51 protein-coding genes and 1 pseudogene (2 of these 52 cut by a window edge) are annotated in these 56352 nt (G+C 66.1%); 18 read left to right on the forward strand and 34 right to left on the reverse strand.

Features of this window, described 5'->3' with window-relative positions; all coding sequences use genetic code 11:
* The 7 genes from HDC29_RS01585 to HDC29_RS01615 form a co-directional block, all read right to left on the reverse strand.
* Nucleotides 1–24, reverse strand: the 5' end (the start) of a protein-coding gene (locus tag HDC29_RS01585; protein ID WP_179493720.1) for a TonB-dependent receptor. 2649 nt of this gene lie to the left of the window's left edge; only the first 24 of its 2673 coding nucleotides appear in the window; the start codon lies at nucleotides 22–24; its stop codon lies off the left edge, out of view.
* Between the two features lie 207 nt (nucleotides 25–231).
* Nucleotides 232–2751: a DNA ligase D gene (gene ligD / locus HDC29_RS01590; RefSeq protein ID WP_179493722.1), complete on the reverse strand. Its 2520-nt coding sequence runs from the start codon at nucleotides 2749–2751 to the stop codon at nucleotides 232–234.
* Nucleotides 2738–3235, reverse strand: a complete 498-nt coding sequence (locus HDC29_RS01595) for an MgtC/SapB family protein (protein ID WP_179493724.1) — start codon at nucleotides 3233–3235, stop codon at nucleotides 2738–2740. The genes ligD and HDC29_RS01595 overlap by 14 nt, the downstream gene beginning before the upstream one ends.
* Nucleotides 3235–4110 (reverse strand): Ku protein, encoded by an 876-nt coding sequence (locus tag HDC29_RS01600; RefSeq protein ID WP_179493726.1) that lies wholly within the window; start codon nucleotides 4108–4110, stop codon nucleotides 3235–3237. Before HDC29_RS01600 ends, HDC29_RS01595 begins: the two co-directional genes overlap by 1 nt.
* A gap of 190 nt (nucleotides 4111–4300) precedes the next feature.
* Nucleotides 4301–6469, reverse strand: coding sequence for a TonB-dependent siderophore receptor (locus tag HDC29_RS01605; protein WP_179493728.1), 2169 nt, complete (start codon nucleotides 6467–6469; stop codon nucleotides 4301–4303).
* 40 nt (nucleotides 6470–6509) lie between these two features.
* On the reverse strand, nucleotides 6510–6689 hold the full coding sequence (locus HDC29_RS01610; protein ID WP_179493730.1) for a hypothetical protein: 180 nt from the start codon (nucleotides 6687–6689) through the stop codon (nucleotides 6510–6512).
* Nucleotides 6686–7852 carry a PepSY domain-containing protein gene (locus tag HDC29_RS01615; RefSeq protein ID WP_179493732.1) on the reverse strand — a complete coding sequence of 389 codons (1167 nt, stop codon included), beginning with the start codon at nucleotides 7850–7852 and terminating at the stop codon, nucleotides 6686–6688. Before HDC29_RS01615 ends, HDC29_RS01610 begins: the two co-directional genes overlap by 4 nt.
* 275 nt (nucleotides 7853–8127) lie before the next feature.
* Here HDC29_RS01615 and HDC29_RS01620 point away from each other — a divergent pair, with 275 nt between their 5' ends.
* The 3 genes from HDC29_RS01620 to HDC29_RS01630 all read left to right on the forward strand — a co-directional run bounded on the left by HDC29_RS01620 (nucleotide 8128) and on the right by HDC29_RS01630 (nucleotide 11644).
* Nucleotides 8128–8604 (forward strand): hemerythrin domain-containing protein, encoded by a 477-nt coding sequence (locus tag HDC29_RS01620; protein ID WP_179493734.1) that lies wholly within the window; start codon nucleotides 8128–8130, stop codon nucleotides 8602–8604.
* A 387-nt stretch (nucleotides 8605–8991) separates the two neighbouring features.
* Nucleotides 8992–11280 (forward strand): TonB-dependent receptor, encoded by a 2289-nt coding sequence (locus tag HDC29_RS01625; RefSeq protein ID WP_257017999.1) that lies wholly within the window; start codon nucleotides 8992–8994, stop codon nucleotides 11278–11280.
* Between the two features lie 94 nt (nucleotides 11281–11374).
* The gene (locus tag HDC29_RS01630) at nucleotides 11375–11644 is read left to right on the forward strand and encodes a DUF3297 family protein (protein WP_179493736.1); all 270 of its coding nucleotides are present in this window, start codon (nucleotides 11375–11377) and stop codon (nucleotides 11642–11644) included.
* A gap of 113 nt (nucleotides 11645–11757) precedes the next feature.
* On the opposite strand, the gene HDC29_RS01635 is transcribed toward HDC29_RS01630, so the two are convergent.
* From HDC29_RS01635 to HDC29_RS01650, 4 genes are all read right to left on the reverse strand, one after another.
* Nucleotides 11758–12291, reverse strand: coding sequence for a CHAP domain-containing protein (locus HDC29_RS01635; protein ID WP_257018000.1), 534 nt, complete (start codon nucleotides 12289–12291; stop codon nucleotides 11758–11760).
* Nucleotides 12292–12498: 207 nt separating this feature from the next.
* Complete coding sequence (locus HDC29_RS01640) at nucleotides 12499–14853, reverse strand: EAL domain-containing protein (RefSeq protein WP_179493740.1); 2355 nt, start codon at nucleotides 14851–14853, stop codon at nucleotides 12499–12501.
* A 127-nt stretch (nucleotides 14854–14980) separates the two neighbouring features.
* The gene (locus HDC29_RS01645; protein ID WP_179493742.1) at nucleotides 14981–15466 is read right to left on the reverse strand and encodes a hypothetical protein; all 486 of its coding nucleotides are present in this window, start codon (nucleotides 15464–15466) and stop codon (nucleotides 14981–14983) included.
* Nucleotides 15467–15662: 196 nt separating this feature from the next.
* The gene (locus HDC29_RS01650) at nucleotides 15663–17414 is read right to left on the reverse strand and encodes a fatty acyl-AMP ligase (RefSeq protein ID WP_179493744.1); all 1752 of its coding nucleotides are present in this window, start codon (nucleotides 17412–17414) and stop codon (nucleotides 15663–15665) included.
* 180 nt (nucleotides 17415–17594) lie between these two features.
* Between HDC29_RS01650 and HDC29_RS01655 the strand changes: the two genes are divergently transcribed.
* The 4 genes and pseudogenes from HDC29_RS01655 to HDC29_RS19375 form a co-directional block, all read left to right on the forward strand.
* A complete protein-coding gene (locus tag HDC29_RS01655; protein ID WP_179493746.1) occupies nucleotides 17595–18167 on the forward strand; it encodes a regulatory protein RecX in 573 nt (190 codons plus the stop codon).
* A gap of 29 nt (nucleotides 18168–18196) precedes the next feature.
* On the forward strand, nucleotides 18197–18658 hold the full coding sequence (locus HDC29_RS01660) for a DUF192 domain-containing protein (RefSeq protein ID WP_179493748.1): 462 nt from the start codon (nucleotides 18197–18199) through the stop codon (nucleotides 18656–18658).
* Nucleotides 18659–18718: 60 nt separating this feature from the next.
* Nucleotides 18719–19105: an NADH:ubiquinone oxidoreductase subunit NDUFA12 gene (locus tag HDC29_RS01665; RefSeq protein ID WP_179493750.1), complete on the forward strand. Its 387-nt coding sequence runs from the start codon at nucleotides 18719–18721 to the stop codon at nucleotides 19103–19105.
* A gap of 227 nt (nucleotides 19106–19332) precedes the next feature.
* Nucleotides 19333–19503, forward strand: a pseudogene (locus HDC29_RS19375) (DUF2155 domain-containing protein); the annotation flags it as partial.
* A 35-nt stretch (nucleotides 19504–19538) separates the two neighbouring features.
* On the opposite strand, the gene aat reads toward HDC29_RS19375, so the two are convergent.
* On the reverse strand, nucleotides 19539–20318 hold the full coding sequence (gene aat / locus HDC29_RS01675) for a leucyl/phenylalanyl-tRNA--protein transferase (RefSeq protein WP_373562791.1): 780 nt from the start codon (nucleotides 20316–20318) through the stop codon (nucleotides 19539–19541).
* 5 nt (nucleotides 20319–20323) lie between these two features.
* On the reverse strand, nucleotides 20324–21154 hold the full coding sequence (locus HDC29_RS01680; protein ID WP_179493752.1) for a class I SAM-dependent methyltransferase: 831 nt from the start codon (nucleotides 21152–21154) through the stop codon (nucleotides 20324–20326).
* Nucleotides 21155–21206: 52 nt separating this feature from the next.
* Between HDC29_RS01680 and HDC29_RS01685 the strand changes: the two genes are divergently transcribed.
* A complete protein-coding gene (locus HDC29_RS01685) occupies nucleotides 21207–21392 on the forward strand; it encodes a hypothetical protein (RefSeq protein WP_179493754.1) in 186 nt (61 codons plus the stop codon).
* A gap of 117 nt (nucleotides 21393–21509) precedes the next feature.
* Here HDC29_RS01685 and HDC29_RS01690 read toward each other — a convergent pair whose 3' ends face one another.
* The 6 genes from HDC29_RS01690 to HDC29_RS01715 all read right to left on the reverse strand — a co-directional run bounded on the left by HDC29_RS01690 (nucleotide 21510) and on the right by HDC29_RS01715 (nucleotide 28123).
* Nucleotides 21510–23006: a CpaF family protein gene (locus tag HDC29_RS01690; protein WP_179493756.1), complete on the reverse strand. Its 1497-nt coding sequence runs from the start codon at nucleotides 23004–23006 to the stop codon at nucleotides 21510–21512.
* A 191-nt stretch (nucleotides 23007–23197) separates the two neighbouring features.
* On the reverse strand, nucleotides 23198–23455 hold the full coding sequence (locus tag HDC29_RS01695; RefSeq protein WP_179493758.1) for an ATP synthase F1 subunit epsilon: 258 nt from the start codon (nucleotides 23453–23455) through the stop codon (nucleotides 23198–23200).
* Between the two features lie 42 nt (nucleotides 23456–23497).
* Nucleotides 23498–25030, reverse strand: a complete 1533-nt coding sequence (gene atpD, locus HDC29_RS01700; protein WP_218844278.1) for a F0F1 ATP synthase subunit beta — start codon at nucleotides 25028–25030, stop codon at nucleotides 23498–23500.
* Nucleotides 25031–25054: 24 nt separating this feature from the next.
* A complete protein-coding gene (locus HDC29_RS01705; protein ID WP_179493760.1) occupies nucleotides 25055–25930 on the reverse strand; it encodes a F0F1 ATP synthase subunit gamma in 876 nt (291 codons plus the stop codon).
* Nucleotides 25931–26023: 93 nt separating this feature from the next.
* Nucleotides 26024–27553 carry a F0F1 ATP synthase subunit alpha gene (gene atpA, locus HDC29_RS01710; RefSeq protein WP_179493762.1) on the reverse strand — a complete coding sequence of 510 codons (1530 nt, stop codon included), beginning with the start codon at nucleotides 27551–27553 and terminating at the stop codon, nucleotides 26024–26026.
* Nucleotides 27554–27556: 3 nt separating this feature from the next.
* Nucleotides 27557–28123, reverse strand: coding sequence for a F0F1 ATP synthase subunit delta (locus HDC29_RS01715; protein WP_179493764.1), 567 nt, complete (start codon nucleotides 28121–28123; stop codon nucleotides 27557–27559).
* Nucleotides 28124–28324: 201 nt separating this feature from the next.
* Between HDC29_RS01715 and HDC29_RS01720 the strand changes: the two genes are divergently transcribed.
* Nucleotides 28325–29002, forward strand: a complete 678-nt coding sequence (locus HDC29_RS01720; RefSeq protein ID WP_179493766.1) for a dienelactone hydrolase family protein — start codon at nucleotides 28325–28327, stop codon at nucleotides 29000–29002.
* The gene (locus tag HDC29_RS01725) at nucleotides 28999–29529 is read left to right on the forward strand and encodes a shikimate kinase (protein ID WP_179493768.1); all 531 of its coding nucleotides are present in this window, start codon (nucleotides 28999–29001) and stop codon (nucleotides 29527–29529) included. Before HDC29_RS01720 ends, HDC29_RS01725 begins: the two co-directional genes overlap by 4 nt.
* 31 nt (nucleotides 29530–29560) lie before the next feature.
* Here the strand turns inward: HDC29_RS01725 and HDC29_RS01730 are convergent, their stop codons facing one another.
* A complete protein-coding gene (locus HDC29_RS01730; RefSeq protein WP_179493770.1) occupies nucleotides 29561–31099 on the reverse strand; it encodes a S1C family serine protease in 1539 nt (512 codons plus the stop codon).
* A gap of 102 nt (nucleotides 31100–31201) precedes the next feature.
* Between HDC29_RS01730 and HDC29_RS01735 the strand changes: the two genes are divergently transcribed.
* Both HDC29_RS01735 and ada read left to right on the forward strand, forming a co-directional pair.
* Nucleotides 31202–31672 (forward strand): DUF1203 domain-containing protein, encoded by a 471-nt coding sequence (locus tag HDC29_RS01735; protein ID WP_179493773.1) that lies wholly within the window; start codon nucleotides 31202–31204, stop codon nucleotides 31670–31672.
* Complete coding sequence (ada, locus tag HDC29_RS01740; RefSeq protein ID WP_179493775.1) at nucleotides 31669–32703, forward strand: bifunctional DNA-binding transcriptional regulator/O6-methylguanine-DNA methyltransferase Ada; 1035 nt, start codon at nucleotides 31669–31671, stop codon at nucleotides 32701–32703. The genes HDC29_RS01735 and ada overlap by 4 nt, the downstream gene beginning before the upstream one ends.
* Nucleotides 32704–32760: 57 nt before the next feature.
* Here ada and HDC29_RS01745 read toward each other — a convergent pair whose 3' ends face one another.
* Complete coding sequence (locus tag HDC29_RS01745) at nucleotides 32761–34344, reverse strand: hypothetical protein (RefSeq protein WP_179493777.1); 1584 nt, start codon at nucleotides 34342–34344, stop codon at nucleotides 32761–32763.
* A gap of 112 nt (nucleotides 34345–34456) precedes the next feature.
* On the opposite strand from HDC29_RS01745, the gene HDC29_RS01750 reads away from it, so the two are divergent.
* Nucleotides 34457–35215, forward strand: coding sequence for an isocitrate lyase/phosphoenolpyruvate mutase family protein (locus HDC29_RS01750; RefSeq protein WP_179493779.1), 759 nt, complete (start codon nucleotides 34457–34459; stop codon nucleotides 35213–35215).
* A 4-nt stretch (nucleotides 35216–35219) separates the two neighbouring features.
* On the opposite strand, the gene HDC29_RS01755 is transcribed toward HDC29_RS01750, so the two are convergent.
* The 4 genes from HDC29_RS01755 to HDC29_RS01770 form a co-directional block, all read right to left on the reverse strand.
* Complete coding sequence (locus HDC29_RS01755; protein ID WP_179493781.1) at nucleotides 35220–36779, reverse strand: hypothetical protein; 1560 nt, start codon at nucleotides 36777–36779, stop codon at nucleotides 35220–35222.
* A gap of 71 nt (nucleotides 36780–36850) precedes the next feature.
* A complete protein-coding gene (locus HDC29_RS01760; protein WP_179493783.1) occupies nucleotides 36851–39019 on the reverse strand; it encodes a primosomal protein N' in 2169 nt (722 codons plus the stop codon).
* A 208-nt stretch (nucleotides 39020–39227) separates the two neighbouring features.
* Nucleotides 39228–40310 (reverse strand): PepSY-associated TM helix domain-containing protein, encoded by a 1083-nt coding sequence (locus HDC29_RS01765; RefSeq protein ID WP_179497143.1) that lies wholly within the window; start codon nucleotides 40308–40310, stop codon nucleotides 39228–39230.
* A 130-nt stretch (nucleotides 40311–40440) separates the two neighbouring features.
* Nucleotides 40441–42585 (reverse strand): TonB-dependent receptor, encoded by a 2145-nt coding sequence (locus tag HDC29_RS01770; protein ID WP_179493785.1) that lies wholly within the window; start codon nucleotides 42583–42585, stop codon nucleotides 40441–40443.
* 121 nt (nucleotides 42586–42706) lie between these two features.
* On the opposite strand from HDC29_RS01770, the gene HDC29_RS01775 reads away from it, so the two are divergent.
* Nucleotides 42707–45052, forward strand: a complete 2346-nt coding sequence (locus HDC29_RS01775) for a patatin-like protein (RefSeq protein WP_179493787.1) — start codon at nucleotides 42707–42709, stop codon at nucleotides 45050–45052.
* Nucleotides 45049–45414, forward strand: a complete 366-nt coding sequence (locus tag HDC29_RS01780) for a hypothetical protein (protein WP_179493789.1) — start codon at nucleotides 45049–45051, stop codon at nucleotides 45412–45414. The genes HDC29_RS01775 and HDC29_RS01780 overlap by 4 nt, the downstream gene beginning before the upstream one ends.
* 19 nt (nucleotides 45415–45433) lie before the next feature.
* On the opposite strand, the gene dnaJ is transcribed toward HDC29_RS01780, so the two are convergent.
* Entirely contained in the window at nucleotides 45434–46564 is a 1131-nt protein-coding gene (gene dnaJ, locus HDC29_RS01785) for a molecular chaperone DnaJ (protein ID WP_179493791.1), read from the reverse strand.
* Nucleotides 46565–46692: 128 nt separating this feature from the next.
* Nucleotides 46693–48600 (reverse strand): molecular chaperone DnaK, encoded by a 1908-nt coding sequence (gene dnaK, locus HDC29_RS01790; protein ID WP_179493793.1) that lies wholly within the window; start codon nucleotides 48598–48600, stop codon nucleotides 46693–46695.
* 156 nt (nucleotides 48601–48756) lie between these two features.
* Between dnaK and HDC29_RS01795 the strand changes: the two genes are divergently transcribed.
* The 3 genes from HDC29_RS01795 to HDC29_RS01805 all read left to right on the forward strand — a co-directional run bounded on the left by HDC29_RS01795 (nucleotide 48757) and on the right by HDC29_RS01805 (nucleotide 51285).
* On the forward strand, nucleotides 48757–49287 hold the full coding sequence (locus tag HDC29_RS01795; protein WP_179493795.1) for a copper chaperone PCu(A)C: 531 nt from the start codon (nucleotides 48757–48759) through the stop codon (nucleotides 49285–49287).
* A gap of 108 nt (nucleotides 49288–49395) precedes the next feature.
* Nucleotides 49396–49875, forward strand: coding sequence for a vgr related protein (locus HDC29_RS01800; protein ID WP_179493798.1), 480 nt, complete (start codon nucleotides 49396–49398; stop codon nucleotides 49873–49875).
* Nucleotides 49876–49929: 54 nt separating this feature from the next.
* On the forward strand, nucleotides 49930–51285 hold the full coding sequence (locus tag HDC29_RS01805) for a DNA recombination protein RmuC (protein WP_179493800.1): 1356 nt from the start codon (nucleotides 49930–49932) through the stop codon (nucleotides 51283–51285).
* 29 nt (nucleotides 51286–51314) lie between these two features.
* On the opposite strand, the gene HDC29_RS01810 is transcribed toward HDC29_RS01805, so the two are convergent.
* The 7 genes from HDC29_RS01810 to HDC29_RS01840 all read right to left on the reverse strand — a co-directional run.
* The gene (locus tag HDC29_RS01810) at nucleotides 51315–52046 is read right to left on the reverse strand and encodes an META domain-containing protein (RefSeq protein ID WP_257018001.1); all 732 of its coding nucleotides are present in this window, start codon (nucleotides 52044–52046) and stop codon (nucleotides 51315–51317) included.
* Nucleotides 52047–52154: 108 nt separating this feature from the next.
* Nucleotides 52155–52970, reverse strand: a complete 816-nt coding sequence (locus HDC29_RS01815; RefSeq protein WP_179493802.1) for an RNA methyltransferase — start codon at nucleotides 52968–52970, stop codon at nucleotides 52155–52157.
* Nucleotides 52971–52974: 4 nt separating this feature from the next.
* The gene (locus HDC29_RS01820; protein WP_179493804.1) at nucleotides 52975–53253 is read right to left on the reverse strand and encodes an HPr family phosphocarrier protein; all 279 of its coding nucleotides are present in this window, start codon (nucleotides 53251–53253) and stop codon (nucleotides 52975–52977) included.
* Complete coding sequence (locus tag HDC29_RS01825; protein ID WP_179493807.1) at nucleotides 53250–53678, reverse strand: PTS sugar transporter subunit IIA; 429 nt, start codon at nucleotides 53676–53678, stop codon at nucleotides 53250–53252. The genes HDC29_RS01820 and HDC29_RS01825 overlap by 4 nt, the downstream gene beginning before the upstream one ends.
* A gap of 14 nt (nucleotides 53679–53692) precedes the next feature.
* The gene (gene rapZ, locus HDC29_RS01830) at nucleotides 53693–54631 is read right to left on the reverse strand and encodes an RNase adapter RapZ (protein ID WP_179493808.1); all 939 of its coding nucleotides are present in this window, start codon (nucleotides 54629–54631) and stop codon (nucleotides 53693–53695) included.
* Nucleotides 54628–55074: an HPr kinase/phosphorylase gene (locus tag HDC29_RS01835; protein ID WP_179493810.1), complete on the reverse strand. Its 447-nt coding sequence runs from the start codon at nucleotides 55072–55074 to the stop codon at nucleotides 54628–54630. The genes rapZ and HDC29_RS01835 overlap by 4 nt, the downstream gene beginning before the upstream one ends.
* Before the next feature lie 56 nt (nucleotides 55075–55130).
* Nucleotides 55131–56352, reverse strand: the 3' portion of a protein-coding gene (locus HDC29_RS01840; protein WP_257018002.1) for a sensor histidine kinase. The gene runs 386 nt beyond the window's last position; the window shows 1222 of its 1608 coding nt (coding positions 387–1608); the start codon falls outside the window, past its right edge — the gene reads right to left on this strand; its stop codon occupies nucleotides 55131–55133.

Here is a 56352-nt window from a genome sequence, read left to right on the forward strand (position 1 = left end):
AAGCCAATATCTTGCATTGGTCATATCTAAATCCCTCCTTTTGGATGCCAATCGATTATATTTGTTGATTTGCAGGGGAATTTATACAGACCAATTTATCCGTCAACCTCATTTCATCGCGGTTTCGCACCCGTTCACTGGCATGTGAGCGGTAAAATGGTATTTTATTGGTATTATTAGAAATCTAACCAAAACCGGCTGTCCGCCCGCCCGGCTCGCGGGACGAAGGGGTCAGAAATCGGGGAGCGACTGGTGCGCGAAGCCCCAGCCCTTGAGGTCGGCGCCGGCCGCGCGTTCGAGCAGTTCGCTGGCGTCCTTGATCGTCCATTGCCCCGCCGTTCGGGCGTCGGCGAGCGCGTCCCAGCCGATCGGGACCGCGACGGGGGCGTTTTCGCGCGCGCGGACAGAGTAAGGCATCACCGCCGTGCTGCCGCGCTGGTTGCGCAGATAATCGATGAAGATCTTGCCCTTGCGTTTCGCCTTGCTCATCGTCGCGACATAGCGGTCGGGCTCGGCGAGGCTCAGCGCCTCGGCGAAGCGTTTGGAGAAATCCTTGTGCGCGTCCCAGCTGTGTCCCGGAGCGAGCGGGACGACGACATGCACCCCCTTGCCGCCCGAGAGCATCGCGAAGCTGACGAGCCCGATGTCGGCAAGCTGGCGGCGGATATCGAGGGCGGCTTTCTTGACGTCGGCGAAGTCGAGCCCCTCGTCGGGGTCGAGGTCGAAGACCATGCGGTCGGGTTTTTCGAGCGTTTCGACATGGCTGCCCCAGCCGTGGAATTCGATCGTTCCCATCTGGACGCAGGCGAGGATGCCGCCCGAGTCCTCGACATACAGATAATCCTCATGGCCGCCGTCCTTCTCCCTGATCGGGACGTGGTGGACATGGTCGCCGAACGAACCCGAATCATGTTTCTGGAAAAAGCATTTCTTGCCGCGCCCCTGCGGACAACGGACGAGGCTGATCGGGCGCCGCGCCATGTGCGGGAGCATCAGCGGGGCGATGGCCTCATAATAGTCGGCTAGGTCGCCCTTGGTCGCCTTGGCTTCGGGGAAGATGACGCGCTCGCGGCTGCTGATCTTGACGTCGCTGGCCGGTTCGGGGGCGGGTTGCTTGACTTCCGGTGCCACGTCCTTTGCCTCCTTGTCTTGGCGCAGGCCGAGAAAGCTCGCGTGGCGCACCGATCCGCTGGCGGTGAATTCGGCGAAGGCGATTTCGGCGACGAGATCGGGCTTCAGCCAATGGACCTTGCGCGCGGAGGCGGCATCGACGTCGAGCGGTGCCGTCTTGCGTTCGAGCCGCGCGAACCGCTTCGCGAGATCGGCCATCGTGTCGGCGTCGAAGCCGGTGCCGACATTGCCCTTATAGACGAGTTCGCCCTTCTCGCGCTGCGCGAGGAGGAGCGAGGCAAAGGGGCGGCCCTTCGCCGATGACGGGTTCCAGCCGACGAGGATGAATTCCTGCCGCCGGGTGCATTTGACCTTCAGCCAATTCTTCGAGCGGCGACCTGAATAGGAGGCGTCGACGCGTTTCGAGATGATGCCTTCCTGCCCCGCGCCGCACATCGCGGCATAGAGCGTCTCGCCCGCCCCGATGACATGGTCGGCGACCGCGATCGGGGGCGCCGCGTCGCGGAGCAAGGCTTCGAGGCGCTCCTTGCGTTCGAGATTGCCGAGCTTCGCCAGCGATTTTCCGTCCAGTTCGATAAGGTCGAAGGCGAAGAAGTGGAGGTCCGTCGCCTCGTCCTGCGCGCCGTGGCCGCGCTTGAGCACGGCCTGGAGCGAAGAGAAGTCTGGATTGCCGTGCTTGCCATAAGCGACGATCTCGCCGTCGATCAGGCAGGGCGGAAGCGCCAGTGCGGCGACGTGGCGGACGAGCGGGGCGAATTTGTCGGTCCAGTCGAGGCCATTGCGGGTGTAGACGCGCACGTCGCTGCCCGCCGCGGCGATCTGGGCGCGGTAGCCGTCGTACTTGATCTCGTGGAACCAGCCGTTGCCCGACGGGACGGCGTCGACGAGCGTCGCGAGCTGGAGCGGGCGGAATGCGGGTGGCTTGCCCTTCGGCCTTGCTTTCGCAACCTTGCGATTATGTTCGGCGGCATCGGCCATCTTCTTCGAGAAGGCCGCGCCCTTGGCGCCCTTCAGCGATTGTTCGCCGCCCGCGTCGCCCGCGATTTCGGCCATCGTGCGGCCGGTGAGCACGCTCGTCAGCTGCCGCCCGACAAGGTCGTCGGTGCCGCCGGCATAGGCATCGTCGACTTTCCGCAGCAGCCAGTTTTCGCGTTTCTCGCCGGGGCGCGGCTTCATGCGGACGAGCAGCCATTCCCCCTTCATCCGCTCGCCGTCGAGGATGAAGTGGAGATGGCCTTCGTCGATGTCCTTCGCGCTCTTGCCCTCGATCGGCGCCCATGTGCCCTTGTCCCACAGCATCACGCTGCCGCCGCCATATTCGCCCTTGGGGATCACGCCCTCGAAATCGGCATAGCTCATCGGATGGTCTTCGGTGCGCACCGCGAGGCGTTTGTCGGCGGGGTCGGCGCTCGGCCCCTTGGTTACCGCCCAGCTTTTGAGCACGCCGTCCGCTTCGAGCCGGAAGTCGTAATGGAGCCGCGTCGCATCGTGCTTCTGGACGATGAAGCGGTTGCCTCCCTTGTCTTTTTTGGCGCCTTTTTCGACCTTGCCCGCGGGCTCGGGGGTCAGCTTGAAATCGCGCTTGGCGTTATACTGGGCGAGGGGGTCAGTTCGGGCCATCCTGCTTCTCCACGGGCCCGCTCTCGACCTCGGGCAGGCGGCGCTCGACGACGCGGAGCAGGACGAGCAGAACGAGCGCGAGGCCCGCCGCGATGATCACGACGGCGAAATAGCCCGCGCCGCTGGCGATACCGATGGCGGCGGTCAGCCAGATATGCGCCGCGGTGGTGAGGTTGCGCACCTCGCCGCCTTTGACGATGATGAGGCCCGCCGCGATGATGCCGATCGCCGCCGCCATGCCCTCGATGACGCGGAGCGGGTCGATCGACGATTCGGCGCCGCCGAGCTGGTGGAACAGTGCAATCGAAACGACGGTCATCAAGGACGAGCTGAGCGCGACGAGGCCATGCGTGCGCAGCCCCGCGTCATAGCCCTTGAGCTCGCGGTCGAGCCCGAGGAGGAGGCCGACGAGGGTCGCGATACCGAGCCGCAGCAGCACCTCGGTATCGATCGTTTCCCACCAGAGGGCGTCGTTGAGTTCCATCAGGCGCGCTTGCGTTGGGCGGTCTTTTTGGCCGGCGTCTTTTTCGTCGCGCTTGCCTTCGTTCCGGTGGTCGCGGCCTTCTTCTTGCCCTCGACCGATGCTTTCAAGGCCGCCATCAGGTCGATGACGTTCGAGCCGCCGCCGACCGGACCAGGTTCCTCGACATCCTCGAGTACGCGCTTGCCCTTGGTTTTCGCTTTCTTCGCGATCACGCGTTTCAAGGCGTCGACATAATGATTGTGATAGTCGCTCGCGTCGAACGCGCCGCTTTTCTTGTCGATCAGCGTTTCGGCAAGGTCGAGCAGGTCGGCGTCGGGTTTCGAATTGCCCACGTCGCGGAAATAATTCGCCGCCTTGTTCACCTCGTCGGCGTAGCGCAGCACTTCGAGGACGAGGCCCTTGCCGCAGGGGCGCAGGGCCACGAGCTGTTCCTGCCCGCGCAGCGACAATTGGCCGAGCCCGACCTTCTTCGTGCGCTTCAGCGCCTCGCGCAGGACGATATAGGCTTCCTCGGCCAGCTCGTCGGCGGGCACGACATAATAGGGCTTGGTGTAATAGAGGACGTCGATCGCGTCGGTGTCGACGAACTGGACCAGTTCCAATGTGCGCTTGCTTTCGAGCTTGACCGCTTCGATCTCTTCCTCGTCGAGCAGGACATAATTGCCCTTCGACAGCTCGAAGCCCTTGACGATGTCGTCATGGTCGATCGCGCCGATGCCCGGAACGACCTTCTCATATTTGACCGGCTTGCCGCTTGGTTCGTGAATCTGGCGGAAGGTCACGGCGGCGCCCGATTTGGTTGCCGAATAGATTTCGACCGGGATCGACACCAGCGCGAGCCGGATCTGCCCCTTCCAATATGCGCGCGCGGCCATCGGTTTTTCCCTTCGCTGTTCCGACTCCAAATGATCGGGATGGCGAGCGGTTCCGTCCGGTTAGAGCATATGATCCTCCCTGCGGAGCAGCCGTGGGGAGGGGGAGCAGCGACGTCGCGCTATAGCCCCTCTGTCAGCGCTGCGCGCTGCCACCCTCCCCATGGCTGCGCCACGGGGAGGATCGCGAGCATCAGAATTCGATCGAAGCCGATGCCTTGAACGTGCGCGGTCCGCCCTGGAGCAGCCGCGAGCCGAAGGCGCTGAACGCATTATAGGCCGTGGCCCAATAGCGCTTGTCGGCGACATTATCGACATTGAAGCGCAGCGTGAGCGGTGTGTCGCCGACCAGCGCGACATAGCGCGCGCCGAGGTCGAAGCGCGTCCAGCTGTCCAGTTCGAGCGTGTTGGCGGCGTCGACCGCCTGCTTGCCGGTGTAGACGACGCGGCCGACCAGCGTCAGCGCGGGCAGGAAGGGCAGATCCCATTCGAGGTTCGCGTTCGCGAGCACGTCGGGCACGCCGACGGCGTCATTGCCTTCGTTCACGCCGCCTTCGGTGCGGCGCAGCTTGGCGTCGTTGAAGGTCAGGCCCGAAATGATGCGGAGACCATCGACCGGCTCGCCGTCGAGCGTGATCTCGACGCCGCGGTTCCGCTGGGTGCCGTAATTGCCATAGACGAGCGTGAGCGGATCGACGAAGCTGTTGGGCTTGTCGATCTGGAACAGGGCGAGACCGGCGTTGAAGCGGTCGAAGTTCAGCTTGCCGCCGACTTCATATTGCGTCGACTTGACCGGCGGCAGCACCGCGCCGCGATTGACGACGGGGATATCGTTGCCGTTGCCGTCATCGATCGTCAACGGCGCGGTGGAGCCTGCCACCAGACCTTCGATGCGGTTGCCATAGAGCGACAGGCCGGACGCCGGCTTGATGACGAGGCCGAGAACCGGGGTCGCCGCCGATTCCTTGTAGCCGCCGGTGCGCGCGCCGTCGGTATAGGAATAAGAGGTCGTCTTGATCTCCTGCAGGCGCAGGCCGCCGGTGATCAGGATGCGGTCGCCCCACAGCCCGAGCGTGTCCGAGAAAAAGACGCTCGACACGCGGTTGCGGCCGATCGGGAACACATTGTCGAGGTCGCCGCCGACGAAGCCGCCCGGCGCCGGCGCGGGCACGACGATGGGGTCGTAGAGGTTGGCGGGATAGGCGGCCCCGAAGTCATAGGCGTTGCGATTGACCTGCCAGCTCACCGCGGCGCCGGCGTTGATCTCGTGGCTCATGCCGCCGCCTTCCAGCTTGATGCGGATGCCGGCGGTGGCCGATTCATTATTGTCTTCGCGCGGGACGTAGGAGCCGCTGCCCGTCGCGGCGCCGGTGACGGGATCGTTGACGGTTATGCCAGCAGTCGTCTGGTCCTCGCGGCCGTCGCGCGCGCCGACCCTGGCGTAGAGCATGGCCGCTTCGGACACATCATACTCAAGGCTGAAGGTGCCGAAATAATCCTTGGTCAGGATCTGGCTCCACGGCTGCGAATAATTGGTGTCGGCTTCGGGCACGCGCGGGATAACCCCGCCGATGCCGACCTGGCCGCGCCAGTATTTCTGGTTCAGGCGCTGGTAGTTGAGGTTGAGCGCGACTCGCAGCGGGCCATCGTTGTAATCTAGCGTGGCGCCGAGGACGTAACTCGAATGGAACTCGTCATCGATCGCGATGTCGCCGCGGCGGGCCGATCCGTTGATGCGAAGACCCCATTCGTCATTGGCGCCGAAACGGCGTGCCACATCGACCGCGCCCGAGATATGCGAAGCGGAGGTATAGCCCAGCGTCGCGCGGATCATGTCGCGCTCGGCCTTTTTGGGGAGGATGTTGACGCTGCCGCCGATGCCGCTGCCCCCGGGCGCCGCGCCGTTCAGGAAGGCGCTCGCGCCATTGATGACCTGAACCGAGGACACGAGTTCGGGCGCGACAATCTGGCGCGGGGTGATGCCGTAGAGGCCGTCGAAGCCGACGTCGTCCGACGACAGGTCGAAGCCGCGAATGACGAAGACTTCACCGGCGATGCCGAAGCCTAGCGCGGTGCGAACGGTCGGGTCATTTTCCAGCACTTCGCCCAGCGAATCGGGCTGCTGGTTGAGGATCAGCGCCTCGTTATAGCTGCGGATATTGAACGGGACATCCTCGGCCGCCTTGGTGCCGAAGATGCCGACATTGCCGCCCGCGATCACTTCGGTCTGGTTGCCCCGCTGCGCGGTGACGAGGATGTCCTCGCTCGCGGTCGCTTCCTGCGCCATCGCAGGCGTAGCGGCGGCGAGCACGGCGGACGCGGCGGATAGGCCGAGCGCGGTGCGGATGGTCGATCTGGTCATGTTATTCCCCTTTATGCGCGGCCCACCCCGCGCGAAAAAATCAGGTGCGGCGGGCGCGCATCGCCCAGCCGACGGCTAAAACAGGTATGGCGAGCGCGGCCCATGACGCGGCATCGCGCAGGCCGTCGCCGGTCAGCGCGACGACGAGCCCGGCGATGCTGACGAGCGCGAGCAGCAGCGGCACGGCGAAGATCGCGCGGAGGCCGTTCCGCCGCTTCATTCGGCGGGCGCCAGTTCGCCGCCGCTCTCGACCTCGCGCACCAGCGCGTCGGTGCCGCTGCGGCGCTTGCCGAGCCAGAGATAGAGGCCCGAGCCGAGGACGATCATCGTGAAGAGGGTGAGGATCGCCCAAAGCAGCTTGAGCGGCAGCGCGCCATAGTCGCCGAAGTGCAAAGGCTGCGACAGCGCGAGCGCCTTCACATACCAGGGCATCGGGCGCGCGTCGGTGAACTCGCCCGTCTCGGCATCGATCAGCGCCGAGGTCAGCAGCCGCTCGGTGAGCGGGGTGTCGCCCTGGAAGAAGACCGCATAATGATGCTTGCTGCTGAACGCGCCGCCGGGGAAGGCGATGAACTGCGGATTGTTGCCGGGAATTTCGCGGCGCGCCGCCGCCATCGCCTTGTCGATAGAGCCGTAATCCGCGGGCGCCACCGCGCCCTTGCCGGCATAGGCGCGCGTCATCTCGGCGAGCTCGGTCATCTGCCAATATTGGAAGATCGGGGTCGCGAGCGCGTTGATCACCCCCGTCGCGCCGACGACGGTCATCCACGCGAGCGCGACGATGCCGAGCAGGTTGTGATAGTCGAGCCATTTGACGCGGCGGCTGCGCGAGGTGCGCAGCGTGCCGAAGTCGAGCTTTTTCATGAAGGGCGCGTAGAGCACGACGCCCGAGACGATCGCGACCACGAAAAGCAGCCCCATCAGCCCGAGGAAGAGCATGCCGGGCAGGCCGAGGAACATGTCGGTGTGGAGCTGGAGCAGAAAGTGCATCACGCCGCTTTCATCGACGGTCGCGGTCGCCTGTCCGGTCGAGCGGTCGAGGATCTGGATCGTCATATCCTCGGCGGGGGAGTCGGGCTGCGGCGCGGTGGTGACCGTCATCGACGGCTGTTCATTATCGAACGCCATGAAGACGGGCACCTCGCCGGGACGCGCCGCGAGCGCCTTCGCGAGCATCGCGTCGAGCGGTACGAGGCCCGGCGCCTCGCCCGACGATCCGACCCCGGGCATGCCATAGGCCGGCGCTTCCTCGGTCAGCTCGTCGATTTCATGGTGGAAGATCAGCGGCAGGCCGGTGACGCACAGCATCAGCAGGAACGCCGTACAGACGATGCTCGTCCATTTATGGATCAGGAACCATGTGCGGATGGTCGCGCGTTGCATCGGGGAAAGCTGCCGCTATTGCGAGGAATAATCAATAGCGCCCTATGGCGTGCGCGCCGGATTGACAACCCGATTCGGGGGGCGGACCCCATCATTCGGGCCAGCTACTCCATCGGTCGGGCCACGCGGCCGGCTGGGCGACGGTGCGCGCGGCGGAAGTGGTTCGCGCCGCCGCGACCCGAAGCGCCACGATGATGAAATGCCAATTCACTTTCTTTTCACGATGCGCTGGCTATGATGGCGACCGAGGGACCGCTCGCACCGCTGGAGCAACTATGCCCTTGGGCCGCGAGATGCAGCGATTGCGCGCCGAACATGCGGCGCTGGTCACGCTGTCGCGCATCATCCTCGGCATGGCAGACCTGCCCGATCCGCCCGTCGCGGACGATCTGGCCAACGCGCGGACGCAGTTGCGCGAAGCACTGGTCCGGCACCTGAAATGCGAGGACTGGATCCTCTATCCGCGGCTGATGTCCACGGGCGATGCCGAGCTGATGCGGATCACGCGCGAATTCGAAATCGAGATGGGCAGCCTTGCGGCCGATTTCGTCGCCTATGACGAAAAATGGACGCGCGAGCGGGTCGCGGCCGACTGGCCTGGTTTCTGCCGCGAAACGAAGATCGTCTTCGACCTGCTCGCCATGCGCGTCGAGCGCGAGGAGCGCGAGCTGTATCCGCTCGCCGAAACGCTCTACGCATCGGGCGCCGCGATTGCTGCGCCGGTCATGGACGAATCGAGAGTTTCCAGCTGAGCGCGACGCGCCAGTCCTGGTCGAAACCCGGCACCGGCTGTTTCCAAGCATCCGCCACTTCCAGGCCGATCGTCGCGTTTTCGGCGTAGGACAGGCACACGCCGCCGCCCCGGCAGCCGAGCACGAACCCGGTGTGCGCGATCGCGGGGCGTTCGAGCAGCGTGACATCGGCATAATCGACGAAGCCCTAGATTTCGCTCTTCGCCCGCCGGGGCAGCTGGTCACCGCGACGGTTGGTTCCGCCTGCTTTGGCGGGCCCGTTGCCGCCGTTCCTTCTTGATTCGGTCATCGCCGCGTCACGCCTTTGCCCCCACGCCGCAATATCACCCGCCTAACCCCCGCGCGATCCGGTGTCATTTCGGCGCCGGGCAAAGGGGATTTCACCAGATGACCACCATGTTCGGGAACCGCCTGCGGGCCGGGGCCGCCTTGATTGCCGTGCTCGCAGCAACACCGGCCCTCGCGGAAGAAACGGTCGAAGCGGCGGCGGAAAGCGCCGACGTCGCCGAGATCGTCGTGCTCGGGCGCGGTGAAGCGCGCCAGGTGCAGGAACTGGGCGCGGGCGACATCGCGCTCGAGGTCGCGGGGATCAGCCCGCTCAAGGCGATCGACAAGCTGCCGGGGGTCAATTTCACCTCGGCCGACCCGTTCGGCGCCTATGAATGGTCGGCGCGCATCTCGATCCGCGGTTTCAGCCAGAATCAGCTCGGCTTCACGCTCGACGGCATTCCGCTGGGCGACATGAATTACGGCAACCATAACGGCCTGCACATCAGCCGCGCGATCATCAGCGAGAATGTCGGGCGGGTCGAGGTCGCGCAAGGCGCGGGGTCGCTCGGCGCGGCGTCGACGAGCAACCTTGGCGGCACGATCGAATTCTTCTCGCGCGAGCCCGGCGAGGCGTTCGGGGTCGAGGCGTCGGGCACCTATGGCAGCGACGACAACAAGCGGGCCTTTGTCCGGGTCGACAGCGGCGAGCTGTTCGCGGGGGGCACGCGCCTGTCGCTGAGCTATGCGTGGCAGGATGCCGACAAGTGGAAGGGCGACGGCGTTCAGCGCCAGCATCAGGTCAATGCGCGCCTCGTCCAGCCGGTCGGCGACGGCCGCTTCTTTGGCTTCGTCAATTACTCGGACCGCCGCGAGAACGACTATCAGGATATGAGCGCCGACATGATCGGCCGCCTCGGTTACGACTGGGACAATTATGCGAAGGACTGGGATCTCGCCGTCCGGGTCGCGCAAATCTACCAGAACCAGGTCAGCCAGAGCGGCGCTGCGGGCACGCCCTTGCCCTATCCGGATGCCGGTCTCGTCTTTCCCGCGCCGATCGCGACGGTCGACGACGCCTATTATGACGCGGCGGGCTTGCGCAGGGACTGGCTCGCCGGTGCCGGGGTCGAGGCGCCGCTTGGCGAATATTGGACCTTCAAGGCGACCGGCTATTATCACGGCAACGAGGGGCGCGGCCTGTGGTTCACCCCCTATGTGACGACGCCGGGCGGCGCGCCGATCACGATCCGCACCACCGAATATGAGATCGAGCGGTACGGCATCCTCGCCTCCAGCCTGTTCGAGGTCGGCGCCAACAGCTTCGAAATCGGCATGTGGTACGAGGATAACGACTTCAACCAGGCGCGGCGCTTCTATGGTCTTGCCGACACGGCGGGAGCGCCGAGCCGCAGCAGCCTCGATTTCCCGGCCGACCCGATCGCGACGCAGTGGGCGTTCGATTTCAACACCCAGACGCTGCAATATCATGTGCAGGACAGGCTCGACCTTGGCAGCTTCCAGCTCAACGCGGGCTGGAAGGGGCTGCGCGTCACCAATAATGCGACGCCGATCGTCAGTGGCGGGCTCGCGTCGGGGCGCACCGAGGCGAAGGACTGGTTCCTGCCGCAGGCGGGCCTGCTCTATCGCCTGAACGACGATAACGAGCTGTTCGCGAGCTACACCGAGAATATGCGCGCCTTTGAAAGCTCGGCGACGGGCGGTCCCTTTGCGACGACGCAGGCGGGGTTCGACGCGCTCGACCTGAAGCCCGAAACCTCGACGACGTGGGAGCTGGGCTTCCGCACCAAATCGCCCCGCTTCCAGGGCGTGATCGCGGGTTATTATGTCGATTTCAAGGACCGCATCATCGCCTTTGCCAACGGATCGGGCATTCAGGGCAATCCCGCGATCCTGCAGAATGTCGGCGATGTGCGATCGTGGGGGGTCGAGGCGGCGGGCACCTTTCGCGTCACGCCCGAACTCGCGCTCTTTGCGTCCTATGCGTATAATGATTCCGAATATCGCGATGACGTCGTGAACGCGGCCGGCGGCGTCGTTGCGGCGACGGCGGGCAAGACGGTGGTCAATTCGCCCAAACATCTCGCCAAGGGCGAAATCACCTGGGACAATGGCGACTTCTTCGCGCGCGTCGGTGCGAACTATACGTCGAAGCGCTATTATTCCTATGAGAATGACGCCGAGGTCGGCGGGTTCGTGATCGTCGATGCGAGCATCGGTTATCGTTTCACCGACCGCATATCGATCCAGGCGAATGCGACCAATCTGTTCGACAAGGCCTATGTGTCGACGATCGGCACCAACGGCTTTGCGAACAGCGGCGACGCCCAGACCTTGCTCGCGGGGGCGCCGCAGCAGTTCTTCGTGACGGTGAAGGCCGGGTTCTGACCGATGCAGGGCGCGCCGGTGCCGCCTCTCAGTGATTGACGATGATGGCGCGGTCCCGCTAGGGCCGCGCCATCATTTTCTGGGAAACATTCAAATGACCGATACGCCCCCCGACCGCCTGTCGACCAACCCCCGCTCGCCGCATTTCGACATGGAGGTGCTGCAGCGCGGCATCGGCATCCGCTTCAAGGGCGTCGAGCGCACCGACGTCGAGGAATATTCGATCTCCGAAGGCTGGATCCGCGTCGCGGCGGGCAAGTCGAAGGACCGGTTCGGCCAGCCGATGACGATCAAGCTGTCGGGCCCGGTCGAAGCCTGGTTCGAGGACGCGGCCGGCGAAGGCGACGCACCCGCCGCGGACTGAATCGAGCGGGCCCCCTGAAGCACCGCGCCCAAAGGAGAAACCACCCGGAGCGGCGGGCCGCCCCGAGTGGCTTCATCGCTCGCCGAGCCCAGGAAGGTGGGGGGGGGGAGGGCTCAGTTGCCGAGCGAGGCGGCGACGACCTCAAGGCCGTTGCCGGGTTTCCAGTCGTTCTGCACCCAGACGGGCGCCTTGAAGCTCGGCGCCTCTTCGCGGGTGCCGTCGGCGTAGATGAAGCCCTGCACCGGATTGGCGCGCAGGCCGAGATCGCCGATCGGGGCATACCAGACGCGCACCATGCTCCAGTCGCCGGCGTCGCTGACATCGACGACGCGAACGTCACGCTCGATCTGGCCGCGGCGGCCGTTGATCGGCGACCAGTTGGCATGGTCGATCAGGATCTCGCGGTCGCTGACGATCTTCTTGACCACCGCGACATGGCCCATCGGCATGCCGCGCGTGCCGGCGAAGGCCATGACGGCCCCCTTCCGCGGCTCTTCGCCGCGCGCATAGGTGCCGGCGGCCTGCGACCACCAGGTCTTGGCATTGCCGCGGATTTCGACGCCCGATTCGGCGCGGGCGAAGGGGACGCATTGCAGATAATCGCGGGCCGCGGCGGGAATGCTCGCGAACAGTCCGGTGACGGTCATCACGGACGCGATGGCGGCAGCCAGGTAACGACGATGGAGCATGGAATGCGACCCCCCAATGCTTGTCTTCAAGCGTTGCAGGGTCTTTGCCACGCCCTGCGGCGTCCACCACCCGTCTAGCGACGAATCGCGCCACGGATGCGGTGGGCGGGGGAACCTTTTGTTAAGGCGTTCCATTCGTCGCGAAGGGACTTCGCTTGGTCGCCGTCACGCAGCGACGGTCGCCACGTCGCCCGGACGGCGGAACAGGGTCAGCACGTCGGCGGCGGGCATCGGACGTCCGTAATAATAGCCCTGGATATTGCTGCACCCGAAACTGCGCAGCGTTTCGACCTCGAGCTCGGTTTCGGCCCCCTCGGCGGTCGTCGACATGCCGAGGCTGTCGGCGAGCGCGACGACGGCGCGGATGATCGCGATCGATTCGATGCTGCCCTTGGCGGCGCCGACGACGAAGCTGCGGTCGACCTTGATCGTCGAAAATTGCGTCTTGCGCAGATAGCCGAGCGACGAATAGCCGGTGCCGAAATCGTCGAGCGACAGGCGGATGCCGAGCCCGATCAGCTGGTCGAGCAATTGCGCCGCGCCGCCGCCGTCGCGCAGGAAGACGCTTTCGGTGACCTCGATTTCCAGCCGTTGCGGCGGAAGCCCGCTCTGCGCCAGCGCCGAGACGACGACCGAGGCGAAGCTGGGATCGGTGAGCTGGTCGGCGGACACGTTGATCGCGACCTTCAGGTTCGAAGGCCATTTCATCGCCTCGTGACATGCGGTGCGCAAAACCCATTCGCCGATCGGCGAAATCAGGCGCGCATCCTCGGCCAGCGGGATGAAGCGGCCGGGCGAGACGTTGCCGAGCTTCTTGTTGTGCCAGCGGATCAGCGCCTCGAAGCCGTTCAAGGTGCCGTCGGCGGCGGTGACGACGGGCTGGTAATAGAGCTCGAACTCGCCGCGTTCGAGCGCGCCGCGCAATTCCTGCTCCATCACGCGCCGTTCCTCGGCCTGCGCGTGCAACGATGCGACATAGGCGGCGACGACATTGCCGCCCTTGTCCTTCGACTTGTAGAGCGCGAGGTCGGCGTTGCGGGTCAGCGTCTCGACCGTCGCGCCGTCGGTCGGGCCGATCGCGAAGCCGATGCTGGCGCCGACGAACAATTGATGATTGTCGACCACATAGGGGCGGCTGATCGCGGTGATGATCCGCTGCGCCAGCTCTTCGGCGGCGTCGGCCGAGGGGACATTGTGGAGCACGACGGCGAATTCGTCGCCGCCGAGCCGGCCGCAGGTCATCCCGCGTTCCATCAGCCCCTTGAGCCGCGCCGCGACCTGCGCGAGCAATTTGTCGCCGACGGGGTGGCCCAGCGTATCGTTGACCGCCTTGAAGCGGTCGAGGTCGATCATGAGCAGCGCGCAGCGCGATTTCGCCTCGACCGCGTGGGTCAGCGCGCGGGCGAGATCCTCGTTGAGGCTGAGGCGGTTGGGGAGGCCCGTGAGATTGTCGAATCGCGCCATCTTGGCAATCTGTTCGGCGGTCGCGCGCTTTTCGGTGACGTCCGAGCCGACGCCGCGGAAGCCGAGGAACTTGCCCGTTTCGTCGAGGCGCGGCGAAGCGGACAATTCCCACCAGCGCGGCGCGCCGCCGATCGTCACCGGGACGATCAGGTTCGAGAAACTTTCGCGCCGCTTCATCCGCTCGGCCATGTCGTGCAGGCTTTTCGGGAACAGGCCGGTTTCCCATGCATCACCCGAAAGCGCCTGCAGCAGCGGTATGCCCTCGAGCCCCTCGGTGCTGCTGCCGAGCGCATAGGCGAGGCGCGGCGACACATGGACGAGGCGGCGGCTGTTGTCGGTCTGCCACAGCCAGTCGGCAGAAGTTTCCTCGAATTCGCGCAGGAGCAGGCTGACCGTCTCGGTCTTTTCGTGCAGCGTCTCTTCGGCGCGGCGGAAGCGGATATGGCTCTGCGCGAAGCGGATGCAGAAAGCGGAGAGCAGGAAGCCCGCGACGAGCGCGACGGCGGCGAGCTGCGGCGCGCCGGCCCGCGTCAGCGCGGCGGCGGCCGACAGCGAAACAGGGATGATGAACAGCATACAGGCGAGCGGGACGCTGTGCGCGACGATCGACAGGGTGACCATCATCAGCACCGCGATCGTCCACATCGACAGGACATGGTCGAGCGTCGGAGCGAGCCCCTGCAACCAGAAGGGCGCGCCCCAGAGCAGCGCCGAATAGAGCGCGTGGCGATTGCACAGCCGATATTCGGCCATTCCCGACAATTTGGGATCGCCGAGCGGCAGGCGGTTGAACTTTCCAAACGACCAGAGCGCGAAGGCGAGGGCGCAGGCGAGCCATCCGGCCGCGATTGCAAAGGGCGTGCTGTGGACCATGGTGAAGGCGGCGACGAACGCCATGCCGATGCCCATCAACAGGCGCAGCGAACCGCGGCCGCGAAGCGGCGCGAGCTGGAGCTGGCGGAGGTTGCCGATGTCCTGATTTCGCGGGCCCAGCCCCAACAGGGCCCGCACAGGTATCTCTTCGGCAGCAATAGGGTCGGTCAGCAGGCTTTTCACGCCCGCGGTTCTAGCGCGCGGGTATTACCCGAAGGTAACCATCGCGCTGTTCGGGTGCGAATTTCTGTGCCGGCGAGGGACAGCGCAGGCGGCGGCTGCGAGCGTCGGTTTTGGGGTGGAAAGCGGACTAACGCTTTGGCGGCGGCGTGGGCACGTAAATCGGATTTGGATTCTTCCCCCCAACGCACAAATTGAAATCGCCGGCCTCGCGGTCGCGAAATCGGGTCGGCCAGCCGCCCAAGCAATCGGTCGGCGTTGTGTCGATGCCTCGCACAATGGCGATCGACATTGAGCGAATACGCGCCTCTCCGATCAGGCAATTCACTTTCTCAGGTGGGGTTACATCTAGGGCGATGAACGAAGAGGATGCAGCGTCATTGCCGCCAGCGTCCGTCAAAAAGGCTTCTATCTTACAGTCTCGCAGCACCTTAAGGCTTGCGGGGCCCTCCGTTTCAGGCTTGTAATCCGGTCCGAGAATATAATCAAAATCGTCGTCAACGAGACGGAGATATAGCGGCTGCTGATCATCCCGATGCCACAGCGTCGCGGCTCCCCACGCACAAATGCCAAGAGCCGCCCCGGTTAGCACGCCTACCAGAAATTTCCGGTTCATGGGAATCCTTGCCGGTTGTTGCCACCGTCACATTCGTTGAAGATCCAAACGTCCGCAATCGGTCGTTTTCAGACCTTCGTCATCCCGGACTTGATCCGGGATCCACTGCGGCGTTGAAGTCGTGGACCCCGGATCAAGTCCGGGGTGACGGTTCAAAAGAATGTCCACTTCCGGTCGAAACCGGACGCGCCCGGCGTTATGCTGCCATCGCGAAGGGCTGGATTTCCCCGGCGAGATATTGCGCGCGCGCCTTCGAGCGGCTGAGCTTGCCCGAGCTGGTGCGCGGCAGGGTGCGCGGCGGGATCAGTTCGATCAGGCAGTTCATGCCGGTGATCGCGCGGACGCGGTCGCGGATCGTCTCGCGCAGCGCGAGCCGCTCGGCCTCGTCGCTGGTGCGGCACTGGACGAGCACCGCGGGGGTTTCCTCGCCGCCCGGCGTGGTGATCGCGAAGGCCGCGATATCGCCCGACTTGAAGCCCGGCAGCTGCTCGACCGCCCACTCGATATCCTGCGGCCAGTGATTCTTGCCGTTGATGATGATCATGTCCTTGGCGCGGCCGACGATATAGATGTAACCGTCCGACAAATATCCCATATCGCCGGTGTCGAGCCAGCCGTCCTTCATGCAGGCGGCGGTCGATTCGGGGTCGCGATAATAGCCGGTCATCAGCGAGGGGCCGGTGCACCACACCTTGCCGACGGTCTGGTCGGGCAGCGCATTGCCCGCTTCGTCGCGGACCTCGATCACCATGTCGCGCGCGGCGCGGCCGCAGTTGACGATCGCACGGTAGCGCGTCGGACGGCCCGAATCATTCGCGGCGCCCGACAATTCGGTTTCCTCGACCAGTTCGACGACAATGCCTTCGCCCGGCGGCATGATGCTGACCGCGAGCGTCGCTTCGGCGAGGCCATAGCTCGGCAGAAAGGCGCTCGCCTTGAACCCGGCGTCGGCAAAGGCGTCGACGAAGCTCTGCATCACGTCGGGGCGGATCATGTCGGCGCCATTGCCCGCGACGCGCCAGCGCGACAGGTCGAAGCGGTCGGCGACATGCGTCTGGCTCGACACGCGGCGCGCGCAGATGTCGTAGCCGAAGGTTGGCGAGTAGCTGAGCGTCGTGCCGCTGTTGCGGCTGATCAGATCGAGCCAGGCGAGCGGACGGCGGGCGAAATCCTCGGTCTTCAGATAATCGACCGACACCTGGTTGGCGACCGGCGAGAGCAGGCAGCCGACGAGGCCCATGTCGTGATACCAGGGGAGCCACGAAATGCAGCGGTCGCTGTCCTGAAGCTCCATGCCGTGGCTGTGCGCGGCGAGATTGTTGAGCAGCGCGGCGTGGGTCACGGCGACGCCGTGCGGAAAGCGCGTCGAGCCACTGCTGTACTGGAGATAGCAGGTCTCGTCGGTCTTTTGCTCGGGCAGCGCCGCGACGGGGGCGGCGCGCTTTTCGAATTCGCTCCAGTCGACCGGCTGCACATTCTGCTGTTCGGCCGCCTCGGTCGCCATCGCGGCGATTTCGGGCGGGAAAAACAGCAGCTTGGGGTCGCAGCTCGTGAGCTGGACGACGAGCTGGCCGACATAGGAATCGCGCCCGCCGAAGCTGGTCGGCAGCGGCAGCGGCACCGGCCACGCGCCGGCGTAGATGGTTCCGAAGAAGAGCGCGGCGAATTCGGCGCCGGTTTCGGCGATCAGCGCGATGCGGTCGTTCGGCTGCACGCCCGCCGCGATCAGGCGGTAAGCGGTGGCCAGCGCGTCGGCCTTGAGTTCGCTGTACGGATAGGGACGCACCAGCTTTCCGCGCGGATCGTGGAAATTGAGCCCGCGCGAACCGCGCGCGGCATAATCGAGTGCCTCGCCCACGGTCGCGAAGTCGGAAAAGCGGCGCGGCTGCGCGCATTCGGTTGGCGTCGGCACGAGCGTATCGGCCGAGTTCATGTCGGTATCGGTCATAGGAGCTGCGACATCCCGCGATACGGGCCGTGCGGCAACAAGCATGTCATCTTTCTGAGCCATGTTGAGGTGCGCGAACCCTGTGTTGTTTGAACAAATCGCCCATTTCCGGGCTTTATCGCCCGATATGGCGGTGTTGATCGTTCTCAATCGGGCCCGACTGTGGCACAAACATGGCATATGGCCAATCGCCGCGCTCCCCCCGACCGATCGAAAAGGCCTCTCGGCGCGGCGAAGCTCGACGAACTGGCGCTCGCCTATGTTGCGCGATTCGCGACGAGCCGCGCGAAACTGATGCGCTATCTTGCCAGAAAAGTCCGCGAATCCGAATGGATAGACGAAAATGACGTCATGACGGCGTGCGAGGCGATCGCCGACCGGATGGAGCGGCTCCATTATCTCGACGACCGCCAATATGCGGCGATGCGCGCCGGCGCGATGACGCGGCGCGGGCTCGGGGTGCGGCGGGTGAAGGCGCAGCTCTATGCCGACGGCATCGCCGAGCAGGACAGCGGCGAGGCGATCGAGGCGGCGGAGGGGGTCGCCCTCGCGGCCGCCGTCGGTTTCGCGCGGCGGCGGCGGTTCGGGCCGTTCGCGATGCGGACGAGCGACGATCCGAAGCAGCGCGAGCGGCAACTCGCCGCCTTCCTGCGCGCCGGGCACAGCCTGGCGATCGCGCATCGCATCCTTGCCGTCGCGCCGGGGGACGACGCCGCGCTGGCGGCGCTGGACGAGGAAGCGGCGCTCGATTAGGGCGGGGCGGCCCGATAAAGGAACTGCCGATGCGTGCCATATTGACCGCCCTTGCCCTGTCGTTCGCGCTGCCGATGGCGGCGTGCAGTCGCGATGCCAGCGAGGCCGAAAGCGCCGCGACGATCCCCGTGACGATCACGATGGCGGGCAAGGCGCACCGGTTCGATGTCGAAGTCGCGCGCACCGACGAAGAGCAGGATCGCGGCCTGATGTTCCGCACCAGCCTGCCCGAGGGCGGCGGGATGCTGTTCCCCTTCGCAAAACCGCGGATCGGCAGCTTCTGGATGAAGAATACGCTGATCCCGCTCGACATGATCTTCATCCGCGCCGACGGCAGCATCGACCGGATCGCCGAAAATACCATCCCCGAATCGCTCGAACCCGTGGTGAGCGGCGGCGAGGTTGGCGCCGTGCTCGAACTCGCGGGCGGGACCGCGGCCCGGCTCGGCATCGACGAGACGGCGACGGTGACGTGGAAAGACAAGAAATAGCGGCGCGCGGCGCGGTTTGACGCTTGCAGACCGCGCGCGCTTGCCTGTAAACGCCACCCCATGAGCATTTTGGGCAAGATTTTCACCTGGTGGGACGGTGCGACCGTCGGCACGCTGCTGAACAGCTGGAGCACGGGCGAGAAGGTCGGCGAGGACAGCCTCGGCAACCGCTATTTCCGCGCGAAGAAGGGCGGCCGCCGCTGGGTGATCTATAATGGGTCGAACGATGCGAGCCGGGTGCCGCCCGAATGGCACGGCTGGCTGCACGGCACGTTCGACGAGTTGCCGACCGATGTCCTTCCCGCGCCGCGCGCATGGGAAAAGGAAGCGAGCGCGAACCTGACCGGCAGCACGGGCGCCTATCGCCCCGCCGGCGCGCTCGAACGGGGTGGCCGCCGCGCCGCCGCGACGGGCGATTACGAGGCCTGGCGGCCCGGCGCCGAGTGACCCCGCGCCGGGTTTCGACCGCGCTGACCGCGCTGCTGGCCGCGACCGCGCTGACGGCGTGCGACCGGTCCCCGCAGGCGGGTGGCAGCGCGACGGTTCCGACAGTCGCGAAATCCGAACGCGTGCCGCAGGAAGTCGGCGGGATCGAGGGCGCGACGCCGATGGCCGAGCGCGTCGCCGTCGTCGGCTTGCTCAACAAGCGCAACGGCCTGGTCCGCGAGCTCGAGATGAAGCCCGGCGACTCGGCGCGCGTCGGCCGCGCGATCGTGCGGCTGCGCGCGTGCGAGATCACCGCGCCGTGGGAGGATCCGCCCGAAACCGGGGCCTTCGTCCAGCTGACGGTGCAGGACCAGCGCGACGATAAATGGTATCGTGTCTTTTCGGGCTGGATTTTCCGCGAGCGGCCCGACCGCAACGTGATCGAGCATCCGATCTACGACGTCTTCGTCAAAAGCTGCGCGATGACATATCCGGGCGGCGAACCCGTCGCGCGAGAGGCGCCCAAGGCCGGCGCCGCGCCCAAGGCATCGAGCGCGCGCCAGTCGCCCGCGACGAACGGCGGCGAAGGAACGGCGACACCGGCCGCACCCGCTGTGCCGGCCCCGGTCGCGCCGCCCAAGGTCGCCGCGCCGTCGCCCCCCGCCAACACCGAATAAAGCCGCGCGAGATAGTCGGCCTGGCGGATCTCGATCGCGCCGAGGCTGGCGAGGTGCGGCGTGAGGAACTGGCAGTCGAGCAGCTTCCACCCGCCCGCGATGAGCCGCGCGACGAGGTGCGCGAGCGCGACCTTTGACGCGTCGCGCGCCCGGCTGACCATCGATTCGCCGAAAAAGGCGCGGCCGAGCGTGACGCCGTAGAGGCCGCCGGCGAGTTCGCCGTCGAGCCAGCATTCGACGCTGTGCGCATGGCCGAGCTGGAACAACCGGTCGTAGCTCGCGCGGATGACGGGGTTGATCCACGTCGTCGGCCGGTCGTAGGCGGGTGCGGCGCAGAGCGCGACCATGTCGGCAAAGACGGTGTCGGTGGTGACGCGGAAGCGGTCCGACACGATGAGCTTTTTCAGGCTGTGCGACAGGTGGAAGCCACCCAGCGGCAGGATCGCGCGCAGGCGCGGTTCGACCCAATGGACCGACGGGTCGTCCGCCCCGTCGGCCATCGGGAAAATGCCCTGCGCATAGGCGCTGAGCAGCAGCGCCGGATCGATGGATTCGATGGGCTTCAGGACGCCGGCTTCACGAATTTCAGCGTCATGCGGTCCGATTCGCCGATCGCGACATATTTGGCGCGGTCGGTCTCGCCTTCGGTCAGGCTCGGCGGAAGGGTCCAGACGCCCTTGGCATAATCCTTGGTGTCCTTGGGGTTGGCGTTGATCTCGCTCTCCCCCGCCAGCTTGAAGCCCGCGGCCTCGGCAAAGGCGACGATCGAGCTTTTCTTCATATAGCCCGACTTTTCTTCCTTCGCGCTGTCGTCGCTTTCATCGAGGCGGTGCTCGACGACGCCGAGCGTGCCGCCGGGCTTGAGCATCGCGAAAATCTGCTTGAAGGCGTCGGTGGTCTTGTCGGCGCCGCCAAAGCGCCAGTTGTGGACGTTGCGGAAGGTCAGCACGACATCGGCGCTGCCGTCGGGAACCTTCGTCCCCGCGCCCGTGGCCGGGAACTCGGCGAGCTTCAGCGCGCCATAGGTGCCCGCATCGGCCGCCTGTTTTTCCTTGATCCGGTTAAGGCCGCGCTCCCACGGCGCCGCAACATAGAGGGTGCCGCCGCCGGACTTCGCCAGCGGGGCCAGGATTTCGGTGTACCAGCCGCCGCCGGGCCACAGCTCGACCACCGTGTCGCCGGGCTTCACGCCGAAGAAGGCGAGCGTTTCGGCGGGATGACGAAAGGGGTCGCGCGCGGTGTTGGCGGGCGTGCGCGTGGGCGCGGCGACCGCTGCGGCGATCGCTTCACCGGCCTTTGGCGCAGCGTGGCCGGCATGGCCGTCGTGTTGCATCGCCGATGCGGGAACGGCGATTGCGATGGCGGCACTTGCAACTATCAATAGCGGACGCATATGGGGCACCTCTCTCCAGGGAAGGCTCCTGTTTGCGAAGGGTTGAGCGGTAATGCAAGTGTCGATGCTGTCGGTGGCGATCACGGCTGCGGCGCTGTTCGGCGTTGCCGAGATCGCGAACTGGCGCCGCAACAACCGGCGCGACGTCGAACAGGTCGGTTTCATGCCATGGCGCGGGATCGCGCTGGCATCGGCCGCGGTCGCGCTGTTCGCGGCGGCGTTCGCGTTGAAGCCATAGGCGCCGTTCACTCTGCGTCATTGCGAGCGGAGCGAAGCAATCTCCAGCTATGGGTCTCGTGCAAGGCCGATAGCTGGAGATTGCTTCGTCGCTACGCTCCTCGCAATGACGTCGAGTTCAGAGGCACGCCTCGAGATAGGGCTGGTCGAAGCCGTATTGGCGGGCCTTTTCGAGCGTATAGGGGCGCAGGCCCATCGAGCGATATTCGCCGACGATCTTGCCGTCCTTGTCCTCGTCGAGATATTCGAACTTGAACAATTCCTGCGTGACGATGACGTCGCCTTCCATGCCGATCACCTCGGTGACGTTGGTGACGCGGCGCGAGCCGTCGCGCAGGCGCTTGATCTGGACGATCAGGTCGACCGAGTCGGCGATCTGCTTCGAGATCGCTTCCTTCGGGATCTTGATGTCGCCCATCAGCACCATGTTTTCCATACGGCCGAGGCATTCGCGCGGGCTGTTGCTGTGAAGCGTACACATCGAGCCGTCGTGACCCGTGTTCATCGCGGCGAGAAGGTCGAAACATTCGGCGCCGCGAACCTCGCCCATGATGATCCGGTCGGGGCGCATACGCAGCGCGTTCTTGACAAGGTCGCCCATGTGGATTGCGCCATTGCCCTCGAGGTTCGCGGGGCGCGTTTCGAGCGGCAGCCAGTGCGGCTGCTGCAGGCGAAGTTCGGCGGCGTCCTCGATGGTGAGCACGCGTTCGCCGGGGTCGATCATCTTCGACAGCGCGTTGAGCATGGTGGTTTTACCCGAGCCCGTGCCGCCCGAGATGACGATGTTGAAGCGGCTGGCGCCCGCGATCTTGAGCGCGGTGCACATCTTCTGGCTCATCGCGCCCCACTGGCAGAGCATGTCGAGCGTGATCGGCTTGGCCGAGAATTTACGAATCGAGATCGCGGTACCGCGCAAGGACAGCGGCGGGACGATCACGTTGACGCGGCTGCCGTCCTTGAGGCGGGCGTCGGCGAGCGGGGTGGTCTGGTCGACGCGGCGGCCTACGAGGTTGCAGATGCGCTGCGCGATCTGGAACAGATGCTGTTCGTCGCGGAACTGAATCGGCGCGATGACGAGCTGGCCCTTGCGCTCGATATAGGTCTGGTACGGACCGTTGACCATGATGTCGCTGATATCGGGATCGGCGAGAAGCTCCTCGAGCGGGCCAAAGCCGAGCAATTCGTCGACGAGCACCTTTTCGAGCGCGAATTGCTCGCGGCGGTTCAATGTGATGCGCAGTTCCGCAAGCACTTCGAGGATGATCGGACGGAATTCCTCGGTCAGCTCGTCCTTGTTGAGCGTTGCCGCCGCCTCCGGATCGACGCGTTCGAGCAGGCGTGGCAGCACCTGTTCCTTGATCTTGTGGACGCTGGCTTCGAAGCCCTGCGCCTTTTCGGGTTCCATCGCCTCGGCGGTCGAACGCTGGTTCAGCCGCTCCATCGCCTCTTCTTCGGGGGTCAGGTTCGACGGCATCGGCGGCGGGGCTTCGGCAGGCACGGTGTCGATCGCGGGGAATTGCGCGCCGCCGGGCACGCCGGGGCCAGTCTGCATCGGTTTCGCCACGCCAAAGGCGGGGCGGCCAGCTGTTCCGGGGCGGCGTCCGAATGCACTCATCCGTTTTATCCTGCTTTCCAAATCCCTTCGGGTATGGCCCGCAGCCGCGGACGCACCCCCATCGGACACGGTGAATAAATCGGAAACTTTGACATTGTCCTAATGCGGCCGAAGGAGAGATGCGGCGCGCATGAAAAAGCCCGCATCCGATGGGGGATGCGGGCTTTTGATCGCCGTGGACGGGCGAAAAATCAGCCGGCGATATGCTCGGCAAGGACGGTGAGGCCCGCTTCGCTCACCTCGGCAAAGCCGCCCTCGACCTCGATCACTTCGGGCTCGGCGCCGGCGGTGGCATAGATGGTCAGCGGGCCGTTGCGCAGCGTCGCCATGAAGGGCGCATGGCCTTCGAGCACCGAGAAATCGCCCTCGGTCCCCGGCACGGTGACCATATGGACGTCGGCGGTCCGCTCGAGGCGGGCGGGGGTGACGAGTTCGAACTTCAGGGCCATGTCTTCATCCTTAAGCCCCTCCCCTGAGGGGGAGGGGGTTAATTACGCGTCTTCGGCGAGCTTCGCGGCCTTGGCGACCGCTTCGTCGATGCCGCCGACCATGTAGAAGGCCGCTTCGGGCAGGTGGTCATATTCGCCGTCGACGACGGCCTTGAACGACTTCACCGTGTCCTCGATCGCGACGAACTTGCCGGGAATGCCGGTGAAGACTTCGGCGACGTGGAAGGGCTGCGACAGGAAGCGCTGGATCTTGCGCGCGCGGGCGACGACCAGCTTATCTTCTTCCGACAGCTCGTCCATGCCGAGGATCGCGATGATGTCCTGCAGCGACTTGTACTTCTGCAGCGTTTCCTGAACGCGGCGGGCGGTTTCATAATGCTCCTGGCCGACGATCGCGGCGGTCAGCACGCGGCTGGTCGAATCGAGCGGATCGACCGCCGGATAGATGCCGAGTTCCGAAATCGCGCGGTTGAGCGTGGTGGTCGCATCCAAGTGAGCGAACGACGTAGCAGGCGCCGGATCGGTCAAATCGTCCGCGGGAACGTAAATGGCCTGCACCGAGGTGATCGAGCCCTTGTTGGTCGAGGTGATGCGTTCCTGCAGCGCGCCCATGTCGGTCGACAGGGTCGGCTGGTAACCCACGGCCGAAGGAATACGGCCGAGCAGCGCCGACACTTCCGAACCCGCCTGCGTGAAGCGGAAGATGTTGTCGACGAAGAAGAGCACGTCCTGCCCTTCCTGGTCGCGGAAATATTCGGCCATGGTGAGGCCCGAGAGCGCGACGCGAGCGCGGGCGCCCGGCGGCTCGTTCATCTGGCCGAACACCAGCGCCACCTTCGACCCGTCGGGGGTCGGGTTGCCGTCGGCGTCCTTGGCGATAACACCGGCGTCGAGGAATTCGTGATAGAGGTCGTTGCCTTCGCGGGTGCGTTCACCGACGCCCGCGAACACCGACACGCCGCCGTGGCCCTTGGCGATGTTGTTGATCAGCTCCTGAATGAGAACGGTCTTGCCGACGCCCGCGCCGCCGAACAGGCCGATCTTGCCGCCCTTTGCGTAAGGCGCGATCAGGTCGATGACCTTGATGCCGGTGACGAGGATCGCGGCTTCGGTCGACTGGTCGACGAATTCGGGGGCCTTGGCGTGGATCGGCGCGCTCATGCCGGCGTTCACCGGGCCGCGCTCGTCGATCGGGTCGCCGATGACGTTGAGGATGCGGCCGAGCGTCTGCGGGCCGACGGGAACCGAGATCTGCGCGCCGGTGTCGGTGACGGGCTGGCCGCGGGTGAGGCCGTCGGTCGCGTCCATCGCGATCGTGCGGACGGTGTTTTCGCCGAGGTGCTGCGCGACTTCGAGGACGAGGCGGTTGCCATTGTTGTCGGTTTCGAGCGCGTTCAGAATCGCGGGCAGCGGGCCGGTGAACTGGACGTCGACGACGGCGCCGATAACCTGCGCGACGCGGCCGGTCGCGATGCCGGTGGCAGCAGCCTTGGGAGCAGCGGCCTTCTTCGGCGCAGCAGCCTTGGGCGCTGCGGCCTTCTTGGCGGGAGCCTTCTTCTCGGGAGCGGTAGCCATTACTTTCTTCCTTGCTTGGATAGCTTAGAGCGCTTCCGCGCCTGCAATGATTTCGATGAGTTCGGTCGTGATCGCCGCCTGACGCGTGCGGTTGTAAACGATGGTCAGCTTGTTGATCAGGTCGCCCGCGTTGCGCGTCGCATTGTCCATTGCGGTCATCGACGCGCCCTGCTCGGATGCGGCGTTTTCCAGCAGGCCCTTGAAGATCTGGATGGTGATGTTGCGCGGCAAGAGGTCGGCGAGGATCGCCTCCTCGTCGGGTTCATATTCGACCGCGGCGCCGCCGGGTGCCGGAACGTCGACCGGCGCGGGAACGGGGATCAGTTGCTGGCCGGTCGCTTCCTGGAGCAGCGCCGAGCGGAACTTCGAATAGAAGAGGTGCGCGACGTCGAAGGCGCCGGCCTCGTAAAGCTCCATCACCTTCGCCGAGATGTCGCTCGCCTGTTCGAAGCCGATGTCGCGGATGCCGGTCGTTTCATATTGTTCGATGATCTGGCCCGGGAACAGACGCGCGATCACCGGACGGCCCTTGCGGCCGACGAGGTAGAAGAGAACCTTCTTGCCTTGCGATTGCAGTTCGAGCGCCTTGTCGCGCGCGGCCTTGACGATGTTCGAGTTGAACGCGCCGGCGAGGCCGCGATCGCTGTTGAGCACGACGAGCAGGTGCGTGTCGCTCTTGCCCGTGCCCGAAAGCAGCTTCGGCGCCGAATCCGACGCGCCGACCTTCGACGCGAGGCTGGCGACGACGCCTTCGAGCCGCTCCGCGTAAGGACGCGCGGCTTCGGCGGCCGCCTGCGCCTTGCGGAGCTTGGCGGCGGCGACCATCTTCTTGGCCTTGGTGATCTTCTGGGTCGATTTGACCGAGACGATGCGCCCTTTGAGTTCCTTCAGACTGGCCATAAGTCCCGTCTTTACCCTTTGTTCGTCACCCCGGCGAAGGCCGGGGCCTCATCGTCGAGATCCCGGCTTTCGCCGGGACGACGACGTGAATGGTTACGCGAAAATCTTGGCGAAGGCGTCGAGCGCCGCGACCAGACCCTTTTTGGCGTCGTCGCCGAGGTCCTTGGTGTCGCGGATCGTCTTCAGCACATCGGCATGATCGCTGCGCAGATAGGCGAGCATCGCCGCTTCGTAACGCGACACGTCGGTCGTCGCGACATTGTCGAGATAGCCGTTGGTGCCGGCGAAGATCGACGCGGTCTGCTCCTCGAACGGCATCGGCTGGAACTGCGGCTGCTTCAAAAGCTGCGTCAGGCGCGCGCCGCGGTTGAGCAGCTTCTGCGTCGAGGCGTCGAGGTCCGAACCGAACTGCGCGAACGCTTCCATCTCGCGATACTGCGCGAGTTCGAGCTTGATCGAGCCCGACACCTTCTTCATCGCCTTGGTCTGCGCGGCCGAGCCGACGCGGCTCACCGACAGGCCGACGTTGATCGCGGGGCGGATACCGGCGTTGAACAGGTTGGTTTCGAGGAAGATCTGGCCGTCGGTGATCGAAATCACGTTGGTCGGGATATAGGCCGACACGTCGCCCGCCTGCGTTTCGATGATCGGCAGCGCGGTGAGCGAACCCGAACCATTGTCGCTGTTCATCTTCGCGGCGCGCTCGAGCAGGCGGCTGTGCAGATAGAAAACGTCGCCGGGATAGGCTTCGCGGCCCGGCGGGCGGCGCAGCAGCAGCGACATCTGGCGGTAAGCGACGGCCTGCTTCGAAAGGTCGTCATAGACGATCACGGCGTGCATGCCGTTATCGCGGAAGAACTCGCCCATCGTGCAGCCGGTGTAGGGCGCGAGGAACTGCAGCGGAGCGGGCTCCGACGCGGTCGCGGCGACGACGATCGAATATTCCATCGCGCCATTTTCTTCGAGCTGGCGGACGATCTGCGCGACGGTCGAGCGCTTCTGGCCGACCGCGACATAGATGCAATAGAGCTTCTTCGACTCATCGTCGCCGGCGTTGGCCTGCTTCTGGTTGATGAAGGTGTCGATCGCGACGGCGGTCTTGCCGGTCTGGCGGTCGCCGATGATCAGCTCGCGCTGGCCGCGGCCGACGGGGACGAGCGCGTCGAGCGCCTTGAGACCGGTCTGGACGGGTTCGTGAACCGAGGTGCGCGGGATGATGCCCGGCGCCTTGACTTCGACGCGCATGCGCTTGTCGGCCTTGATCGGGCCCTTGCCGTCGATCGGATTGCCGAGGCCATCGACGACGCGGCCGAGCAGGCCCTTGCCGACGGGGACGTCGACGATCGTGCCGGTGCGCTTGACCTGGTCGCCTTCCTTGATCTCGGCGTCGCTGCCGAAGATCACGATACCGACGTTATCGGCTTCGAGGTTGAGCGCCATGCCCTGCACGCCATTGGCGAATTCGACCATTTCACCGGCCTGGACGTTGTCGAGGCCGTGGACGCGGGCGATGCCGTCGCCGACCGAGAGCACCGAGCCGATTTCGCTGACCGTGGCGTCGGTCCCGAAATTGGCGATCTGGTCCTTGATGACCTTGCTGATTTCAGCGGCGCGGATTTCCATTATTCAGCCTTTCATCGCAGTCGCGAAGCTATTGAGACGGGTACGGATGCTGCCGTCGATCAGCTGGCTGCCCAGCTGGACGACGAGGCCGCCGAGGATGGCGGGATCGACGGTCGCCGCGACGGTGACGTCGCGCCCGACACGGGATTTGAGGTTCGCGGCCAGCTCTTTCAGCTGCGCCGCGCTGAGCGGGTGCGCGCTGGTGACCTTGGCGGTCACTTCGCCGCGATGGTCGGCGACGATCGCGTCGAAGGCGTCGATCATCCTGGGCAGGTCGGCGAGACGGCGGTTCTCGGCGAGCACGCCGAGGAACTTGGTGGTGAGCGAATCGAGCTTCATCGCCTTGGCGACCGCGGCGATGGCATTCGCGGCGTCGGCGCGGCCGACGACGGGGCTGGCGATCAGCGCCGACAGGTCGGCCGATTCGGCGATGCCTGCGCGCAGGTCGCCGAGGCTCTTGGCGACCGCGTCGATCGCGTTCGATTCGCGCGCCAGATCGAACAAAGCGACCGCATAGCGGCCCGCGAGGCCCGCCGTGATGTTGCCCTGAATGCCGCCGGAATTCTCCACGCGCGAAAGTCCTTTTCTTCGATCCCGAGGGGGATGGCTGCGCGGATTTGCCCGGCATCCGAAAATGCCCCCCGCTGCAAAGTCGGGGCGCGCGTAGCAACGATTTTGCCGCAATGCAAGGATGTGGGGCGATTGCTTTTGGCCCCTCGCGCGATAGGGACGGCAGAACGAAAATTTGTGGGTGAGGAGGAAGGGCGAGCGATGGGCGACATGATCCGGATGATGATGGACGATGGCGCTGAAATTGCCGTCTATCATGCCGAGGCGGAGGGCGAGCGGCGCGGCGGGCTGGTGCTCATCCAGGAGATTTTCGGCGTCACCGACCATATCCGCGAGCTGGCGGACGAATATGCCGCCGACGGCTATGAGGTGCTGAGCCCCGCGCTCTTCGACCGCGAGCATCCGGGGTTCGAGAGCGACTATTCGGGCCCGCAGTTCGAGCGCGCGGTGCAGCTCGCGCGCGAGCTGCACCCGTTCGAGCAGAGCCTCAAGGATGCGCAGACGTGCATCGACGCGCTCAAAGCGAAGGGCCCCGTCTTCATCACCGGCTATTGCTATGGCGGCTCGGTCGCGTGGCGGATGGCGCAGGTCAGCCCCGATCTTGCCGCGGCGTCGGCCTATTACGGCAGCCTTGTCCCCACCATGTTCGCCGAGCAGGCGCCGCGCTGCGCGACCATCGCGCATTTCGGCCGCTATGACGCGGGCATCCCGATGGCGGGGGTCGAGGCGCTGATCGCGAAGGATCATCCGACCGCGCAGGTCTTCGTCTATGACGCGAACCACGGCTTCAACAGCGACCGGCGCAAGGATTATCACGAACCGTCGAGCGAATTGGCGCGCGAACGCACGCTGATGCTGTTCAGGGCGTGCGGGGGATGAGGCTGGTCTTCATCCACGGTCCCGCAGCATCGGGAAAGCTGACCGTCGCGCGCGAGCTTGCGGCGCGCACCGGCCTGTCGCTGTTCCACAATCATCTTGTCGTCGATGCGCTGCTCGCGGTGTTTCCGTTCGGCAGCCCAGCCTTTGTCGATCTGCGCGAGCGGATATGGCTCGACGTTTTCGCGGCGGCGGCGGCCGAGGACCGCTCGATGATCTTCACCTTCCACCCCGAAGCGAGCGTCGCGCCCGATTTTCCGGGCCGCGTCGCGGCGCTGGTCGAGGCGGCGGGCGGCCATGTCGATTTCGTCGCGCTCAGCTGCCCGCCCGACGTGATCGAGGCTCGGGTCGAGACCGCATCGCGGCAGGCAAGCGGCAAATTGTCGTCGCTGGCGCTTTACCGCGAACTCGATGCGCAGGGTGCCTACGCCTATCCGCCGCTGCCCGAGGCGCGGGTCGCGATCGATACGGGCGAGGTGAGCGCCGCCGACGCAGCGGAGCAAATATGCGCCGCGCTCGACCTGGCATAGCGCGCGGGGACGGGGTCGTTGCGGAAGAGCGTCAGCTTTCCTTCGGCTTCGCCGCCGCTCCCGCCGCCGGCTGGCAGCGATAGACGAGCCGCTCGTTCGGGGTGGCGGGCAGCGCGTTGCGGATCGCGTCCTGTTGCGCGGCGAGCCCCGCGAGTTCGTCGGGGTCGGCTGTGCAGCTCTTGATGGTGACCGTCGCGCGCGTCTCGCGCGCCTTGGCCATCGTCTCGGCATCGAGCAGATAGCGGTCGACGCGATAGTCGCGGCCCGCCGAATCGATCGAGGCGACGGTGACGGTCGCTTCCTCGTTGGGAACGAGGATGCGTTGCCAGCGGTCGTCGGCGCCCCTTGTATATTGGGTGCGCCCGTTGACGCAGCCGCCCTTGCCGATCGTGATCGGCACGTCGGTCGTCGCCGATACGGTGATGCGGCTGCGGTCCGGACGGATCGTGCAGAGCAGGCTGCCCTGGGCCAGCTTGGGCGCCGCGGTTGCGGGCGCCTTCGCCGCGTCCGGGGCGAGTTCGGCATGCGCGTCGGGGCGGGTGGCGAACAACAGCGCCGCGCCGATGATCAGCACCGCGCCGGCGCCGCCCGCGATCTTGGCGTTACGCAGATTCTTCTGGCTGTAGAACATCAGCCCGGCACCCGCGGCGAGCGCGCCGATCACGAACAGCACGCCCGCGAGCGCGATGCGATTCTCGCGCGCGGCGAGCGCCTCCTCCCCGGCGCGCGCCAGCTTGAGCTCGCGGTCGAGTTTTGCGGCGGCATTTCTGGCGGCATTGGCCTCGATCTCGGCGCGCGTTTCGGCGTCGAGCGCGGCGCGGTCGCGGGCGTCGGCCTCGGCCATCGACAGGCAAGGGGTGCCGACGCTCGTATATTGCTGTCCCGCGTCGGCGAGGAAGCGCATCAGCTCACGCCCCGAAATGGCGAAGGCGAAGGGCGAATCGCCGTCGTCGGCGCGCGTGATCGCGGTGTTGATGCCGGCGATGCGCCCGCACTGGTCGACGAGGGGACCGCCCGAATTGCCGCGCGAGATTTTCGCGGTGTGGATCAGCATCGCGACGCCGTCGACCGACTGCAGGTTCGACATATTGCCCTCGCTGCGCGTCGGGGTGCGCGGGGTGATATAGTCGTTGGCGCTGCGCGCGGTCGCGAGGTCGACGTTGCCGGGATAGCCGAGGGCAACGACGTCGGCGCCCGATTCGAGCGGGCCGGTGTAGATGGCGGCGGCGGGCAGCCGCCCTTCGGTGATTTCGACGAGCGCGAGGTCGCGCGCGGTGTCGATCGCGATCAGCTTGCCGGCATAGCTTTTCTGTCCTTCCGACGGGACGACGCCGAGCGCGACATTGCCGGGGTAGCGCGCCGCCGATTCGACGACATGCGCATTGGTGACGATACGCGTCGGCGAGATGGCGATGCCGCTGCCATGCCCGAAGCCGACGACCTCGCCGTCCATCATCGCGACGGTGACGACGCGCACGACGCTGCGCGAGGCGGCGCTGATGTCGTCGGCGGCGTGCGCCGGAAGGGCGAAAGTGACGAGAGCGAGGAGAAGCGCGATGAGACGGGTCATGCGAGGCACACTAGTCGCCCGAACTTTGAACGCAAGCATCGGGACGCGGTGCGAATCGCGCTGTGGCATTCATGCTCCAACAGCCGAGAAAGGATGTTTTCGATGACCTATCTGATCGAGGGGCTCAGCCCCGATCGCTTTGCGCCGCTCTTCGCGCTCGACGACGCGGGCCTCGCCGCGATCAACGCGCGCCGTGTGACCGCGACCGCCGACCGCGGCTTTCCCTGTCGGATCAGCCTCGAGGATGCGAAGGCCGGCGAGGAGCTGATCCTGATCCATCACACCAGCCACGATGTCGCGACTCCCTATCGCAGCGCCTATGCGATTTACGTCCGGCCTGGAGTGACCGCTGCAGCCTACCGCGACGACGTGCCGCCGGTGTTCGAGGGGCGCTCGCTCGCGCTGCGCGCCTTCGACGCCGAGGGCATGCTGCAAACCGCGCGGCTTGCGGGTCCGGGCGAGGTGGATAGCGCGATCCGCGACCTGTTCGCCGACGCGGCCATTGCCTATATCGATGCGCATAATGCCGCGCATGGCTGTTTCGCCGCGCGCATCGAAAGGGATGGAGCATGAGCGCCGACCTGATGACCGACGACGATCGCTGGGCGGCGGTGCTGCGCCGCGACCGCGCGCTCGACGGACGCTTCGTCACCGGTGTGCTCACCACCGGCATCTATTGCCGGCCGAGCTGCGCCGCGCGGCATCCGCTGCGCGAAAATGTGCGTTTCTTCACCGACGGCGCGGCGGCGCGCGAAACCGGGCTGCGCCCGTGCAAGCGTTGCCTGCCCGACGACGTCGCGCGCGACGAGGGCGCGGTGCTCGCGGCGATCGAGGCGATCAAGCAAAGCGAGGAACCGCTCGCGCTCGCCGATCTCGCCGGTCGCACCGGCTATTCGCCGACGCATTTCCAGCGCGTCTTCACGCGTCACACCGGCCTGTCGCCCGCCGCATATGCCCGCGCGCTCCGCGAGGAACGCGCCCGGGCCGCGCTGAGCGAGGCGGGCCGGGTGACCGACGCGATTTACGACGCAGGCTTTTCGGGGCCGTCGCGTTTCTATGACAATATGGAGGGACGCATGGGTATGACGGCTTCGGCCTGGGCAAACGGCGGCAAGGGCGCGACGATCCACTGGGCGGTGGTGCCGACCAGCCTCGGCGACATGCTCGTCGCGGCGACTGGCAAAGGCGTGTGCCGCCTGAGCTTCGCCGAGGGGCGCGAGGCGCTCGAGGAGCGCTTTCCCGCAGCCGACCTGGTCGAGGGCGGCGAAGCGTTCGAAGCGCTGCTGAAGCAGGTCGTCGATGCCGTCGAAGCGCCGGTGAACGGATTCGACCATATCCCGATCGACGTGAAGGGCACCGCCTTTCAGGAAGCCGTGTGGCGCGAGCTGCGCAAGATCCCCGCAGGCGAAACGCGCAGCTATTCGGATATCGCCGCCGCTGTCGGCAAGCCCAATGCGGTGCGCGCGGCGGGGAGCGCCAACGGCGCGAACAATGTCGCGGTGCTGATCCCGTGCCACCGCGTCGTGCGCAGCGACGGGACGCTCGGCGGCTATGCCTATGGCCTGCCGATCAAGGAAGAATTGCTGAAGCGCGAAGGGCGCTGAGCAGCGGTGGCGCCGGACAGCATGAACCGGGCCCGGCGCCTGAATGACAGCGCGATATCAGCTGTCTTCCTTTTCCCGATCGGCGAAAATGGCTGCCATGGTTGTGCGCGCCGCGTCGATCTGGCCGGCGTCGATTTCTTCGACCATCTTGGCGACCTTGTTCGCCTTTTCCTGCTTGTGGCTCGAAAAGGCGAGCGGAGCGAGGACCGAGCGTGCCAGCTTCCCCTTGTTCTCGTCGAGCAGCTGGCGCGCGAGGACCATGCGGTAACCATCGTCGTAGGACGAATAGTCGAACACGCTTTCCAGCGCGATGATCGCGGGTTCGGGGATCGGCTCCTTCGCTTCATAGAAGGACATATAATAGCCGATCGCCGCGCGCGGATCCTTGGGATCGAGCCGGTATGCCTCGGCGAACCAGGTGCGCGCCGTCGCGTAGAGCGCGGGATTCTTTTCCTCATCGGCGCGCGTCATGAACAGGCCGCCCATCAAAACCTGAGCATCTTGCGATTGCGGATCGAGCACGAGCGCCCGTTTCAGCGCCGCCTCTGCCTTCGTGAATTCCTGGGCATCGGTGTATGCCTCGCCCGCGATCAACTGTACGGGCAGGCTGTCCGGATATTTTTTATCCATGCCCTCGACCTCGTTCGCGACGGCGCGCGCCTGGCGCTCGTTGACGCCCCGCTCGCTGCGGATATGTGCCTGGATTACGGCTTCCTCGCCCGGCGTCAGGCGCCGGATATCGACTTTCGGCGCGACATAGTCCGCCGGCTTGACGTTGAGCGTGGGGAACGGACCGCTCTTGTACCGGCGCAGTTCGTTCTGCAACGTGTCGAGGTCGCCGAACACGCGCTGCGCCGCGGTCAGGCTGTCTTCCCCCGCGTTCAGCGCCTTCAGATATTGAGCGAGCTGCCCCTGCCTTGCCTCGTTGAAGTTCAGATAGTGCGCGATCATCCAGCCGAACGAATAGGACTGGTAATATTCCTGCCCGTCGAGCCGCTTGTTGTGATCGAACAACCGGGTCAGCCGGATGCCGGGCAGTTCGAAGAGGTCGTCGCCGCGGTGCTGCGGGACGTCGCCGACGCGGAAGGCGCCATCGTCGAGCAATTCGAGCGTCCCGTAGAGCTCGGCAAAGCCCTCGACATACCAGTGCGGATAAGCGGTGCTGAATTTCTGCAGCATGAAGTGATGGACATATTCGTGGAACAGGACGCCTTCGGCCGTCAGCGCCGTCTTCTGGTTGAGTTCCCGCTGATCGAGATGGCGGCTGAAGCGGTCGCGCTGATTTTCGACCGCCGGAACGAAGGATACGGCGTTGCCGGCGCGCGGAATGTAAAAACCCGCCACGCCGGAACTGCCGGCCAGGCGGCCGATATCGTCGGTGTCGCCGAAACGGTAGACGCGGACCTTGTTCGACTCGCCGATATCGGGCCCCGGGATCGGAAGCCCCTGCATATAGCGCAGGGCATTGTCGAAGCGTTCAAGCCGCGTCGCGAAGCGTTCGGTATCCTCCTTGCTGCTTTCCGAAACGATGATGAAGTGCGCGGTTTCGGCTTCCCACCATTCGGCGTGGGCCACGCTGCCGAAAGCCAGAAGCGCGACAGCGAAACCGCCGCGCAGGGCGGCGTTCAGATATGCGATCACTTTGTTTCCCCCGGTAAAAATTCCGTGCCCATCTATATCAAGCCGAACACAGGCTTCAACCGGGTCGGCCGCGCCGCTCCGATCGAAGCGAAATGTCAAAGGAGAAGACAAGATGACTGACAAGATTGCCCGATTTCGCGCGCTGCACGTTCCCGGCGACCCGCTGATCCTCGTCAACATCTGGGACGCGGGGAGCGCGAAGGCGGTTGCCGGAGCGGGCGCGAAGGCGATCGCGACGGGCAGCTTCGGCGTCGCGGGCGCGCAGGGGCGCGCGGACGGCGAGGATTTCCCGCTCGAGGATGTGTTCGCCAATCTCGAACGCATCCTCGCGGTCACCGAACTGCCGGTGACGATCGACATGGAATCGGGCTATGGCGCCGATCCGGCGACGGTCGGCGTATCGGTCGGCCGCGCGAAGGCCGCGGGTGCGGCGGGGATCAACATGGAGGACCGGCTGCCCGCGGCGAGCGAGCTGCTCGCGATCCCCGAGGCGGTGGCGCGCTATCGCGCCGCCGCGGACACCGGGATTTTCGTCAACGCGCGCTGCGACACCTTCCGCGGGGCCGATGCGGCGAAGGATGGCGACGCGCTGGTCGCCGCGACGCTCGAACGCGCGCGCGCCTATGCCGATGCGGGGGCGGGGTCGCTGTTCGTGCCCTTCCTGCTCGACCCGGCGTGTATCGGCGCGATCTGCGACGCGTCGCCGCTGCCGGTGAATATCCTGCGCGGCAAGGGCGGGCCGACGCACAAGGAACTCGCCGCGCTCGGCGTCGCGCGGATCAGCCATGGGCATCAGCCCTGGGCGGCCGCGATGGCGTGGCTGGCGGGGCAGGCGAGCGATGTCATGGGCGGCGCCGAACCCGATTATTGAGGGATCAGTCTGTCCCGCCGCTATCGGCAGCGGCCTTCGTGTCGCCGCCGGTAGCGCCAGCGCGGCGTTCGCGTATGGCCTCCAGCCGTTCGAGCATGGCTTCGCCCCGCCCATTGTCGTGCGGATCGAAGGCGACGGTCTTCGCCAGCCGCACGGCGGGATCAAACTCGCCCTGATTGGCGAGCGCGAAGGCATAGGCGACCCGCATCTCGATATTCTCGGGCGTCAGGACAAAGGCGCGTTCGAGCGCCTTGATCGCCATTTCGCTCGGCCGCTTCCCTTCGGCCAGAAAGCTGTCGAAATAGGCATAGAGCGGCACCGCATCGTTGGGATCGGTGCGGTTGGCGAGCTGGATCGGCTTGCGAGCCTCGCGCCACGCGGCAGGGTCATCCTCGCCCTTTTCGCGCAATTGATCGAGGAGCAGCCGGCCGAGCAGGACATTGGCGCGAACATGGTCCGGCTTCGCCGCCAGCACCTTGTCGAGTGCGGAGCGCATCGCGGCGAGGTCGCGGACATCGCGGTCCATATCCCATTCGGCCGCCGCCAGTTCGAACTGCGCATCGGCGTTGGCGGGCTCGGCGGCGGCGAGTGCGCGCAGCGCGTCGCGCGCCTTGGTGAAGCGCGCCGCGTCGCCGCGTGCATTCAGTCGCTCCAGCCGCGCCATGATCACCGCATCCTCGTCGGACGGCACCGGCGCGATGCGGATGTTTGCTGACACCGGGACCGGCGCGCGGGTCGTCCGATAGCTCAGCTTGCCCTGAATATAGCGGTTGAGATCCTTGTCGAGCAGGGCCAGGTCGCCAAAGGCGTCGGATGCCGCCTGGCGGGCGTCGGTGCCGGCGTTGATGGCATTGGTGTACCGATTGACCTGATCGCCGCGCGTCGGGCTGTGCATCAGCATATGGGTCAAAATCCACGCGCGGCCGTAATAGACGTCGGTCTGCCCGCTGTTTCGCATTGCGCGGGGTTGTTCGAACAGGAGTTTTTCGGCCGGGATTTTCGGCATCTGCAACAGGCCATAAGCGCGGCGATAGACGGGTCGGCCGATCATCGCGTGGCCCTTCTTGTCGAAATCGACCGTCGAATAATATTCGGCGAACCCCTCGATCAGCCAGGCGGGGAAGGCGGCGCGCAAGTGGCGCTTCATGAAATGGTGGCTGTATTCGTGGAACAGCACCTGCTGGGCGGCCGACGTGTCGGCGACGCCGCCGCTGCCGCTATTCTGGCGAAAGGACAGCGCAAAGCTGCCGTCGCGGTCCTGGCGATAAAAGCCCGCGACCGGGGCGCTGCGCGATCCGGTCGCCAGTTCGGCGACATCGTTCGCCGCGGGGACGAGGTAGATGGGAAGCTTGCTTTCCTCGCCCGGCGTTTTGACGTTGAAGAGCAGGCGGAGCGTGGTGTCGAACCGCTGCAAATTTTCCGCGAAGTCGCGCAGCGATTTTTCGTTGCTCTCGCTATAGATGATGAAACTGTCGGTGTCGGCGCGAAGCCATTTCGCCTCGGCCGGCCCGGCAATTGCGACCATCGCGATCCCGGCCAGCAGGCCCAAGCCGATTTTCTTCATTCTGCGCCCCCGCATTCTAACCCCGCAGGGATGCTGCCAGCGCGCGCCGTTACAGTAAAGCCCTGTTACGCTTACACAAAGCTATAGGGGTCGATGTCGATCGCGAGCCGCGCCTTCGTGGACCATTCGACGCTGTTCACCCACGCGCGGATCGTCCCCTGCAGGTCGAAGCTGCGCGGGGCGTGGAGCAGGAGGCGGAAGCGGTGGCGGCCGCGCAGCATCGCGAGCGGGGCCGGCGCGGGGCCATAGACCGCGAGGCCGTCGGCGACGGGCGCCTTTTGCCCCAGCCGCTGCGCCTGCCCGCGCGCGACTTCGATATCCTCGGACGAAATGACGAGCGCGGCGAAGCGGCCATAGGGCGGCGCGCCGGCGAATTTGCGCGCCGCGGCTTCGGCCGAATAAAAACCGTCGCGGTCGTTGGCGACGAGCGCCGCCATGACGGGGGCGTCGGGCACGCGCGTCTGGATCAGCACCTCGCCGGGCTTGACCCCGCGCCCGGCGCGCCCCGCGACCTGCGCGATCTGCTGGAAGGTGCGCTCGGAAGCGCGGAGGTCGCCGCCGTCGAGCCCGAGGTCGGCATCGACGACGCCGACGAGGGTGAGATTCGGGAAATGATAGCCCTTGGTGACGAGCTGGGTGCCGATGATGATGTCGACCAGCCCGCCCTCGACATTGTCGACGAACTCGGCCGCCTTCGCGGGCGACCACAAGGTGTCGGACGTGACGATGGCCGTCCTTGCTTCGGGAAAACGTAGGGCCACCTCGTCGGCGACGCGCTCGACCCCGGGGCCGCAGGCGACGAGGCTGTCCTCATCCTCGCATTCGGGGCAGAGGCGCGGCGGCGGCATGACATGGCCGCAATGGTGGCAGGCGAGGCGGTGGACGAGGCGGTGCTCGACCATCCACGCGGTGCAGTTCGGGCACTGGATGCGGTGGCCGCAGGTGCGGCAGAGCGTCAGCGGCGCGAAGCCGCGGCGGTTGAGGAAGAGGAGACTCTGCTCGCCCTTTTGCAATCGGTCGGCGAGCGCGTCGACGAGCGGCGGGGCGAGCCAGCGGCCGCGGTCGGGCGGGTCCTGCCGCATGTCGATCGCCGCAAGATCGGGCAGGGTCGCGCCGCCGAAGCGCGCGGGAAGGACGATATGACGATAGCGGCCCGCCTCGACCATCGCGAGGCTTTCGAGCGCGGGGGTGGCGCTGGCGAGGACGACGGGAAGGCCCTCGAAATGCCCGCGCATCACCGCGACGTCGCGCGCGTGATAATGGACGCCATCCTCCTGCTTGAAGCTGGTCTCATGCGCCTCGTCGACGACGATGACGCCGAGATTGCCATAGGGCAGGAACAGCGCCGAACGCGCGCCGACGACGATCTTTGCCTCGCCGCTCGCGATTGCATGCCAGGCACGGCGGCGCTCGGTCGAACGGAGGCCGGAGTGCCACGCCACCGGCTCGCAGCCGAAGCGCGCGGCGAAGCGTGTGAGCATCGGTTCGGTCAGCGCGATTTCGGGGAGCAGCACCAGCGCCTGCTTGCCCGCATCGATCGCGGCGGCGATCGCCTCCATATAGACTTCGGTCTTGCCCGATCCGGTCACGCCGTCGAGAAGCAGCGTGTCGAACTTCGCTGCGGCGACCGCTTCGCGAAGCTGCGCGGCGGCGGCGGTCTGCTCGTCGGACAGGTCGGGCGGGGCGAAGGCCGGGTCGGGTTCGGGATAGGGCTGGTCGGCCGAGACGGTCACGGCTTCGAGCGCGCCGGTGTTCGCGAGTCCCCGGATTACGGCGTCGCTGACTTCGGCAATCGCGGCGAGTTCGCGCACGATCCCTTGCCGCGCGCCGATCTTTTCGAGCGCGACGGTGCGCTGCGGCGTCATCCGCGTGGGAAGTTCGCCGGTGGCGCGATATTCGACGACCGGGCGCCGCGCGTCGGCAAAGGCGACCCCGGGCAGCACCATGCGCAGCACCGACCCCGGGGGGCTGAGATAATAGTCGCTCGTCCATTCGACGAGGCGGCGGAGCGGCGCGGCGATCGGCGGCACGGGCACGACTTCGTAGAGGTTGCGCAGCCGGTTGTCGCCGACGGGTTCGGGCGCGCCGAAGCTTTCATCCTCCCACACTACCCCGCCCATCCGTCGCGGCCCCAAGGGCGCGATGACGACGCTGCCGAGCGGCGCCTCGTGCTCGCGCGGGACACGATAGTCGAGCGGGCCGAGGGCGGCGGTGAGGAGAAGGACGCGGGCGCGGGTCATGGATGAGGGAGGATATAGGGCGGCGGGTAAAATAGGAAAGCGCCGAGGTCGGCGGCTGGCGACCATTGGGTGCCGATAGAGATGTGTGCCCCGGCGAAAGGCGAGGTCCAGAAAGTCCACGCTTTACCTGGCGTATTTCCGCACCGGGCCCCGGCTTTCGCCGGGGTGCAGGACCGGCCGATAACCAGCCCAGAGCCGACTCTGGAGCCTAGGCCGAAGCCAGCGCCGCCTTAACCGGACGCCGCGCCGCCTTCGGCCGCCTGAACCAGAAGGTCCACACCGCAAGGCTGCCAAGCAGCGTCAGTGAGAGTCCCGAAACCGTCAGCACGCTGCGCCACGCCCAGCCGCCGACCTTCGACGCGTGGATCGGGAAAGCCATGTTGAACGCTTGCGCTCCGGGGGCGAGCGTCAGCGCGTCGCGCGTGGCCAGCACTTCACCCGTTGCGGCATCGAACGCCAGCGTGGTGCGCCCGTTGGGCAGCCATTCGGCGGGCTGCTTCATCCGCAGGCTGATCGGGTCGCCGGGTTTGCGCGGCAGGCTCAGGATGCGGAATTCGGCGTCGGGAAAGCGGCGGCGCGCTTCGGTCAGCATCGCGGTATAGTCGGGCTTTTCGGCGAGCGGGCCGCCCTTGTATTTCGGCGGATCGAGCGCCTTCGCGGTCTCGGCGACCGGGCCGAAGGGCGCGACGACCGCTAAGGCGAAGGGGCGGAAGATCATCATCGTGCCGGTGACGATCGAGATCAGCAGCAACGGCGCGACGACGATGCCGAGGTCGCGGTGGTGCATGACGATCGCGGGGCGGCTCATCCGCTTGGGCCAGAGGCGGAGCTGGAAGGTCTTGCGCGTCCGCCACCAGAGAATGGCGCCGCTGACGACGAAAAAAAGCCCGCTGAGCCCCGCAATTCCGATTGCCCATTCGCCGCTGTCACCAGCGAAGAGATGGTGGTGGAAGTCGAAGATCCAGAGTTCGGGCCGCTCCCACTGGCTCGCCCATCGCGTGACGATCTCGCCCGACTGGCTGGCATAGGCGCCGGCGCCTTCAGCGAAGCGCAGCTGATGCAGCCCGAAGCGTTCGTCGGCATAGATGATGCCTTGCGCGCCCGGCGTGGCCATCAGCCGCTCGGTGGTCGCGGCGACCGTGGCGAGGTCGCCGCGCAGCGGATCGCTGGTTCCCGGCACGCCGATCCATAGATGCTCGTAAAGCAGGATCGTGCCCGACAGGCCGAGTAGCGCGAGCACGAGGCCGATCAGGCCCCCCGTCCAGCGGTGCAGCGTGTCGAGCAGCTTGATCATGGGATCGCCGTTTCAGAACCGTCGTCATTGCGAGCGGAGCGAAGCAATCCAGGGCGGTTTTGCGCCGCTCTGGATTGCCACGGGCCTTTGGCCCTCGCAATGACGGGTTCGGACGGCAAGGCCATAGTCAGAAACGGTAGTCCCACCCCAGCGTGAAGCTGCGCCCGCGGCCCGCGAAGTTGAAGAAATTGTCGGTCGGGCGCTGGGTGTCGCTCGCGTAGCTGATATATTGTTTGTCGAACAGGTTCGACACCGCGAGGCTGACCCCGCCGAGGCCGGTCTGGTAGCGGACGATCGCGTCGGTCAGATTATAGCCCTCGAAATCGTTGCGCGCGTCGCGGTTCGGGCCGCGGAAGGTTCGCGCCAGATAGAATTGCGTCTGCACCCGCGCCGAGAAAGGACCGTTGGCATAGGCCGCGGCAAGGTTCAGCCGGTCGGGCGAGATATTCGCGCCGTCGAAGTCGGTTTCGACCACGCCGTCCTCGTCCTCGTCGAACTGGCCGATGATATGCGCATAGCCCGCCGACAGCGTCAGTCCGTCGACCGGCATCCTGACCGCAAGGTTGATTTCGAGCCCCTCGATCTCGACGCGCTGGCGCAGCACCTCGAAAATGCCGTCGGGCCGCGCGATGAGCAGCTGGCCCTTCTTGCTCGACGACCAGAAATAGGTCGCGCTGGCATCGAGCGGGCCGCGCTTCACCTCGACCCCCAGTTCGCGGTTGTTCGAGACGATCGGCGAGATGTCGAGGAAATTGTCGATGTCGGTTCCCGCCGTGCGCACCGCGCGCGTGATGCGGCCGACGTCGGGGACGGTATAACCCTCGGCATAGCTCGCATAGGCGCGGATGCCGGGGATCGGCTCGACGATGACGCCGCCGTTGAGCAACACATCGTCGAAGGTCGGGCTGCCGCCCGACACAAAGGTGCTGCCCGACGAGGCGAGCGTCGTATAATCGTCGATCGTGATCTTTACATTTTCATAGCGCACGCCGCCCGCGAGCCGGACGAGACCGCCCGCCAGCTCGAGGTTCGCCTGGCCGAAGGGCGCGAGGCTGCGAAAATCGGTCGGCGGCACCCAGACGCGGTCGGTGGCGATCAGCCGCTGCTCGGTCGAATCCCACAGCGCGTCGAAACCCGCGATCAGCGTCAGCGCCTCCAGCCCCGGCACCGCGCGTTCGTAGCTGAGCTTGCCGCCATATTTGCGGCTGCGGTTCTGCGACTGGTCGAACAGCGTGCCGACGGGTGCGATCGATGCGTCCTGAAAGGTCGCGATCGGGTTGGGTTCGCCGCCGAAGGTGTCGCGGCTGCGGTTCCAGAAGATCTGGCTGATGAAATTGCCGCCGCCGAGGTCGGTGTCGGTCAGCGATAGCGCGAGACTTTCGGTGCGTCCCGTCGCGGGGACGCCCGGCGGGGTGCCGGGCTCGGCGCTCGTCGGCAGGCCGCCGAGCTTGTCGCCCGCGACCGCGGCATAATCGCCGTCGCCTTCGAGCTCGAAGCGGCTGGCGATCAGGTCGAGCCGCATCGTGTCGGTGACGGCGTAACCGAAGCGGCCGAACAGCGAGAGCGTCTCCGAATCCTGCGTTTCGCCCTGCGTCAGATTGATCCCGACGCGCCGGCCCTCGCCGTCGAAAAAGACGCCGCGGCGTTCCCATGCCGCGCCGACCGACGCGTCGAAGCGCCCCGCCTTATACTGGACGAGGCCCGCGACCTTGCCGCCCATGCCTTCGTCGGAAAGATCATTGTCGGCGGTCGCCTGCAGCAGCGCGCGGCCCGACACGCCCTCTTCGGTGGGCGCGCCGACGGTCACCTGGTTGACGATGCCGCCGGTGCCGCCGATCCCTTGCAAGGCGTTCGACCCGAAGATCAGCTCGACACGATCGACGAAAAAACCGTCGATCGTGAAGCCGTCGCGGCTGCCGTCGCGCAGCGGGGTCGATTGCGGGATGCCGTTGATCGCATAGAGCGGCGAGCGCCCGCGCAGCGTCTCGCCCGCGCCCGAGAGTTTCTGCCGCGTCGGCGAAAAGCTGGGCGAGAGCGTCGCGACCGCATCGGTGACCGATCCCGAAATCGCGATCTGCTGGTCGAGCGCATCCTTGTCGATAATATCGATCGTCAGCGGCAGCGCATTCGGCGGCAATATGGTGCGCGCGGCGGTGACGATGATCGTCTCACCGCCTCCGGTCCCGTCGGCGGCGGGCGCACCGTCCTGCGCAAGGGCGGGGGTGGACAGCGCGGTGCAGGCGAGCGCGGCGACGGTCATTTTGCGGTTCATTCGGGACTCCTGTTTCGGAGCGCGCGCTAGTGCGACACATTCTCAAAAGCAAGAAGAAAGACCGCTGCTATCGAACATGGGAGAGGGGACAGGCTCGCCAAAGCGCGCTATCATCTTCGCGATGCGGGAAAAGGAACTACGCTTCGCCCTGATTTGCTACGGCGGCATCAGCCTTGCCGTCTATATGCACGGCATCACCAAGGAGATCTGGCGGCTCGCCGCCGCATCGCGCGCCTTTCACGACCGCGAGGCGATTGCGGGGTCGGGCGGCGTCTATCGCGACCTGCTCGCCGCGATCGCCGACCGGGCCAATATCAAGCTGCGCGTCCTTCCCGACATTGTCGCGGGGGCGAGCGCGGGCGGGATCAACGGCATCTTTCTGGCGCGCGGGCTGGTGACGGGCAAATCGCTCGATCCGCTGACCGAACTCTGGCTGAAGGATGCCGACGTCGACAGCCTGCTCGATCCCGATGCGCGGCCCTTGTCGGCGATGACGAAATTCTGGGCGGTGCCGCTCGCCGGCTGGGCGATGAAACGCCGCGGCAACGCCATCGACCGCACGGTGGGAGAAGGTGCGCAGGACGAGGTGCGGGCGAAGCTGTCGCGTTTCGTGCGCGCGCGCTGGTTCGAGCCGCCCTTCGGCGGGGAGACCTTCACCAACGTGCTCCTCGACGCCTTCGACGCGATGGATGCGGGGGCCCATGGCCCGCCACTGGTCCCCGCCGCGCAGCCGGTCGACCTGATCGTATCGGTGACCGACTTCGCCGGGCACAAGGAGCAGCTGACGCTCAACAGCCCGCCGCGCGTGACCGAACAGGAGCATCGGCTGGTCATGCAATTCCGGCAGGATGGCCGCGCGGGCAAGCGGCTCGACGATGTGCCCGGCCTCGTCGCCGCAGCGCGCGCGACCGCGAGCTTTCCGGGCGCCTTTCCGCCCTTCACGCTGCGCGAGCTCGATTCGGCGCTCGAAAAGCGTGGCTCCGGCTGGCCCGGCCGCGACGCCTTCATGCGCGCGCAGTTGCCGCGCGTACCCGACAGCGACCCCGCCGACCGCGTGCTGATCGATGGCTCGGTGCTGGCGAACGCGCCCTTTCGCCCGGCGATCGCCGCCTTGAAACAGCGCCCGGCGCGGCGCGAGATCGACCGCCGCTTCATCTATATCGACCCCAAGCCCGATTATAAGTCGATCAGCATTGGCAAGCCGGGCGAGCCCGGCGAGGACGGGCAACTGCCGGGCTTCCTGCCGACGATCCTGGGTTCGCTGTCGGCGATCCCGCGCGAACAGCCGATCCGCGAGAGCATCGAGATGATCGAGGGCATGTCGCGGCGCATCCGCCGCATGCAGCACATCATCGACGCGATGAAGGTCGAGGTCGAGGAACAGGTCGCGGCGCTGTTCGGCACGACCTTCTTCCTCGACACGCCGACCCCGGTGCGGCTCGCGAAATGGAGGGCCAAGGCGCAGGACCAGGCGGCGGCGCGCGCGGGCTTCGCCTTTGCGCCCTATGGGCATCTCAAGCTGTCGGCGGTGATCGACGAGATAGCGAACATCGTCGACCGGCTCGTCCCGCCCGAGGGGCCGGTGCATGTGATCAACCGCCGCATCGCGATGTGGACCGAGGCGCGCGCGCGCGGGCTCGACCGGATTTCGGGCAAGAAGGGCGCGGGCGCGAGCAGCGATGCGATCGAGTTTTTCCGCACCCACGACCTCGGATTCCGCATTCGCCGCCTGCGCTTCCTCGCGCGCGAACTCGATGCGTCGGTCGAGGCGACGCGCGAGCGGCGCGACCCGGTGTGCGAGGAAATGCGCGAGACGATCTTCGCCGCGCTCGGCCAGTATCTCGAGCGCGAAGGCGACGCGTGGCTCGCCGACCTCGACGTGCCCGCCGACACTGCGCCGGGCGAATGGATCGACGCGATCGCCGCGCGCCGCGACCTTGTCGCGCTCGATGCGGCGACCGACGAGGTGATCGCGGCGGCGCTCGCGAAGCTTCCCAAGGACGACCGGCGCACGATGCTGTTCGCCTATCTGGGCTATCCCTTTTACGACATCGCGACCTTGCCGCTGCTCCAGGGCGAGGGGTTCGACGAATTCGACCCGATCAAGATCGACCGCATCTCGCCGTCGGACGCGACCGCGATCCGCACCGGCGGCGCGGCGGCGATGCTCAAGGGCGTCGAGTTCAACAGCTTCGGCGCCTTTTTCAGCCGCGCCTACCGCGAGAATGACTATCTGTGGGGGCGTCTCCACGGCGCCGACCGGCTGATCGACATCGTCGCAAGCAGCGTGACGGGCGACGGTGCGATGGCGGCGGAAGAGCTGAAGGCGATCAAGCGCCGCGCCTTCCATGCGATCCTCGACGAGGAGGAAGGGCGGTTGCCGAAGGTGAGGGCGCTGATCGACGAGCTGCGGATGGAGATCGGGGCATCGGGAACCGAATCCCGCGAACGAAATTCAGATCGATGACCAAGATTTCATTGCTATGTACCGCGCCCTGTTTGGCTTTGCTGTCGGGTTGCAGTGAAGCCGACCAATGCAGCGGCTTTCCAACAAAACTCGACGAACCCGTTGCCAGAATATATGCGCTTCCAAACGCCGAGCAGAACATTTCCGCCGTGTCGTATGCGGAAAATCTGATAGAATCCTGCTATCCAAAATCGTCTTACGCCATTCGGGGTTACCGGATGATCCAGCGCGATACGAAAAAGCTGAACGACGACGAGTATATTCTGACTTACGCGTTTGACGGTATTTCCGACATACGGATTGCATTCCGGATAAACGGCAAAGGCCGCATCGCCAGCGTGTTTGAGGTCAGCACTCTCTAGTGATCGCAAGGACGGCCGATCAATCGGTCAGATCGTCCCACATTTCCTTGATGCGGCCGAAAAAGCCCTGGCTCGCGGGGCATTCCTCGCCCGTCTCGGTCTCGCGGAATTCGCAGAGCAATTCCTTCTGCCGTGCGGACAGCCGGGTCGGTGTCTCGACGTCGATCTGGACGACGAGGTCGCCGTGCCCGCGGCCGTTCAATACCGGCATGCCGGCGCCGCGCTGGCGCAGCTGCTTGCCCGACTGGATCCCGGCGGGGATGGCGATGTCGTGCATCCGGCCGTCGAGGCCGGGGATGCCGATCTCGCCGCCAAGCGCCGCGGTGGTGAAGCTGATCGGCGCGCGCGTGAAAAGCGTCGTGCCCTCGCGCTCGAACACCTTGTGCCGCGCCATGTGGAGGAAGATGTAGAGGTCGCCCGGCGCCGCGCCGCGCGCGCCGCTTTCGCCTTCGCCCGACAGGCGGATGCGCGTGCCCTCGTCGACCCCGGCGGGGATGTTGACGGTCAGCGTCTTGCGGCGATCGACGCGGCCTTCGCCGTGGCATGAATTGCACGGGTCGGCGATGACCTCGCCCGCGCCCTGACAGGTCGGGCAGGTACGCTCGACCATGAAGAATCCCTGCTGCGCGCGCACCTTGCCGTGGCCGGCGCAGGTCGAGCAGCGGTTGGTATGGGTGCCGGGCTTCGCGCCCGATCCGTCGCACGTTTCGCAGCGCGCCGCGACGTCGACCTGGATCTCGCGCGTCACGCCGGTGAAGGCGTCCTCGAGCCGGATTTCCATGTCGTAGCGCAGGTCGGCGCCGCGCGCGGGGCCGCGCTGCTGGCGGCCGCCACCAAAGGCCGAGCCGAAGATCGATTCGAAAATATCGCCGATGTCGCCGAAGTCGGCGCCATTGCCGCCGCCGAAGCCGCCCGCGCCGCCGTTGACGCCCGCCTTGCCGAAGCGGTCGTAAGCGGCGCGCTTCTGGGGGTCCTTCAGGCAGTCATAGGCTTCGCTGATCGCCTTGAAGCGCGCTTCGCTGTCGCCGCACCCCGGATTCTTGTCGGGGTGATATTTCATCGCGAGCTTGCGATAGCTCGCCTTCAGCGCCGCATCGTCGGCGGTGCGTTCGACTTCCAGCAGTTCGTAATAATCGATGTCGAGTGACATAGGTATCGGCCCCTAGCCTCGCTTCCCATATCCGCCCGCCCTGAGCCTGTCGAAGGGCCGTTCTTCCTTGAAAGAAGAAGGGCGGTGCTTCGACAAGCTCAGCACGAGCGGCATGAGAGGTCGGCCCCTTACTTCTTGTCGTCTTCGACTTCCGAGAATTCGGCATCGACGACATCTTCGTCGGTCTTCGCCGTATCGGCTTCGTCGGCGCCGGGGGACGCGGCCGACTGCTGCTCCTTCTCGTAGATCGCCTGGCCGAGCTTCATCGCGACCTGCGCGAGCGCGCCGGCCTTTTCGGTCATCGCGGCGGCGTCGCCGCCTTCGACCGCGGTCTTGGCTTCGGCGATCGCGGCTTCGATCTCGGACTTCAGCGCCGCATCGACCTTGTCGCCATGTTCGGCGATCTGGCGTTCGGTCGAGTGGATCAGGCTTTCGGCGTTGTTCTTCGCCTCGGCCGCCTCGCGGCGCGTCTTGTCCTCTTCGGCGAACTGCTCGGCGTCCTTGACCATCTGGTCGATGTCCGCGTCGCTGAGGCCGCCCGAGGCCTGGATCTTGATCTGCTGTTCCTTGCCGGTGCCCTTGTCCTTGGCGTGGACCGACACGATGCCGTTGGCGTCGATGTCGAAGGTCACCTCGATCTGCGGCACGCCGCGCGGCGCCGGCGGGATGCCGACCAGGTCGAACTGGCCGAGGATCTTGTTGTCCTGCGCCATTTCGCGCTCGCCCTGGAACACGCGGATCGTCACCGCCGACTGATTGTCGTCAGCGGTCGAATAGACCTGCGACTTCTTGGTCGGGATCGTCGTGTTGCGGTCGATCATCTTGGTCATGATGCCGCCCAGCGTCTCGATGCCCAGCGAGAGCGGGGTCACGTCGAGCAGCAGCACGTCCTTGACGTCGCCCTGCAGCACGCCCGCCTGGATCGCGGCGCCGATCGCGACGACTTCGTCGGGGTTCACGCCGGTGTGCGGTTCCTTGCCGAAGAAATCCTTCACGACCTCGCGCACGCGCGGCATGCGCGTCATGCCGCCGACCAGCACGACTTCGTCGATTTCGCTCGCCGAGACGCCGGCGTCCTTGATCGCCTTCTTGCACGGTTCAAGCGTACGCTTGACCAGCTCTTCGACAAGGCGTTCGAGGTCCGAGCGGGTGATCGTCTTGACGAGGTGCTTCGGTCCGTTGGCGTCGGCGGTGATGAAGGGCAGGTTGACCTCGGTCGTCGCGGCCGACGACAGCTCGATCTTCGCCTTTTCGGCGGCTTCCTTCAGCCGCTGGAGCGCGAGCTTGTCGCTGCGCAGGTCGATGCCTTCGTCCTTCTTGAAGCCGTCGGCGAGATATTCGACGATCTTGCTGTCGAAATCCTCGCCGCCGAGGAAGGTGTCGCCGTTGGTCGACTTCACCTCGAACACGCCGTCGCCCACCTCGAGGATCGAGATGTCGAAAGTACCGCCGCCAAGGTCATAGACGGCGATCGTCTTGTTCTCGGTCTTGTCGAGGCCATAGGCGAGCGCGGCCGCGGTCGGCTCGTTGATGATGCGCAGCACTTCGAGGCCCGCGATCTTGCCGGCGTCCTTGGTCGCCTGGCGCTGCGCGTCGTTGAAGTAGGCGGGAACGGTGATCACCGCCTGCGTCACGGTTTCGCCCAGGTAGCTCTCGGCGGTTTCCTTCATCTTCTGCAGGATGAAGGCGCTGATCTGCGACGGCGAATAATCCTCGCCGCCCGCCTTGACCCACGCGTCGCCGTTGCTGCCCTTGACGATGGTGTAGGGGACGAGTTCCATGTCCTTCTTGGTCATGGGATCGTCGAAGCGGCGGCCGATCAGGCGCTTCACCGCAAAGATCGTGTTTTCGGGGTTGGTGACGGCCTGGCGCTTCGCCGGCTGGCCGATCAGGCGCTCGCCATCCTTTGCAAAGGCGACGATCGACGGGGTCGTGCGCGTGCCTTCGACATTTTCGATAACCTTGGGTTTTCCGCCTTCCATCACCGCGACACAGCTGTTCGTGGTGCCGAGGTCGATCCCGATCACTTTGGCCATTGGTATTACGTCCTTGTTGCTTCTTCCGGCGCCCTGAAAAGGCACGCCGTCCATGGGTTACATGGGCGCGATATAGGTGCGCTAATCCTTGGCACAAGGGCTTTCAGGGCTTATCGAGGATGCGAATTTGTCGCGCTTTTACGGAGTCCTCCCAAAATGAAACCCTTCGCCTCGAGTCTCTTTGGCGCCGCCCTTGCCGCCGCCGCGCTCAGCCTGACCGGCTGCGGCGAAAATCTGGGTGCGGGGCAGCCGCTCAATGTGGTCAGCGGCCATATCGTGATGGGAGCGACGCCCGACCGGCCCGCGGTCGGCTATTTCCGCGTCGAGGGCGGCCCGCGCGACGTCGAGCTGGTCGCGGTGACCAGCGACCTCGCGCAGCGCGTCGAGATGCACGAGTCGGTGCGCGAGAACAATGTCACGACGATGAAGCCGCTTCTGCGCGCTCCGGTCCCCGCCAAGGGCGAGCTGGTGTTCAAGCAGGGCGGCAAGCATCTGATGATATGGGGCATCAACGGCGCCGCGGTGCGCGCGGGCAAGCTGCCGATGGCGTTCGTCTTCACCAACAACAACAATGAACGCATCCTTTTCGACATGGTGATCAAGCCGGCGGAAGGCGGCGCCGAAGCGGCCGGTCATGGCGCGATGGACCATGGCACCGAAAAGGCGGCACCAGGCACGAAGAAATAAAGGTGCTGTCCAGCACTTCGTCATTGCGAGCGGAGCGAAGCAATCCAGAGCGGCTTGCGCCACGCTGGATTGCCGCGTCGCTGCGCTCCTCGCAATGACGGGGTTTTGATGCCGCATCCGTCGCGCCCCCTGACCCCCGGCGAAATCGCGCTCGCCCGGACGGTGTTCGGCGATGCGATCGCTTATGACCGCGTGCGGGTGAACCACCATAAGTGGATATTCTTCCAGCCGCGCCACATCGTCATGGCGCCGATGGGCAGCCTGCATTTCAACCCGCATGGCGAGCTTTATTGCGACGATTTCAGCGACGCGTCGCAGCGACTGCAGGGCCTGTTCATCCACGAAATGACGCATGTGTGGCAGGCGCAGACGCGCGGCCGCTGGTATCTCGTGCTGATGCGCCATCCGTTCGCGACCTACAGCTACAGCCTGAAACCCGGCTGGCTGCTCGAACGCTACGGGCTGGAACAGCAAGCCGAGATCGTGCGGCATTACTGGCTGCTGACGCGGGGCATGGTCGTCGGCGGCGCGCCGGGGGTCGAGGCGTATCGGGCGATCCTGCCGGCTTCGTGGCGCGCGGCGCGATAGTCCGCAATAAATAGCGGCTAGCCAGACGGGTCGCGTTCGTCCTATGTTCCTTTCATGGATGGAAGCTCGCTCGTCGTCGCCCTTGTTGCCCTCGCCATCGGCGCGCTGATCGGCTGGCTTTTCGCCGGTCGGCAGTCGGGCGGGCTGAAGGCCGAGCGCGATGGCCTCGCCGAGCGGTTCAGGAGCGCTGTCACCGACCTCGCGGCCGAGGCCGAGGCGCGCAAGGCGGCCGATATCCAGCTCGCCGCGCTCCTCAGCGAACAGAAGGCGCGCGATGCGGCGCATGACGCGCAGATCGCGCAGCTCAAGGACGCGCAGGCCGCGCTCACCGCACAATTCCGCGAGGTCGGGCAGGTGATGCTCGACGGCGCGCAAAAGGCGTTCCTCGAACGCGCGGAGCAGCGCTTCAAGCAGAGCGAAGAGACAGCGGGGCAAAAGCTTTCTGCGCTGCTCAATCCGGTCCACGAGCGATTGCAAAAATATGAGGAAGCGGTCGGCAAGGTCGAGGCCGAGCGCCGCGATGCCTTCGGCCTGCTCCACGGCCAGATCGCCGCGATGCGCGAGGGGACCGAGCGCGTGTCGAGCGAGGCGGCGAAGCTCGTCAATGCGCTGCGCAACGCGCCCAAGGCGCGCGGGCGCTGGGGCGAACAGCAGCTTAAAAATGTCCTCGAAAGCTGCGGATTGTCCGAACATGCCGATTTTCAGACAGAGGTGAGCGTGACCGACGGCGACGGCGGGCGGCTGCGTCCCGACGTCGTCGTGAAGGTGCCGGGCGGACAGAGTCTCGTCATCGATGCGAAAGTGTCGCTCAACGCCTATCAGGATGCGTTCGGCGCGGTCGACGAAAACGAGAAGGTCGCGCATCTCGCCGCGCATGCCGCGGCGATGCGCGCGCACGTCAACACGCTCGGCGCCAAAAGCTATTGGAACCAGTTCGAGGACACGCCCGACTTCGTGGTGATGTTCGTCCCCGGCGAGCATTTCCTCGCCGCCGCGCTCGATCAGGATCATGAGCTTTGGGACTATGCGTTCGAGCGCAAGGTGTTGCTCGCGACCCCGACGAACCTGATCGCGATCGCGCGCACGGTCGCGGCGGTGTGGCGGCAGGAAAAGCTCGCGGGGCAGGCGCGCGAGATCGCGGCGCTGGGCAAGGAGCTTTATGCGCGTATGTCGGTGATGGGCTCGCACATCGCGCGCGTCGGCAAGAATCTCGATCAGGCGACGGGCGCCTATAACGCCTTCGTCGGCAGCTTCGAATCGCAGGTGTTGACGCAGGCCAAGCGTTTCGAGGCGCTCGATATCGAGACCGGCGGCAAGGAAATTCCCGCGCTTCCCGTCGCCGAACAGGCGGCGCGCCCGCTCGCGAAGCTGGCTCCGGCGGCGCCCGCGGCGGTGAACGACGGCGAATAGGCCCTATCGAGTTCGGGGCTCTGCGAGTTTTATATCACCCGCTTCAGCACCGCGGTCTGCCCGTCGCTCCCCGTCAGGATCAGCGTCCCATCGGTCGGGAAGGCCAGGCTCACGGGGCCGCGCATCAGCGCGAAGAAGGCGCTTTCCTGCGTCATGCCCGCGCCGGGGCACGCCATCCTGGTCGCCATCAGCGACCCTGCGGTCAGCGTGCGGTCGGCGACCGAATAGCCGCCCGAAAAGCGGTTGCAGCCCGCGCTGCCGCTCAGCCGCTCGGCTTCGAAGGTGAGCGCGGTCGGGCGATCGGCGGCGACGGGCGCCCCGCCGATCGACACGAAGGTCCAGTTGGTCCCCGCGAGCTCGGTCGGCGGCAATATCCCGCCGCCGCATCCTTTCACCGTCTTGCCGTCGGCGGTCACCGTCACCGTGTCGGCGTAACGGCGATCGCTCATCCCGTCGCTGCATTCGCCGCGCATGACTTCGACCTTCAGCCGATCGGTCACATAGTGTTCGCCGTTCGTGACGGCGCGTGCGCCGGGGTTGGGGGCCATGATCTTGGTCTCGCCATAGTCGCCGTCGTAATTGAGCCGCGACGGCGTGATCTCGAGCGTCCAGCCGGGCTCGGTGCCAAGCGCCATATAGGCAGCAGGTTGCGCGCCAGGGCCTTGCGGCGGCGTTTCGGCGGCGGGTGCGCAGGCGGCGAGGGCGACAAGCACAACCAAGGGCAGAAAGCGGATCATCGAACGGCCTTTCTTCATCGTCATCCCGGACTTGATCCGGGATCCATTCGGCGTCTGCTTGTCAGCCGAAGGAAGAATGGATGCTGAATCACGTTCAGCATGACGAAGCCTATACCGTTTCGGCGGTGGAAACTACCGCCTCCGCTGGTTCAGCACCTCATACGCCATCACCGCGGTCGCGACCGCGGCGTTGAGGCTGTCGGCCTTGCCCAGCATCGGCATCTTGACGCGGACGTCGGCCGCCGCGGCATATTCGGATGGCAGGCCCTGTGATTCATTGCCGGTGAGGATGAAGGTCGGCGCGGCATAGCGCACCGACTGATAGTCCTGCGTATCCTCGCCGAGCCAGGTCGCGACGAGCTGGCCGGGGCCCTGGCGGAGCCAGGGGAGGAATTCTTCCCAGCGCGCGACCACCAGCTTCTGCGTGAAGATCGCGCCCATGCTCGCGCGCACCGCCTCGACCGCATAGGGGTCGGTGCTGTCATCGAGCAGAATCAGCCCGCCCGCGCCGACCGCGTCGCCGGTGCGCAGCATCGTGCCGAGATTGCCCGGATCGCGCAGCCGCTCGGCGACCAGCCAGATCGGCGCGGCATCGCGGTCGAGATCGGCGAGGGTCGTTTCGGGTTCGGCGTAGATGCCGACAACCGTCTGCGGATTATCCTTGCCCGACAATTTGGAGAGGATCGCCGGCGACGTATCGACCACCTCGCCGCCCGCCGCCATCGTATCGGCAGCGAGCGCCTTCGCAAGCGGATGCGCGTCGCCATCGGGGCCGAGGAACAGCCAGCGCGGCAGCACGCCCGCCTCGCGCGCCTCGGTGGCGATGCGCAGTCCTTCGGCGAGGAACAGGCCCTCGGCGCGGCGATGGCGCTTCTCGCGCAGCAGCCGCATCCGCTTGACCAGCGGGTTCGACAGGCTTTCGATTTGGGAACGGCGACCGCTCGCCATGGGCTCAATCCTCGCCGAAGCTGTCCTTGACGAGCCCGACCAGCTTCAGCAGCGCGGCGTCGGCGCCGTCGCCCCTGGTATGGATGGTGATCGAATCGCCCTTCGCGGCGCCGAGCATCATCAGCCCCATGATCGACGTGCCGTTGACGCGGCTGCCGCCCTTTTCGACCTCGACCGACACGCTTTCGGGCAGGCGGCTGACAAAGGTCACGAATTTGGCGCTCGCGCGCGCATGCAGGCCGCGCTGGTTGGTGATTTCGACGGTTTCGGAAATCTCGCTCATGGTCCCACTCCCAGCATTTCCGACGCGACCGAAATATATTTCTGGCCGGCTTCTTTCGCCGCGATCACCGCGGCGCGCAATTCCATCGTCTTGCGCGCGCTTTCGAGGCGGATCAGCATCGGCAGGTTGACGCCCGCGATCACTTCGGTGCGACCCGATTCGAGCAGGCTGATCGCGAGGTTCGAGGGCGTGCCGCCGAACAGGTCGGTCAGTATCACGACGCCGCGGCCCTCATCGACGTTGCGAATCGCATCGGCGATTTCCTTGCGCCGCATCTCCATATTGTCGTTGGGGCCGATGCACACGGTGGCGATGGCGCGCTGCGGACCGACGACATGCTCCATCGCGCGCACCATTTCCTCGGCGAGACGGCCGTGGGTGACGAGCACCATTCCCAGGAGTGGCAGAGCCTTATCGTTCGGCATGCAGTCGTCGACCCTTATATGTTGCCGCCGGATGCGGGAGAAGCGGGCGGGGGCTTGCCCTCAAGCCCATCTTGCGGGGCGGAGTCAAGATTGCGGTGGGTCAGCGTTGGCTCATATCCGGACTCGCGTAGCCTTCGGGCAACACGCGCCGCGACATGGACCGAGCGGTGGCGCCCGCCGGTGCAGCCAAAGGCAATGGTGACATAGCTTTTGCCCTCGGCGCGGTAGCGCGGCAGCAGCGTCAGGATCAGCCGCTCGATCTGCGATACGCTGTCCTCATAGGCGGGGTCGGCGATCACATAGGCGGCAACATCGGCATCGAGTCCGGTGCCGGGCTTGAGCTTCGGATCCCAATGCGGGTTGCGCAGGTAGCGCATGTCGAACACCAGGTCGGCGTTGCGGGGCAGGCCGCGCGCAAAGCCGAAGCTCATGACGTTGAGCACCGGCTCGCCTTCTTCCGCGTCGCCGAAGCGCTGGCGGATTTCCTGTTGCAGGTCGTTGCTGCTGTAGTTGGTCGTGTCGACGACATGCTCGGCCCAGCGGCGGAGCGGCTCCATCATCTCGCGCTCGCGCGCGATCCCGTCGGCGGCGGGGCGGTCCTCGGCCATCGGGTGGCGGCGCCGCGTTTCGGAAAAGCGGCGTTCGAGCTCGGCGCCCGCGCAGTCGAGGAACAAAGTCTGGATGTCGCGGCGGCCGCTCTCGCGCAATTCCTTGATCCGCCGCACGAGCAGCGCGGGACGGAAGCCGCGGCTCCGGCTGTCGATGCCGATCGCGAGCGGGCGCCCCGCCTCGCCGCGCTTGACGGGCGCGTCGATCAGCGTTTCGAGCAGCGCGAGGGGGAGGTTGTCGACGACTTCCCAACCCAGATCCTCGAGCACCTTGAGCACGGTCGACTTGCCCGCGCCCGACAGGCCGGTCACCAGCAGCAAGCGCGATTCGGCGTTCTCGCTCATGCGGCGGGTGCCAGCCGTTCAAGCGCAAGCAGGATCTTGATCGGGGCCGACGCCTCGAATGCCGACAGCAACAGCGCGGGAAGCGGGTGGCCCGCCACCGTCTCGACCTGACCCACCGCGGGCATGCGGTCGTAGCGGTCGGACAGCCGCACCGCGAGCGCGAGCGGCACCGGCGCCGTCCAGGGCCGTTCGATAATCCCGATCCCGCGCACCTCGAGCTTGCCTGCGAGCGTCTCGGGCGGGCGGCACCACAGGCGGCCCCGCTCGAACCAGATATCGCAGCGGTCGTCGGCAACCAGCCTGGCGCCGCGGTCGATCAGCCGCAGCGCGAGGTCCGACTTGCCTTGCCCCGAATTGCCGAGGATCAACACGCCGCCATTGCCCGCGGCGACGCAGCTCGCATGGATATTGACGATTTCGGTTCTGGTCCGGCTCGGAAGCATGGCGCAAGGCTTACCGGCGCCGAAGCGGTGCCGCAAGGCGATAGGATGCGGGGGCGTCAGGCCGCCTCCTGCCCACCCTCGCGCGCCGGTAGCGTGATCAGCAGGCTGGCGCCGGGTTTGCCGTCGTCGCGATCCTTGGCGCTGATCGTCCCGCTGTGCCCCTCGACGATCGTCCGCGCGATCGCGAGGCCGAGGCCGCTGTGGCGGCCGAACGCCTCGCCCGACGGGCGCTCGCTGTGAAAGCGGCGAAAAATGGCGTCGCGCTGTGCGGGCTCGATTCCGGGACCGTCATCGTCGACCTTGACATGCACCTCGTCGCCGAGCCGCGTCGCCGACACGCAGACGAGGCCGTCCGCCGGCGAGAAGCTGATCGCATTGTCGATGACATTGTCGATCGCCCGCTCGAGCCGGTGGCCGTCGCCCATCACCACCGTGGTTCCCTTGCGCGGGCGCGCGAAGGCGACGCGCGGGTGCGGCGCGCCCGCCTCGACGCGCGCGGCGCGCGAGGCGAGCATCGATTCGATCATGATGCCGACATCGACGGGCTCGAACAGCGCGCGCGACAGCTGCGCATCGACGCGGCTCGCCTCGCTGATGTCGCTGACCAGCCGGTCGAGGCGCCGGACGTCCTCGTCGGCAATGCGGAGCAGTTGCGCGCGCTGCTCGTCGCTCGTGACGCGGCCCAGCCCCTCGATCGCCGAGCGGACCGAGGCGATCGGGTTCTTCAGTTCGTGCGTCACATCGGCGGCGAAATGCTCGCCCGCGTCGATGCGTTCACGAAGGGCTTGCGTCATGTCCGAAAGCGCGCGCGCGAGCGTGCCGATCTCGTCGCGGCGACTCGGCAGGCGCGGGACGACGACCTCGCGGGCGCGGCCGAGGCGGACGCGCACCGCCGCGCGCGCGAGGCGCCGCAGGGGCCGAACGATCGTGCGCGCGAGGAAGAGCGAGAGCAGCACCGATGTCATCAGCACGACGAGGATGACCACCGCGAGCCGGAAACGTTCGGCGCGCACCGTCCGCGTGATGTCGCGCGCGTTGAGCGTCATCAACACCGTCTGCGGCGTTTCGAGATCGACGACGCGCGCGGCGCTCAGCAGCGGCGTGCGTTCGGGGGCATAGCGGAAGCGGCTCGCCGCGAGGCCGCTCCGCTGTGCGTCGATCACCTCGGGCCACGATTGCGCGCGGTCGACGCGCGGTTCCTCGAAATCGGGATAGCTCGGCGCACCGACGATCCAGTCGATGCCGCGGTCCATCGCGCGCGCCGCATCGCGTTTCCAC

This window comes from Sphingopyxis sp. JAI108, from assembly GCF_013410105.1.
GTDB classification, from domain to species: Bacteria; Pseudomonadota; Alphaproteobacteria; order Sphingomonadales; family Sphingomonadaceae; genus Sphingopyxis; species Sphingopyxis chilensis.

Excerpts from the sequence above, each read along its gene's own strand:
- HDC29_RS01775 (WP_179493787.1), top strand. The coding sequence starts at position 42,707 with ATGCGGGAAAAGGAACTACGCTTCGCCCTGATTTGCTACGGCGGCATC.
- HDC29_RS01685 (WP_179493754.1), top strand. The coding sequence starts at position 21,207 with ATGCAAGTGTCGATGCTGTCGGTGGCGATCACGGCTGCGGCGCTGTTC.
- HDC29_RS01720 (WP_179493766.1), top strand. The coding sequence starts at position 28,325 with ATGGGCGACATGATCCGGATGATGATGGACGATGGCGCTGAAATTGCC.
- HDC29_RS01660 (WP_179493748.1), top strand. The coding sequence starts at position 18,197 with ATGCGTGCCATATTGACCGCCCTTGCCCTGTCGTTCGCGCTGCCGATG.
- ada (WP_179493775.1), top strand. The coding sequence starts at position 31,669 with ATGAGCGCCGACCTGATGACCGACGACGATCGCTGGGCGGCGGTGCTG.
- HDC29_RS01680 (WP_179493752.1), bottom strand. The coding sequence starts at position 21,154 with ATGCGTCCGCTATTGATAGTTGCAAGTGCCGCCATCGCAATCGCCGTT.
- dnaJ (WP_179493791.1), bottom strand. The coding sequence starts at position 46,564 with ATGTCACTCGACATCGATTATTACGAACTGCTGGAAGTCGAACGCACC.
- HDC29_RS01725 (WP_179493768.1), top strand. The coding sequence starts at position 28,999 with ATGAGGCTGGTCTTCATCCACGGTCCCGCAGCATCGGGAAAGCTGACC.
- HDC29_RS01800 (WP_179493798.1), top strand. The coding sequence starts at position 49,396 with ATGCCGCATCCGTCGCGCCCCCTGACCCCCGGCGAAATCGCGCTCGCC.
- HDC29_RS01780 (WP_179493789.1), top strand. The coding sequence starts at position 45,049 with ATGACCAAGATTTCATTGCTATGTACCGCGCCCTGTTTGGCTTTGCTG.
- HDC29_RS01735 (WP_179493773.1), top strand. The coding sequence starts at position 31,202 with ATGACCTATCTGATCGAGGGGCTCAGCCCCGATCGCTTTGCGCCGCTC.
- HDC29_RS01650 (WP_179493744.1), bottom strand. The coding sequence starts at position 17,414 with ATGACCGATACCGACATGAACTCGGCCGATACGCTCGTGCCGACGCCA.
- HDC29_RS01795 (WP_179493795.1), top strand. The coding sequence starts at position 48,757 with ATGAAACCCTTCGCCTCGAGTCTCTTTGGCGCCGCCCTTGCCGCCGCC.
- HDC29_RS01645 (WP_179493742.1), bottom strand. The coding sequence starts at position 15,466 with ATGAACCGGAAATTTCTGGTAGGCGTGCTAACCGGGGCGGCTCTTGGC.
- HDC29_RS01825 (WP_179493807.1), bottom strand. The coding sequence starts at position 53,678 with ATGCCGAACGATAAGGCTCTGCCACTCCTGGGAATGGTGCTCGTCACC.
- HDC29_RS01620 (WP_179493734.1), top strand. The coding sequence starts at position 8,128 with ATGCCCTTGGGCCGCGAGATGCAGCGATTGCGCGCCGAACATGCGGCG.
- rapZ (WP_179493808.1), bottom strand. The coding sequence starts at position 54,631 with ATGAGCGAGAACGCCGAATCGCGCTTGCTGCTGGTGACCGGCCTGTCG.
- HDC29_RS01705 (WP_179493760.1), bottom strand. The coding sequence starts at position 25,930 with ATGGCCAGTCTGAAGGAACTCAAAGGGCGCATCGTCTCGGTCAAATCG.
- dnaK (WP_179493793.1), bottom strand. The coding sequence starts at position 48,600 with ATGGCCAAAGTGATCGGGATCGACCTCGGCACCACGAACAGCTGTGTC.
- ligD (WP_179493722.1), bottom strand. The coding sequence starts at position 2,751 with ATGGCCCGAACTGACCCCCTCGCCCAGTATAACGCCAAGCGCGATTTC.
- HDC29_RS01750 (WP_179493779.1), top strand. The coding sequence starts at position 34,457 with ATGACTGACAAGATTGCCCGATTTCGCGCGCTGCACGTTCCCGGCGAC.
- HDC29_RS01730 (WP_179493770.1), bottom strand. The coding sequence starts at position 31,099 with ATGACCCGTCTCATCGCGCTTCTCCTCGCTCTCGTCACTTTCGCCCTT.
- atpD (WP_218844278.1), bottom strand. The coding sequence starts at position 25,030 with ATGGCTACCGCTCCCGAGAAGAAGGCTCCCGCCAAGAAGGCCGCAGCG.
- HDC29_RS01835 (WP_179493810.1), bottom strand. The coding sequence starts at position 55,074 with ATGCTTCCGAGCCGGACCAGAACCGAAATCGTCAATATCCATGCGAGC.
- HDC29_RS01820 (WP_179493804.1), bottom strand. The coding sequence starts at position 53,253 with ATGAGCGAGATTTCCGAAACCGTCGAAATCACCAACCAGCGCGGCCTG.
- HDC29_RS01810 (WP_257018001.1), bottom strand. The coding sequence starts at position 52,046 with ATGACGATGAAGAAAGGCCGTTCGATGATCCGCTTTCTGCCCTTGGTT.
- HDC29_RS01625 (WP_257017999.1), top strand. The coding sequence starts at position 8,992 with ATGACCACCATGTTCGGGAACCGCCTGCGGGCCGGGGCCGCCTTGATT.
- HDC29_RS01630 (WP_179493736.1), top strand. The coding sequence starts at position 11,375 with ATGACCGATACGCCCCCCGACCGCCTGTCGACCAACCCCCGCTCGCCG.
- HDC29_RS01600 (WP_179493726.1), bottom strand. The coding sequence starts at position 4,110 with ATGGCCGCGCGCGCATATTGGAAGGGGCAGATCCGGCTCGCGCTGGTG.
- HDC29_RS01770 (WP_179493785.1), bottom strand. The coding sequence starts at position 42,585 with ATGAACCGCAAAATGACCGTCGCCGCGCTCGCCTGCACCGCGCTGTCC.
- HDC29_RS01610 (WP_179493730.1), bottom strand. The coding sequence starts at position 6,689 with ATGAAGCGGCGGAACGGCCTCCGCGCGATCTTCGCCGTGCCGCTGCTG.
- HDC29_RS01655 (WP_179493746.1), top strand. The coding sequence starts at position 17,595 with ATGGCCAATCGCCGCGCTCCCCCCGACCGATCGAAAAGGCCTCTCGGC.
- HDC29_RS01605 (WP_179493728.1), bottom strand. The coding sequence starts at position 6,469 with ATGACCAGATCGACCATCCGCACCGCGCTCGGCCTATCCGCCGCGTCC.
- HDC29_RS01805 (WP_179493800.1), top strand. The coding sequence starts at position 49,930 with ATGGATGGAAGCTCGCTCGTCGTCGCCCTTGTTGCCCTCGCCATCGGC.
- HDC29_RS01755 (WP_179493781.1), bottom strand. The coding sequence starts at position 36,779 with ATGAAGAAAATCGGCTTGGGCCTGCTGGCCGGGATCGCGATGGTCGCA.
- HDC29_RS01635 (WP_257018000.1), bottom strand. The coding sequence starts at position 12,291 with ATGACCGTCACCGGACTGTTCGCGAGCATTCCCGCCGCGGCCCGCGAT.
- HDC29_RS01665 (WP_179493750.1), top strand. The coding sequence starts at position 18,719 with ATGAGCATTTTGGGCAAGATTTTCACCTGGTGGGACGGTGCGACCGTC.
- HDC29_RS01615 (WP_179493732.1), bottom strand. The coding sequence starts at position 7,852 with ATGCAACGCGCGACCATCCGCACATGGTTCCTGATCCATAAATGGACG.
- HDC29_RS01690 (WP_179493756.1), bottom strand. The coding sequence starts at position 23,006 with ATGAGTGCATTCGGACGCCGCCCCGGAACAGCTGGCCGCCCCGCCTTT.
- HDC29_RS01815 (WP_179493802.1), bottom strand. The coding sequence starts at position 52,970 with ATGGCGAGCGGTCGCCGTTCCCAAATCGAAAGCCTGTCGAACCCGCTG.
- HDC29_RS01695 (WP_179493758.1), bottom strand. The coding sequence starts at position 23,455 with ATGGCCCTGAAGTTCGAACTCGTCACCCCCGCCCGCCTCGAGCGGACC.
- HDC29_RS01595 (WP_179493724.1), bottom strand. The coding sequence starts at position 3,235 with ATGGAACTCAACGACGCCCTCTGGTGGGAAACGATCGATACCGAGGTG.
- HDC29_RS01760 (WP_179493783.1), bottom strand. The coding sequence starts at position 39,019 with ATGACCCGCGCCCGCGTCCTTCTCCTCACCGCCGCCCTCGGCCCGCTC.
- atpA (WP_179493762.1), bottom strand. The coding sequence starts at position 27,553 with ATGGAAATCCGCGCCGCTGAAATCAGCAAGGTCATCAAGGACCAGATC.